The organism is Kluyvera genomosp. 2, assembly GCF_036759865.1.
Taxonomy (GTDB): domain Bacteria; phylum Pseudomonadota; class Gammaproteobacteria; order Enterobacterales; family Enterobacteriaceae; genus Kluyvera; species Kluyvera ascorbata_B.
Genome location: NZ_JAPKIA010000004.1, coordinates 1 through 57,671, shown reverse-complemented (window position 1 = coordinate 57,671; position 57,671 = coordinate 1). Strand labels below are relative to the sequence as shown.

General features: G+C 55.8%; 46 protein-coding genes, 1 tRNA gene and 1 pseudogene (1 of these 48 running past the window's edge). 30 read left to right on the top strand and 18 right to left on the bottom strand.

All coding sequences use genetic code 11. The features are described from left to right. From V6942_RS05085 to V6942_RS05055, 7 genes are all read left to right on the top strand, one after another. A protein-coding gene (locus tag V6942_RS05085) for a ComEC family protein (RefSeq protein WP_333500880.1) crosses the window boundary here: on the top strand, positions 1-2,207 show its 3' portion. The gene continues 55 nt to the left of window position 1, outside the view; the window shows 2,207 of its 2,262 coding nt (coding positions 56-2,262); its start codon lies off the left edge, out of view; its stop codon occupies positions 2,205-2,207. Positions 2,208-2,243: 36 nt separating this feature from the next. Then, positions 2,244-3,992: a lipid A ABC transporter ATP-binding protein/permease MsbA gene (gene msbA / locus V6942_RS05080; RefSeq protein ID WP_333500879.1), complete on the top strand. Its 1,749-nt coding sequence runs from the start codon at positions 2,244-2,246 to the stop codon at positions 3,990-3,992. Then, entirely contained in the window at positions 3,989-4,969 is a 981-nt protein-coding gene (gene lpxK / locus V6942_RS05075) for a tetraacyldisaccharide 4'-kinase (protein ID WP_182929183.1), read from the top strand. Before msbA ends, lpxK begins: the two co-directional genes overlap by 4 nt. Positions 4,970-4,997: 28 nt before the next feature. Next, on the top strand, positions 4,998-6,230 hold the full coding sequence (locus V6942_RS05070) for a winged helix-turn-helix domain-containing protein (RefSeq protein ID WP_106928828.1): 1,233 nt from the start codon (positions 4,998-5,000) through the stop codon (positions 6,228-6,230). A gap of 51 nt (positions 6,231-6,281) precedes the next feature. Continuing rightward, positions 6,282-6,464 carry a protein YcaR gene (gene ycaR, locus V6942_RS05065; RefSeq protein ID WP_106928826.1) on the top strand — a complete coding sequence of 61 codons (183 nt, stop codon included), beginning with the start codon at positions 6,282-6,284 and terminating at the stop codon, positions 6,462-6,464. Continuing rightward, a complete protein-coding gene (kdsB, locus tag V6942_RS05060; protein ID WP_106928825.1) occupies positions 6,461-7,207 on the top strand; it encodes a 3-deoxy-manno-octulosonate cytidylyltransferase in 747 nt (248 codons plus the stop codon). Before ycaR ends, kdsB begins: the two co-directional genes overlap by 4 nt. A gap of 140 nt (positions 7,208-7,347) precedes the next feature. Continuing rightward, complete coding sequence (locus V6942_RS05055) at positions 7,348-8,241, top strand: YcbJ family phosphotransferase (protein WP_106928823.1); 894 nt, start codon at positions 7,348-7,350, stop codon at positions 8,239-8,241. On the opposite strand, the gene elyC is transcribed toward V6942_RS05055, so the two are convergent. Beyond that, positions 8,218-8,997: an envelope biogenesis factor ElyC gene (elyC, locus tag V6942_RS05050; protein WP_182929180.1), complete on the bottom strand. Its 780-nt coding sequence runs from the start codon at positions 8,995-8,997 to the stop codon at positions 8,218-8,220. The genes V6942_RS05055 and elyC overlap by 24 nt on opposite strands. A gap of 124 nt (positions 8,998-9,121) precedes the next feature. Here elyC and cmoM point away from each other — a divergent pair, with 124 nt between their 5' ends. The 7 genes from cmoM (at position 9,122) to V6942_RS05015 (ending at position 19,878) form a co-directional block, all read left to right on the top strand. Further along, positions 9,122-9,916, top strand: a complete 795-nt coding sequence (gene cmoM, locus V6942_RS05045) for a tRNA uridine 5-oxyacetic acid(34) methyltransferase CmoM (RefSeq protein ID WP_106928820.1) — start codon at positions 9,122-9,124, stop codon at positions 9,914-9,916. Beyond that, on the top strand, positions 9,909-11,231 hold the full coding sequence (gene mukF / locus V6942_RS05040) for a chromosome partition protein MukF (RefSeq protein ID WP_333500878.1): 1,323 nt from the start codon (positions 9,909-9,911) through the stop codon (positions 11,229-11,231). Before cmoM ends, mukF begins: the two co-directional genes overlap by 8 nt. Further along, positions 11,212-11,916: a chromosome partition protein MukE gene (gene mukE, locus V6942_RS05035; protein ID WP_106928817.1), complete on the top strand. Its 705-nt coding sequence runs from the start codon at positions 11,212-11,214 to the stop codon at positions 11,914-11,916. The genes mukF and mukE overlap by 20 nt, the downstream gene beginning before the upstream one ends. Continuing rightward, positions 11,916-16,373 carry a chromosome partition protein MukB gene (gene mukB / locus V6942_RS05030; protein WP_333500877.1) on the top strand — a complete coding sequence of 1,486 codons (4,458 nt, stop codon included), beginning with the start codon at positions 11,916-11,918 and terminating at the stop codon, positions 16,371-16,373. The genes mukE and mukB overlap by 1 nt, the downstream gene beginning before the upstream one ends. A 273-nt stretch (positions 16,374-16,646) precedes the next feature. Continuing rightward, positions 16,647-18,431: a L,D-transpeptidase gene (gene ldtD / locus V6942_RS05025; protein WP_333500876.1), complete on the top strand. Its 1,785-nt coding sequence runs from the start codon at positions 16,647-16,649 to the stop codon at positions 18,429-18,431. 183 nt (positions 18,432-18,614) lie between these two features. Continuing rightward, positions 18,615-19,166 (top strand): YcbK family protein, encoded by a 552-nt coding sequence (locus V6942_RS05020; RefSeq protein WP_106928812.1) that lies wholly within the window; start codon positions 18,615-18,617, stop codon positions 19,164-19,166. A gap of 64 nt (positions 19,167-19,230) precedes the next feature. Then, positions 19,231-19,878 (top strand): MBL fold metallo-hydrolase, encoded by a 648-nt coding sequence (locus V6942_RS05015; protein WP_333500875.1) that lies wholly within the window; start codon positions 19,231-19,233, stop codon positions 19,876-19,878. 101 nt (positions 19,879-19,979) lie between these two features. Here the strand turns inward: V6942_RS05015 and V6942_RS05010 are convergent, their stop codons facing one another. The 4 genes from V6942_RS05010 to pncB all read right to left on the bottom strand — a co-directional run bounded on the left by V6942_RS05010 (position 19,980) and on the right by pncB (position 25,809). Then, positions 19,980-21,170 carry an amino acid aminotransferase gene (locus tag V6942_RS05010; RefSeq protein ID WP_333500874.1) on the bottom strand — a complete coding sequence of 397 codons (1,191 nt, stop codon included), beginning with the start codon at positions 21,168-21,170 and terminating at the stop codon, positions 19,980-19,982. Between the two features lie 184 nt (positions 21,171-21,354). Further along, positions 21,355-22,431, bottom strand: coding sequence for a porin (locus tag V6942_RS05005; protein WP_333500873.1), 1,077 nt, complete (start codon positions 22,429-22,431; stop codon positions 21,355-21,357). 608 nt (positions 22,432-23,039) lie between these two features. Next, positions 23,040-24,440 carry an asparagine--tRNA ligase gene (gene asnS / locus V6942_RS05000; RefSeq protein WP_106928804.1) on the bottom strand — a complete coding sequence of 467 codons (1,401 nt, stop codon included), beginning with the start codon at positions 24,438-24,440 and terminating at the stop codon, positions 23,040-23,042. Between the two features lie 166 nt (positions 24,441-24,606). Further along, complete coding sequence (gene pncB / locus V6942_RS04995) at positions 24,607-25,809, bottom strand: nicotinate phosphoribosyltransferase (protein WP_333500872.1); 1,203 nt, start codon at positions 25,807-25,809, stop codon at positions 24,607-24,609. A gap of 263 nt (positions 25,810-26,072) precedes the next feature. Here pncB and pepN point away from each other — a divergent pair, with 263 nt between their 5' ends. After that, a complete protein-coding gene (gene pepN, locus V6942_RS04990) occupies positions 26,073-28,685 on the top strand; it encodes an aminopeptidase N (RefSeq protein ID WP_182929175.1) in 2,613 nt (870 codons plus the stop codon). Between the two features lie 89 nt (positions 28,686-28,774). Here pepN and ssuE read toward each other — a convergent pair whose 3' ends face one another. Further along, positions 28,775-29,350 (bottom strand): NADPH-dependent FMN reductase, encoded by a 576-nt coding sequence (gene ssuE, locus V6942_RS04985; RefSeq protein ID WP_106928798.1) that lies wholly within the window; start codon positions 29,348-29,350, stop codon positions 28,775-28,777. A 249-nt stretch (positions 29,351-29,599) separates the two neighbouring features. Between ssuE and pyrD the strand changes: the two genes are divergently transcribed. Then, positions 29,600-30,610: a quinone-dependent dihydroorotate dehydrogenase gene (gene pyrD / locus V6942_RS04980; RefSeq protein WP_106928796.1), complete on the top strand. Its 1,011-nt coding sequence runs from the start codon at positions 29,600-29,602 to the stop codon at positions 30,608-30,610. 165 nt (positions 30,611-30,775) lie between these two features. Then, the gene (gene zapC / locus V6942_RS04975) at positions 30,776-31,318 is read left to right on the top strand and encodes a cell division protein ZapC (protein ID WP_106928794.1); all 543 of its coding nucleotides are present in this window, start codon (positions 30,776-30,778) and stop codon (positions 31,316-31,318) included. On the opposite strand, the gene V6942_RS04970 is transcribed toward zapC, so the two are convergent. Beyond that, positions 31,315-32,424 (bottom strand): YcbX family protein, encoded by a 1,110-nt coding sequence (locus V6942_RS04970; protein WP_333500871.1) that lies wholly within the window; start codon positions 32,422-32,424, stop codon positions 31,315-31,317. The genes zapC and V6942_RS04970 overlap by 4 nt on opposite strands. 98 nt (positions 32,425-32,522) lie before the next feature. Between V6942_RS04970 and rlmKL the strand changes: the two genes are divergently transcribed. The 6 genes from rlmKL (at position 32,523) to rmf (ending at position 40,449) form a co-directional block, all read left to right on the top strand. After that, the gene (rlmKL, locus tag V6942_RS04965) at positions 32,523-34,628 is read left to right on the top strand and encodes a bifunctional 23S rRNA (guanine(2069)-N(7))-methyltransferase RlmK/23S rRNA (guanine(2445)-N(2))-methyltransferase RlmL (RefSeq protein ID WP_106928790.1); all 2,106 of its coding nucleotides are present in this window, start codon (positions 32,523-32,525) and stop codon (positions 34,626-34,628) included. A gap of 12 nt (positions 34,629-34,640) precedes the next feature. Beyond that, a complete protein-coding gene (locus tag V6942_RS04960; protein WP_106928788.1) occupies positions 34,641-36,548 on the top strand; it encodes an ABC transporter ATP-binding protein in 1,908 nt (635 codons plus the stop codon). Between the two features lie 13 nt (positions 36,549-36,561). Then, on the top strand, positions 36,562-37,821 hold the full coding sequence (pqiA, locus tag V6942_RS04955; protein WP_106928787.1) for a membrane integrity-associated transporter subunit PqiA: 1,260 nt from the start codon (positions 36,562-36,564) through the stop codon (positions 37,819-37,821). Positions 37,822-37,825: 4 nt separating this feature from the next. Beyond that, positions 37,826-39,463 carry an intermembrane transport protein PqiB gene (pqiB, locus tag V6942_RS04950; protein ID WP_106928785.1) on the top strand — a complete coding sequence of 546 codons (1,638 nt, stop codon included), beginning with the start codon at positions 37,826-37,828 and terminating at the stop codon, positions 39,461-39,463. Then, positions 39,463-40,020, top strand: coding sequence for a membrane integrity-associated transporter subunit PqiC (pqiC, locus tag V6942_RS04945; protein ID WP_106928783.1), 558 nt, complete (start codon positions 39,463-39,465; stop codon positions 40,018-40,020). The genes pqiB and pqiC overlap by 1 nt, the downstream gene beginning before the upstream one ends. Positions 40,021-40,281: 261 nt before the next feature. After that, entirely contained in the window at positions 40,282-40,449 is a 168-nt protein-coding gene (gene rmf / locus V6942_RS04940; RefSeq protein WP_035892402.1) for a ribosome modulation factor, read from the top strand. 96 nt (positions 40,450-40,545) lie between these two features. Here rmf and fabA read toward each other — a convergent pair whose 3' ends face one another. After that, positions 40,546-41,064 (bottom strand): 3-hydroxyacyl-[acyl-carrier-protein] dehydratase FabA, encoded by a 519-nt coding sequence (fabA, locus tag V6942_RS04935; RefSeq protein WP_064548854.1) that lies wholly within the window; start codon positions 41,062-41,064, stop codon positions 40,546-40,548. 69 nt (positions 41,065-41,133) lie between these two features. Beyond that, complete coding sequence (locus V6942_RS04930; RefSeq protein WP_182929170.1) at positions 41,134-42,894, bottom strand: AAA family ATPase; 1,761 nt, start codon at positions 42,892-42,894, stop codon at positions 41,134-41,136. Between the two features lie 184 nt (positions 42,895-43,078). On the opposite strand from V6942_RS04930, the gene matP reads away from it, so the two are divergent. Then, on the top strand, positions 43,079-43,534 hold the full coding sequence (gene matP / locus V6942_RS04925; RefSeq protein ID WP_106928779.1) for a macrodomain Ter protein MatP: 456 nt from the start codon (positions 43,079-43,081) through the stop codon (positions 43,532-43,534). Positions 43,535-43,619: 85 nt separating this feature from the next. On the opposite strand, the gene ompA is transcribed toward matP, so the two are convergent. Beyond that, positions 43,620-44,675, bottom strand: a complete 1,056-nt coding sequence (ompA, locus tag V6942_RS04920; RefSeq protein ID WP_106928861.1) for a porin OmpA — start codon at positions 44,673-44,675, stop codon at positions 43,620-43,622. Positions 44,676-45,030: 355 nt separating this feature from the next. Next, on the bottom strand, positions 45,031-45,540 hold the full coding sequence (gene sulA / locus V6942_RS04915; RefSeq protein WP_106928778.1) for an SOS-induced cell division inhibitor SulA: 510 nt from the start codon (positions 45,538-45,540) through the stop codon (positions 45,031-45,033). 218 nt (positions 45,541-45,758) lie between these two features. Between sulA and V6942_RS04910 the strand changes: the two are divergent. Beyond that, positions 45,759-46,363 (top strand): annotated as a pseudogene (locus tag V6942_RS04910) (TfoX/Sxy family DNA transformation protein). Here the strand turns inward: V6942_RS04910 and yccS are convergent. Both yccS and V6942_RS04900 read right to left on the bottom strand, forming a co-directional pair. Further along, positions 46,364-48,490, bottom strand: coding sequence for a YccS family putative transporter (yccS, locus tag V6942_RS04905; RefSeq protein ID WP_106928774.1), 2,127 nt, complete (start codon positions 48,488-48,490; stop codon positions 46,364-46,366). It lies immediately after the preceding pseudogene. 18 nt (positions 48,491-48,508) lie between these two features. Next, positions 48,509-48,955: a YccF domain-containing protein gene (locus V6942_RS04900; RefSeq protein ID WP_106928772.1), complete on the bottom strand. Its 447-nt coding sequence runs from the start codon at positions 48,953-48,955 to the stop codon at positions 48,509-48,511. A gap of 122 nt (positions 48,956-49,077) precedes the next feature. On the opposite strand from V6942_RS04900, the gene helD reads away from it, so the two are divergent. After that, positions 49,078-51,132 (top strand): DNA helicase IV, encoded by a 2,055-nt coding sequence (helD, locus tag V6942_RS04895; RefSeq protein ID WP_333500870.1) that lies wholly within the window; start codon positions 49,078-49,080, stop codon positions 51,130-51,132. Positions 51,133-51,169: 37 nt separating this feature from the next. Here the strand turns inward: helD and mgsA are convergent, their stop codons facing one another. Next, positions 51,170-51,628, bottom strand: a complete 459-nt coding sequence (gene mgsA / locus V6942_RS04890) for a methylglyoxal synthase (protein WP_106928769.1) — start codon at positions 51,626-51,628, stop codon at positions 51,170-51,172. 133 nt (positions 51,629-51,761) lie between these two features. Here mgsA and V6942_RS04885 point away from each other — a divergent pair, with 133 nt between their 5' ends. Further along, positions 51,762-52,175, top strand: coding sequence for a CoA-binding protein (locus V6942_RS04885; RefSeq protein ID WP_106928767.1), 414 nt, complete (start codon positions 51,762-51,764; stop codon positions 52,173-52,175). 78 nt (positions 52,176-52,253) lie between these two features. Here V6942_RS04885 and hspQ read toward each other — a convergent pair whose 3' ends face one another. After that, on the bottom strand, positions 52,254-52,571 hold the full coding sequence (gene hspQ, locus V6942_RS04880; protein ID WP_106928765.1) for a heat shock protein HspQ: 318 nt from the start codon (positions 52,569-52,571) through the stop codon (positions 52,254-52,256). A gap of 62 nt (positions 52,572-52,633) precedes the next feature. Beyond that, the gene (gene rlmI / locus V6942_RS04875) at positions 52,634-53,824 is read right to left on the bottom strand and encodes a 23S rRNA (cytosine(1962)-C(5))-methyltransferase RlmI (RefSeq protein ID WP_106928763.1); all 1,191 of its coding nucleotides are present in this window, start codon (positions 53,822-53,824) and stop codon (positions 52,634-52,636) included. Between the two features lie 127 nt (positions 53,825-53,951). On the opposite strand from rlmI, the gene yccX reads away from it, so the two are divergent. Continuing rightward, positions 53,952-54,233 (top strand): acylphosphatase, encoded by a 282-nt coding sequence (yccX, locus tag V6942_RS04870; protein ID WP_333500869.1) that lies wholly within the window; start codon positions 53,952-53,954, stop codon positions 54,231-54,233. Here yccX and tusE read toward each other — a convergent pair. Continuing rightward, a complete protein-coding gene (gene tusE, locus V6942_RS04865) occupies positions 54,230-54,559 on the bottom strand; it encodes a sulfurtransferase TusE (RefSeq protein ID WP_106928758.1) in 330 nt (109 codons plus the stop codon). The genes yccX and tusE overlap by 4 nt on opposite strands. 89 nt (positions 54,560-54,648) lie before the next feature. Then, positions 54,649-55,308 carry an FtsH protease modulator YccA gene (yccA, locus tag V6942_RS04860; RefSeq protein ID WP_106928755.1) on the bottom strand — a complete coding sequence of 220 codons (660 nt, stop codon included), beginning with the start codon at positions 55,306-55,308 and terminating at the stop codon, positions 54,649-54,651. 224 nt (positions 55,309-55,532) lie between these two features. Here yccA and V6942_RS04855 point away from each other — a divergent pair, with 224 nt between their 5' ends. Both V6942_RS04855 and V6942_RS04850 read left to right on the top strand, forming a co-directional pair. Then, on the top strand, positions 55,533-57,152 hold the full coding sequence (locus tag V6942_RS04855) for an ABC transporter substrate-binding protein (RefSeq protein ID WP_182929166.1): 1,620 nt from the start codon (positions 55,533-55,535) through the stop codon (positions 57,150-57,152). Positions 57,153-57,296: 144 nt separating this feature from the next. Further along, positions 57,297-57,384, top strand: a tRNA-Ser gene (locus V6942_RS04850). Positions 57,385-57,671: the final 287 nt, after the last annotated feature.

Here is a 57,671-nt window from a genome sequence, read left to right as displayed (position 1 = left end):
TACTGCCTGTCTTACCCTCGCTCGAATATATTAAGATCGCTGCTGTTGGGCTCACCGCGCTCGGCGTTTGCGGCCGGGCAGGGCGCCGCATTGCTCTGGTGGGGCTACTGTTCTGCTGGGGGGCGCTGGCGGCCTGGCAGCTTCAGCTATCTGCGCAGATGCTGCCGGGTAAAAACCGGCAGGTTGAGCTGACGCTCACGCAAACGGACGGGCAGACGGTGCATCAGGGCACGCTCACCCGTCTGGAAGGGCAGCGCTTGATGCCGGGCATTCGGATTGCGCTCTACGGCAGCTACCTGCCACAGCCGCCATGCGTGGGCCAGCGCTGGAAGATGACGATTCGCGCCCGTGCAGTGCATGGTCAACTCAATGACGGCGGGTTTGATGCCCAGCGCTATGCGCTCTCCCAGCACCGTGCGCTGACCGGGCGAATCATTAGCGCTGAACCGTTAGCGCTCAGTTGCGGCCTGCGAGCGCGCTATCTGGCATCGCTAAAAACCACGCTAGCAGCATACCCCTGGCGTGACGTGCTGCTGGCGCTGGGGATGGGTGAACGGCTCTCGGTCTCGCCAGAGATTAAAACGCTGATGCAGCAAACCGGTACTTCGCATCTGATGGCGATATCCGGCCTGCATATTGCGCTCGGCGCTTCGCTGGGCTGGCTGCTGGTACGCGGCATACAGTTTTTTCTGCCGGCATGGCTGATTAACTGGCGGCTACCGCTGCTGGCCTCGCTGGCAAGCGGGCTGGCTTACGCCATGTTGACGGGCATGCAGCCGCCCGCCCAGAGAACGATCGTTGCTGCGGCCGTCTGGTGTTTACTGCGGCTAAGCGGCAGGCAGTGGGCCGGTTGGGAGGTGTGGCTCTGTTGCCTGGCGGCTATCCTGTTTGTAGACCCGCTGGCGGTGCTTTCCGACAGTCTGTGGCTGTCAGCATTTGCCGTTGGCACGCTCTTGTTCTGGTACCGGTGGGTACCGCTGCCGGAATGGCATTATCCGCGCCTGCTGCGTCCACTGGCGCAGCTGATGCATTTACAGCTAGGGCTGATGCTCCTGCTGACGCCGCTACAAATTCTGCTGTTCCACGGCATCAGTACCACTTCGCTGCTGGCAAATCTGCTGGCGGTGCCGGTGGTTACCTTCATTGCCGTGCCCTTGATTCTGCTGGCGATGTTTCTGCATCTGTGTGGTCCGGTGGTGCTGGAGACGCTGATTTGGTATTGCGCCGACAGGGTGATGGCGCTGGTGTTTGGCTACCTGCGGCTGTTGCCCGAGGGATGGTGGTACATTGTGCGAGCATGGCTGGGGGCGTCGTTATTACCGTGGGGGGCGCTGTTGCTCTGGCGGCTCCACGGCTGGCGGCGTTTTCCGGCATTGTGGATGTCACTAAGCGTGCTGCTGACGTTTCCACTCTGGCGAAAAACGCCGCCGGACCAGTGGCAGGTGACGATGCTGGATGTCGGGCAGGGGCTGGCAATGGTCATTTCACGCGGCGACAAAGCGCTGCTCTATGACACCGGGCTGGCGTGGCCCGGCGGCGACAGCGGGGCTCAGCTGATTGCGCCCTGGCTTCGTTGGCACGGGCTGACGCCACAGGGCATTATTCTGAGTCACGATCACTTAGATCACCGCGGTGGCCTGCGAACGCTCCAGCAAAACTGGCCGAAGGCATGGGTCAGAAGCCCGCTCGCGTGGTCCGGCCATCAACCCTGTGCACGCGGGCAGGCCTGGCGCTGGCAGGGGTTAACCTTTCGTGCGCTTTGGCCGCTGCCCGGTAAAGTACAGAAAGGCAATAATGGTTCCTGTGTGGTTAGGGTTGACGACGGTAAAAACAGTTTTCTGTTGACCGGAGATATTGAATTACCGGCAGAAATGGCCATGATGAGCCATTTCTGGCAGCCATTTGCGTCTACAATTATCCAGGTTCCTCATCACGGCAGCTCGACGTCTTCCGGTATCTCGCTGATTCAGCGGGTCGGTGGTGCCGTTGCGCTGGCTTCGGCATCCCGCTATAACGCGTGGCGCCTGCCTTCTGCGAAGGTAAAGGCCCGCTATCTGCAGCGGCATTACGGTTGGTTTGACACGCCGCACCAGGGCCAGATAACGGTCACTTTTGACGCGAAAGGCTGGCAGATTGAAGGCTTACGAGATCAACTTTTACCTCGTTGGTATCATCAGTGGTTTGGCGAGTCTCTCGATAACGGGTAGAATATGCGGCTATTTCAACATAAGCTGGTTTTTTGAATGCAGAACGACAAAGATCTCTCCACGTGGCAGACCTTCCGCCGACTCTGGCCAACTATTGCGCCGTTTAAAGCAGGGCTGATCGTGGCGGGCGTCGCGTTAATCCTTAACGCAGCCAGCGATACCTTTATGCTATCGCTTCTTAAACCGTTACTGGATGATGGTTTTGGCAAAACAGACCGCTCAGTGCTGCTTTGGATGCCGCTGGTCGTTATTGGCTTGATGATCCTACGTGGTATTACAAGCTATATCTCTAGCTATTGTATTTCCTGGGTTTCTGGCAAGGTCGTGATGACCATGCGCCGTCGGCTGTTCAGCCATATGATGGGCATGCCGGTTTCCTTCTTTGACAAGCAGTCCACCGGGACCCTGCTGTCGCGCATAACCTATGACTCTGAGCAGGTGGCATCCTCTTCCTCTAGTGCCTTGATTACCGTGGTGCGTGAAGGGGCTTCTATCATTGGCCTGTTCATCATGATGTTCTACTACAGCTGGCAGCTGTCGGTCATCCTCATCGTACTGGCACCTATCGTGTCGATGGCGATCCGCGTGGTGTCCAAGCGCTTCCGTAGCATCAGTAAAAATATGCAGAACACCATGGGGCAGGTGACCACCAGCGCCGAGCAGATGCTGAAAGGGCATAAAGAAGTGCTGATGTTCGGCGGCCAGGAAGTGGAAACCAAGCGTTTTGATAAGGTCAGCAACAAGATGCGTTTGCAGGGGATGAAGCTGGTCTCGGCATCGTCTATCTCTGACCCGATTATTCAGCTGATTGCCTCTCTGGCGCTGGCGTTTGTGCTGTATGCCGCGAGCTTCCCAAGCGTGATGGAAACCCTGACTGCCGGTACGATCACGGTCGTCTTTTCCTCCATGATTGCGCTGATGCGCCCGCTGAAATCGTTAACCAACGTCAACGCGCAGTTCCAGCGCGGGATGGCGGCCTGTCAAACGCTGTTCGCTATTCTGGATAGCGAGCAGGAAAAAGATGAAGGTAAGCTCGAAGTAGACCGTGCCAAAGGCAGCGTTGAGTTCCGTAACGTGACCTTCACCTATCCTGGCCGTGAAACGCCGGCGCTGCAAAATATCAACCTGTCGATCCCGCAGGGAAAAACGGTGGCGCTGGTAGGGCGTTCTGGTTCAGGTAAATCAACCATCGCCAGCCTGCTGACCCGTTTTTATGATATCGATGAAGGTGAGATTCTGCTCGATGGTCATGACCTGCGTGAGTACAAGCTTTCTTCGCTGCGTAATCAGGTAGCGCTGGTTTCCCAGAGCGTGCATCTGTTTAACGACACGGTGGCGAATAACATCGCCTATGCGCGTACCGAAGAGTTCAGCCGCGAGCAGGTTGAAGAAGCGGCGCGGATGGCCTACGCGATGGACTTTATCAACAAAATGGATAACGGCCTTGATACGGTCATCGGTGAAAACGGCGTGCTGCTTTCCGGCGGCCAGCGTCAGCGTATCGCGATTGCGCGCGCGCTGCTGCGTAATAGCCCAATCCTGATTCTTGATGAGGCCACCTCGGCGCTGGATACCGAATCGGAACGTGCGATTCAGGCGGCGCTGGACGAACTGCAGAAAAACCGGACTTCGCTGGTGATTGCGCACCGTCTGTCGACAATTGAACAGGCTGATGAAATCATTGTGGTGGAAGACGGCCGGATTGTTGAACGCGGCAGCCATAGCGATCTGCTTGAACAGCGCGGCGTCTATGCTCAGCTGCACAAAATGCAGTTTGGCGAATGATAGCCAGAATCTGGTCCGGTGAATCGCCGCTCTGGCGGCTGCTGCTGCCGCTCTCCTGGCTATATGGTCTGGTGAGCGGCATCATCCGCCTGTGTTATCAACTGGGGCTGAAAAAGTCCTGGCGTGCGCCGTGTCCGGTCGTCGTGGTGGGTAACCTGACGGCAGGTGGCAACGGTAAAACACCGGTGGTCATCTGGCTGGTGGAGCAGCTTCAGCGTCAGGGCGTTCGCGTTGGCGTGGTTTCCCGTGGCTACGGTGGTAAAGCGGAGCGTTACCCGCTGCTGCTAAACGCGGATACCACGACCGCGCAGGCCGGAGATGAACCGGTGCTGATTTATCAACGTACCGGTGCGCCCGTAGCGGTTTCGCCGGTAAGAGTCGATGCCGTCAAAGCGCTGCTGGCGGCTCACGATCTCCAGATGATCGTCACCGATGACGGGCTGCAGCATTACCGTCTGGCCCGTGATAAAGAGATCGTGGTGATCGACGGCATACGTCGATTCGGCAACGGCTGGTGGTTGCCGGCCGGGCCCATGCGTGAACGAGCCTCGCGTCTTGAGAGTGTAGATGCGCGGATCGTTAACGGCGGCGAAGCGCTGGCGGGCGAGATCCCGATGACGCTACGTCCTGGTGAGGCAGTCAATCTGCTGACCGGCGAGCGCCGGCCGGTTGCCGCGTTGAACAACGTCGTCGCAATGGCCGGTATTGGGCATCCGCCGCGCTTTTTTGCCACCCTTAACGACGGCGGCCTGAAGCCGGTGCGCACGGTGGCGCTGGCCGACCATCAGGCGCTGAGTGAAGCCGACGTTCAAGCGCTGGTGGCACCTGGGCAGACGCTGATCATGACCGAAAAAGACGCGGTAAAATGCCGCCGTTTTGCGCAGGAGAACTGGTGGTATCTGCCGGTCGATGCCGTGCTTTCCGGCGATCGTGCGCAGACGCTGCTACAGGATTTGATTACCCTCGCACGGCGTTAATAGGCGTCGGCGATAGCAGGGGAAAAGCATGACACAGCTGCAGTTAACCCTTCGCGCCGCGCGTCATCTTCACCTGGCGGCGCAGGGGCTTCTGAACCGTCCGCGCCGCCAGCCTCAAGCGGCGGATATCCTTCGTACCATCCAGCAAATGTCGCTGCTGCAAATCGATACCATTAACGTGGTCGCCCGCAGCCCCTATCTGGTGCTCTTCAGCCGTCTTGGCGCTTACCCTTCCGCATGGCTTGATGATGCGCTTGCCCGCGGCGAGCTTATGGAATACTGGGCCCACGAGGCCTGTTTCCTGCCGCGCAGCGATTTTCCACTGGTTCGCCATCGTATGCTTGCGCCGCATAAGATGGGCTGGAAGTACCATCAAAGCTGGATGGATGAGCACGCCGACGAGATTATTGCGCTGAAGGCGCATATTGCTGAAAACGGGCCGGTACGCTCCGCCGACTTCGCGCATCCGCGTAAAGGGCAGAGCGGCTGGTGGGAGTGGAAGCCGCATAAGCGCCACCTGGAAGGGCTGTTTACCGCTGGCGAAGTGATGGTGGTTGAACGCCGCAACTTTCATCGGGTTTACGATCTGACGCAACGGGTGATGCCGCAGTGGGACGATCGCCGTGATGCGCTCACGCAATCGCAGGCCGAGGCGGCGATGCTGGAAAACAGCGCCCGCAGCCTGGGTATTTTCCGTCCTCAGTGGCTGGCGGATTATTACCGGCTACGGCAGCCAGATCTCCACGCGCTGCTGGCGCAGTGGCAGGCGCTGGCGCAGGTGGTACCGGTAGAGGTTGAACAGCTCGGTGAGATGTGGGTACATCGCAGCCTTCAGCCCGCGCTGGAGCGTGCGGCGGAGGGTAAGCTGACGGCGACGCACAGTGCGGTACTGTCGCCCTTCGACCCGGTGGTCTGGGATCGAAAACGCGCCGAACAGTTTTTCAACTTCACCTACCGCCTGGAGTGCTACACGCCTGCGCCGAAGCGTCAGTACGGTTATTTTGTCCTGCCGCTGCTGCATCGCGGTGAGATTGTCGGCCGCATGGACAGCAAAATGCACCGCAGCGACGGCGTGCTGGAGATTTTCGCCCTCTATCTGGAGGCGGGCGTGCGGGTCAGCCAACATCTGGAAAAAGGCCTGACGCAGGCCATCAACGATTTTGCCCGCTGGCAGGGCGCGACGCGGGTTAAACTTGGCGCGGTAGCGGAGAAACTCTTTCTCAATCAACGCGACGGTTGGGAGATTGACGCCGACCGGTAGCGCTCTATGATATGCTGCACTGGTTTTCGATACGGCCCATCAGGAGGAATCATGGATCACCGTCTACTTGAAATTATTGCCTGCCCGGTTTGCAACGGCAAACTCTACTATAGCCAGGACAAGCAAGAACTGATTTGCAAAATTGATAATCTGGCGTTTCCCCTGCGTGACGGTATCCCCGTATTGCTGGAAAACGAAGCCCGCGTTTTAGCTGCAGAAGAGAACCGACCATGAGTTTCGTTGTGATTATTCCGGCGCGCTTTGCTTCTACGCGCCTGCCGGGCAAACCGCTGCAGGACATCAACGGCAAACCGATGATTGTGCACGTGCTGGAGCGCGCGCGCGAATCCGGTGCCGAGCGTATCATTGTCGCCACCGACCATCCCGACGTTGCAAAAGCCGTTGAAGCGGCGGGCGGGGAAGTCTGCATGACCCGCGCCGATCACCAGTCTGGTACCGAACGCTTGGCGGAAGTGGTAGAGAAGTGTGGTTTCAGCGACGACACGGTGATCGTCAACGTGCAGGGCGATGAGCCGATGATCCCGGCGGTCATTATTCGTCAGGTGGCTGAAAACCTCGCTGCCAGCCATTCCGGCATGGCGACGCTGGCGGTACCGATTCACGATGCGGAAGAAGCCTTTAACCCGAATGCGGTGAAAGTGGTGATGGACAAAGACGGCTATGCGCTTTATTTCTCCCGTGCGACCATCCCGTGGGACCGCGATCGCTTCGCCAAAAGTCGCGACGAGATTGGTGACACCCTGCTGCGCCACATTGGTATCTATGGCTACCGCGCCGGGTTTATTCGCCGCTATGTCAACTGGGCGCCAAGCCCGCTGGAGCACATTGAGATGCTCGAGCAGCTGCGCGTGTTGTGGTACGGAGAAAAAATCCACGTTGCCGTCGCCAAAGAAGTGCCGGGGACAGGCGTTGATACGCCGGAAGATCTGGCCCGCGTTCGCGCCGAACTGAAGTAGTCCTGCCGCCCCCTCGCCACAAGGGGGCGCCTCCCGTCGGGTATTTCCTCTCTTTCTGTTGCAATTTTGATCTTGTCTGGTGAAATTCACCCTTCATATGCTCATTATGAAAGCAATGGCTTTCATAGGGGTAATCTGACATGGAACAGCTACGTGTAGAACTCAGCCATCTGTTGGGTGAATCGCTCAGCCGCGTGGAGTGCATTAATGAGCAGGCGGATACGGCGCTGTGGTCGCTGTATGATGCTGAAGGTAACCCGCTGCCGCTGCTGGCGCGCAGCTTTTCATCCCCCGGCGTGGCGCGCCAGTTGGCGTGGAAAATCTCGACTCTTGCGCGCCAGGGCACCGTACGTATGCCCGTGGTTTACGGCATCATGACCCATGAAGAACATCCCGGACCCGATGTCCTGCTGCTAGAGCGCCTGCGCGGCGTCGCCGTTGAAGCACCGACGCGCAGCCCGCAACGCTGGGATGCGCTCAAAGATCAAATTGTCGAAGCGCTGCTGGCCTGGCACCGCGTGGACAGCGCCGGCTGCGTCGGCTTTGTCGATAGCGCTCAGGAAAACAGCTGGCCACACTGGTATCGCCAGCGAATTGAAGTGCTGTGGGGGACGCTGAATCTGTACCAGAACACCGGCCTGACGATGCAGGATAAGCGGCTGCTGTTCCGCACCCGCGAATGCCTGGATACGCTTTTTGAGGACTTTAACGACAACTGCGTGTTAATCCATGGCCACCTGACGCTGCGCAGCATGCTGAAGGACTCGCGGAGTGACCAACTGTTAGCCATGGTAGGCCCGGGGCCGATTTTATGGGCCCCGCGCGAATATGAACTGTTCCGGCTGCATGAAAGCCCGCAGGCTGAACAGCTGTTGTGGCGCTATCTCCAGCGCGCGCCGGTCGCCGAGGGGTTTATGTGGCGGCGCTGGCTCTACCTGCTGTGGGACGAAGTCGACAGGCTGGTGAATACGGGTAAATTCAGCCGTGATAATGTCGATTTGGCGGCGAAATCACTGCGCCCCTGGCTTGTCTGAATCGGCTTTCAGCCATTGCCAGATACGCCCCAGCGTTTCATAGCCCACCCGGTCGCTGTGCATCAGCCACACCGGTGAGGGAATCATGCGCTCCCACGGGTTCAACGGCGAGGCGATCGCCAGCTGATTAGCCGGTGCAGGCAGCGGGTGAAGGCCCGCCTGTTGGAAGAAAATCATGGCTCGCGGCAGGTGTGATGCCGACGTCACCAGCAGGAACGGCGCCTCGCCAATGGCGGCCTTCACGGCGCTGGCTTCTTCTTCGGTGTCTTTCGGCGTATCGAGGACAATAATGGCATTGCGCGGCACCCCGAGGCTTTCGGCGACGCGCGCCCCCGCTTCGGCGGTGCTGACCGGGTTAGTCAGCGCTCGCGCCCCGGTAAAGATCAGCTTCGCTCCGGGGTTGGCCTGCCACAGCCGAATGCCCTCCGCCAGGCGGGGCAGACTGTTGCTGATCAGGTTTGAACTTGGCGCCCATTCGGTATTCCACGTATACCCGCCCCCGAGTACGACCACATACTGAACCGGCTGTTCGCCGCGCCAGGTAGGATACGTATCTTCAATCGGCTTGAGCAAGCCGTCGGCCACCGGCTGGAGGCTTAGCAGGAGTAAAAAAAGCCAGCCGAGGGTAATGGCGCTTTTGCCCAGCTTCTGGAAGCGGGTAAACCAGACCAGGACAATTCCTAAACCGATGAATGAAAGGAGGAGAGGCAGCGGCAGCATCATCCCGCCGATGAACTTTTTCAGCATAAAAAGCATTCTGTAGCGTACCTTTTTTAACCATCTGACCGCATGAATGCAGGGATATTACACCAGATAGCTTCATTCTCGCCGTGGGTGTGACAAAATAGACCCTTTGTGGCTGGCGAAGTAAGGACATCCCGTGCAGGATCGCAATTTCGATGACATTGCGGAAAAGTTTTCGCGCAATATATACGGCACCACTAAGGGCCAACTGCGTCAGGCTATTCTGTGGCAGGATCTTGATGCGCTGCTCGCAACCCTGGGTTCGCAGCCGCTGCGTATTCTGGACGCCGGCGGCGGGGAAGGCCAGACGGCGATCAAAATGGCGCAGCGTGGTCACCATGTGACGCTGTGCGATCTGTCTGCTGAAATGATCGCCCGGGCAAGCCAGGCAGCCAGCGACAAAGGTGTGAGCCACAACATGCATTTCATACAATGCGCGGCGCAGGACGTGGCCGGGCATTTGGAAAGCCCGGTTGATCTGATATTGTTTCACGCTGTACTGGAGTGGGTGGCTGAACCACAGGCGGTATTAAAAACGCTGTGGTCGGTGCTTCGCCCGGGCGGCGCATTATCATTAATGTTCTACAATGCAAACGGCCTGTTGATGCACAACATGGTAGCGGGCAACTTTGACTATGTCGTTGCCGGCATGCCGAAAAAGAAAAAGCGTACGCTGTCGCCGAACTATCCGCGCGACCCGCAGCAGGTCTACGGCTGGCTGGAAGAGATCGGCTGGCGCATTAACGGGAAAACCGGCGTGCGGGTGTTTCATGACTATTTGCGCGATAAGCATAAACAGCAGGACAGCTATGACATCCTGCTCGAGCTGGAAACGCGCTATTGCCGTCAGGAACCTTACGTCAGCCTGGGGCGCTACATTCATGTCACCGCGCTTAAGCCGCAGACAGAAACAAGGATAAACGATGAGTGAATTTTCCCAGACAGTCCCCGAACTGGTTGCCTGGGCCAGAAAAAATGATTTCGCCATTTCGCTACCCGTCGATAGGCTCTCATTTTTGCTGGCCGTCGCAACGCTGAACGGTGAACGGCTGGAAGGTGAAATGACGGAAGGCGAGCTGGTGGATGCGTTCCGTCACGTCAGTGATGCGTTTGAGCAAACCAGTGAAACCATCGGTACGCGTGCGAATAACGCGATTAACGATCTGGTTCGCCAGCGTCTGCTGAACCGCTTTACCAGCGAAGTCACGGAAGGAAACGCCATCTATCGTCTGACGCCGCTGGGCATTGGCATTACCGACTACTATATTCGTCAGCGCGAGTTCTCCACGCTGCGTCTGTCGATGCAGCTGTCGATCGTCGCCGGCGAGCTGAAGCGAGCCGCCGATGCGGCGGAAGAGGGCGGCGATGAATTCCATTGGCACCGTAACGTCTATGCGCCGTTGAAATATTCGGTAGCGGAGATTTTCGACAGTATCGACCTCACGCAACGCATCATGGATGAACAGCAGCAATCGGTGAAAGACGATATCGCCCAGTTGCTGAATAAAGACTGGCGCGCGGCGATCTCCAGCTGTGAGCTGTTGCTGTCTGAAACCTCCGGCACCCTGCGCGAGCTGCAGGATACGCTGGACGCGGCGGGCGATAAGCTGCAGGCCAACCTGCTGCGCATTCAGGATGCCACGCTCAGCCATAACGATTTGCATTTTGTCGATCGGCTGGTGTTCGATCTGCAAAGCAAGCTCGACCGCATCGTCAACTGGGGACAGCAGGCCATCGACCTGTGGATCGGCTACGACCGCCACGTCCACAAATTTATCCGTACCGCGATTGATATGGATAAAAACCGCGTCTTCGCTCAGCGTCTGCGCCAGTCGGTGCAGTCCTACTTTGATGCGCCGTGGGCCCTGACCTACGCCAGCGCCGATCGTCTGCTGGATATGCGCGATGAAGAGATGACGCTGCGCGACGAAGAGGTCACCGGGGAACTTCCGCCGGACTTAGAGTACGAAGAATTTAACGAAATCCGCGAACAGCTTGCCGCGCTGATTGAAGAACAGCTGGCTATCTATAAAACCAAACAGCTGCCGCTGGACCTCGGTCTGGTGGTGAAAGAGTACCTGGTACAGTATCCGCGTGCGCGGCACTTCGACGTGGCGCGTATTGTGGTGGACCAGGCGGTTCGTTTGGGCGTCGCGCAAGCAGATTTCACCGGACTGCCGGCCAAATGGCAGGCAATTAATGATTACGGAGCCAAGGTACAGGCGCATGTCATCGACAAATATTGAACAAGTGATGCCGGTTAAACTGGCACAGGCCCTGGCCAACCCCCTTTTCCCTGCGCTGGATAGCGCGCTGCGTGCCGGTCGCCACATTGGCCTGGACGAGCTCGATAACCACGCCTTTTTGATGGATTTCCAGGAATACCTGGAAGAGTTTTATGCCCGCTATAACGTTGAACTTATTCGCGCGCCCGAAGGGTTTTTCTACCTGCGCCCGCGTTCGACGACGCTGATTCCGCGTTCGGTGCTGTCCGAGCTGGACATGATGGTCGGCAAAATTCTTTGCTACCTCTACCTCAGCCCGGAGCGCCTGGCGAATGAAGGCATCTTCACCCAGCAGGAGCTGTATGACGAGCTGCTGGCGTTGGCCGACGAAGCCAAGCTGCTGAAGCTGGTTAACAACCGTTCCACCGGCTCTGACCTTGACCGTCAGAAGCTGCAGGAGAAAGTGCGCTCGTCGCTCAACCGCCTGCGCCGCCTGGGCATGGTGTGGTTTATGGGCCATGACAGCAGCAAGTTTCGCATTACCGAGTCCGTGTTCCGCTTCGGCGCCGACGTGCGCTCCGGCGACGACGCGCGCGAAGCGCAACTGCGCATGATTCGCGACGGTGAAGCCATGGCGATTGAAAATCATCTGCAGCTCAATGACGAGAACGATGACCATCAGCAGGATAGCGGGGAGGAAGAGTAATGATCGAACGCGGTAAATTTCGTTCGCTAACGCTGATTAACTGGAACGGGTTCTTTGCCCGTACCTTCGATTTAGATGAACTGGTTACCACCCTCTCGGGCGGTAACGGGGCGGGTAAATCCACCACCATGGCGGCCTTCGTCACGGCGCTGATCCCCGATTTAACCCTGCTGCACTTCCGTAATACCACCGAAGCGGGCGCGACCAGCGGTTCACGCGATAAAGGCCTGCACGGTAAACTGAAGGCGGGCGTCTGCTACTCCGTGCTGGACGTCATGAACTCGCGCCACCAGCGCGTGGTGGTGGGCGTGCGTCTGCAGCAGGTTGCGGGACGCGACCGTAAAGTCGACATCAAACCGTTCGCCATTCAGGGGCTGCCGACCTCTATCCAGCCGACCCAACTGCTGACCGAGACGCTCAACGAGCGACAGGCGCGCGTGCTGACGCTGCAGGAGCTGAAAGATAAGCTCGAAGCCATCGAAGGCGTGCAGTTCAAGCAGTTCAACTCGATCACCGACTACCATGCGCTGATGTTTGATTTGGGCATCGTCGCCCGCCGCCTGCGTTCTGCAGCCGACCGTAGCAAGTTCTATCGTTTGATTGAGGCCTCGCTGTATGGCGGGATCTCCAGCGCCATTACCCGCTCGCTGCGTGACTACCTGCTGCCGGAAAACAGCGGCGTGCGTAAAGCCTTCCAGGATATGGAAGCGGCGCTGCGCGAAAACCGCATGACGCTGGAGGCGATTCGCGTTACTCAGTCTGACCGCGACCTGTTTAAGCACCTGATCTCGGAAGCGACCGACTACGTGGCCGCTGACTATATGCGCCACGCCAACGAGCGTCGGGTGCATCTGGATAAGGCGCTGGAGTACCGTCGCGAGCTGTTCACCTCCCGCTCGCAGCTGGCCGCGGAGCAGTACAAGCACGTCGAGATGGCGCGTGAGCTACAGGAGCACAACGGTGCGGAAGGCGATCTCGAAGCCGATCACCAGGCTGCCAGCGACCATCTCAACCTGGTGCAGACCGCACTGCGTCAGCAGGAAAAAATTGAACGCTATGAAGCGGACTTAGACGAGCTGCAAATTCGTCTGGAAGAACAGAACGAAGTGGTCGCGGAAGCTGCCGAAAAGCAGGAAGAAAACGAAGCCCGCGCCGAAGCCGCCGAACTGGAAGTGGATGAGCTGAAAAGCCAGCTTGCCGATTACCAGCAGGCGCTGGACGTACAGCAAACGCGCGCGATTCAGTACACCCAGGCCCTCCAGGCGCTGGAACGAGCAAAAGAACTGTGCCACCTGCCGGACCTAACGCCGGAAAGCGCCGGTGAATGGCTGGAAACCTTCCAGGCCAAAGAGCAGGAAGCGACGGAAAAACTGCTGTCGCTCGAGCAAAAAATGAGCGTGGCTGAAACGGCGCACAGTCAGTTTGAGCAAGCTTACCAACTGGTGGCGGCCATCAACGGTCCGCTGGCGCGTAATGAAGCCTGGGACGTGGCACGAGAGCTGCTGCGCGACGGCGTGAATCAGCGCCATCTGGCAGAACAGGCGCAGCCGCTGCGCAGCCGTCTGAATGAGCTGGAACAGCGTCTGCGTGAACAGCAGGAGGCTGAGCGCCTGCTCGCTGACTTCTGTAAACGCCAGGGTAAACAGTACGATATTGACGATCTGGAAAACCTGCATCACGAGCTGGAAGCGCGTATTGCTGCGCTGAGCGACAGCGTCACCGACGCTCGCGAGCAGCGGTTGCAGCTGCGCCAGGAGCAGGAACAGCTGCAATCGCGGATCTCCGCGTTGATGCACCGTGCGCCGGTATGGCTGGCGGCGCAGAACAGTCTGAGCCAGCTGTGCGAGCAGAGCGGTGAACAGTTTGAGTCCAGCCAGGACGTGACCGAATATCTCCAGCAGCTGCTGGAGCGCGAGCGCGAAGCGATCGTTGAACGCGACGAAGTAGGGGCGCGTAAGCGTGCCGTTGACGACGAAATTGAGCGTTTAAGCCAGCCGGGTGGTTCTGAGGACCCGCGTTTGAACGCGCTCGCAGAACGTTTTGGTGGCGTGCTGCTGTCAGAAATTTACGACGACGTTAGCCTGGAAGATGCGCCGTACTTCTCCGCGCTGTACGGCCCGTCTCGACACGCTATCGTGGTGCCGGATCTGTCGCAGATCGCCGAGTATCTGGAAGGGCTGGAAGATTGCCCGGAAGATCTCTATCTCATTGAGGGGGATCCGCAGTCCTTTGATGACAGCGTATTCAGCGTCGATGAGCTGGAAAAAGCGGTGGTGGTGAAAATTGCCGATCGCCAGTGGCGCTACTCGCGCTTCCCGTCGCTGCCGCTGTTTGGTCGCGCGGCGCGCGAAAGCCGCATTGAAAGCCTGCACGCCGAGCGTGAAGTGCTGTCTGAGCGTTTCGCGACCCTGTCGTTTGACGTCCAGAAGACCCAGCGTCTGCACCAGGCGTTCAGCCGCTTTATCGGTAGTCATCTGTCGGTGGCGTTTGACGATGACCCGGAAGCAGAAATTCGTAAGCTGAATACTCGTCGCAACGAGCTGGAGCGTGCGCTCAGCAGCCACGAAAGCGATAACCAGCAGCAGCAGGTGCAGTACGAACAGGCAAAAGAGGGCGTTGCGCTGCTTAACCGCATCCTGCCGCGCCTGAGTCTGCTGGCCGATGAAACGCTGGCCGACCGCGTGGATGAAATTCAGGAGCGTCTGGATGAAGCGCAGGAAGCCGCGCGCTTTATTCAGCAGCACGGTAACCAACTGGCGAAGCTCGAGCCGATGGTCTCTGTACTACAGAGCGACCCGGAGCAGTTTGAACAACTGAAAGAAGACTATGCCTGGTCACAGCAGGTGCAGCGCGAAGCGCGTCAGCAGGCGTTTGCCCTGACGGAAGTCGTGCAGCGTCGCGCCCACTTTGGCTACTCCGACTCGGCGGAAATGCTGAGCGGCAATAGCGACCTGAACGAAAAACTGCGTGAGCGTCTGGCGCAGGCGGAAAGCGAGCGTAGCCGCGCGCGTGAAGCCATGCGTAGCCACGCCGCCCAGGTGAGTCAGTACAGCCAGGTACTGGCATCGCTGAAAAGCTCTTATGACACCAAGAAAGAGCTGCTCAACGATCTGTATAAAGAGCTGAAAGACATTGGCGTGCGCGCCGATGCGGGTGCCGAAGAGCGCGCGCGTATTCGCCGTGACGAGCTGCATGCGCAGTTGAGTAACAACCGCGCGCGTCGTAACCAGTTGGAAAAAGCGCTGACCTTCTGCGAAGCGGAGATGGATAACCTGACCCGCAGGCTGCGCAAGCTGGAGCGTGATTACCTCGAAATGCGCGAGCAGGTGGTGAGCGCGAAAGCGGGCTGGTGCGCGGTGATGCGTCTGGTGAAAGACAATAACGTCGAACGTCGTTTGCACCGTCGCGAGCTGGCCTATCTCTCCGCTGACGATCTGCGCTCGATGTCGGATAAGGCGCTGGGTGCGCTGCGTCTGGCGGTGGCGGATAACGAACATCTGCGCGATGTGCTGCGCATGTCGGAAGATCCGAAGCGTCCGGAGCGTAAGATTCAGTTCTTCGTCGCGGTGTACCAGCATCTGCGCGAACGTATCCGTCAGGATATTATTCGCACCGACGACCCGGTTGAAGCCATCGAGCAGATGGAAATTGAGCTGAGCCGTCTGACCGAAGAGCTGACCAATCGCGAGCAGAAGCTGGCCATCAGCTCCCGCAGCGTAGCGAACATTATCCGTAAAACCATCCAGCGCGAGCAGAACCGTATTCGCCAACTGAACCAGGGCTTGCAGAGCGTGTCGTTTGGCCAGGTCAACAGCGTGCGTCTGAATGTGAACGTACGCGAAACCCACTCAATGCTGCTGGATGTGTTGTCAGAACAGCATGAACAGCATCAGGATCTGTTCAACAGCAACCGCCTGACCTTCTCGGAAGCGTTGGCGAAGCTGTACCAGCGCCTGAACCCGCAGATCGACATGGGGCAGCGTACGCCGCAGACTATCGGTGAAGAACTGCTCGACTACCGTAGCTATCTGGAGATGGAAGTTGAGGTTAACCGTGGTTCCGACGGCTGGCTGCGCGCGGAGTCCGGTGCGCTGTCCACCGGTGAAGCGATCGGTACCGGGATGTCGATTCTGGTGATGGTGGTACAGAGCTGGGAAGATGAAGCGCGGCGTTTGCGCGGTAAAGATTTGTCACCGTGTCGACTCCTGTTCCTCGATGAAGCAGCACGTCTGGATGCGCGTTCTATCGCCACGCTGTTCGAACTGTGTGAACGACTGGAAATGCAGCTTATCATCGCGGCGCCGGAAAACATCAGCCCGGAAAAAGGCACCACCTACAAGCTGGTACGTAAAGTGGTGAATAACCATGAACACGTCCACGTGGTAGGGCTGCGCGGCTTTGCCGCCCAGTTGCCGGAAACGCTGCCGGGTACCGCCGAGGCGTCACCGGCCGGATAACATTGCCGGATGGCGGTTTTGCCTTATCCGGCTGACAGGTATCGGACTGTGTAGGCCTGATAAGCGTAGCGCCATCAGGCAGGCCGTCCCGGAAGTTTGAATACGGAATGAAGGGCGACAGCGATGTCGCCCTTTTTGTTTTCTACTTTTGGCCGCTAGCGCGTTATTATCTTTAGACTTCTTTACATTTGAGCGGGCAAAAAAGTTTTTGTCTTTATATACTGAAGGTAAGCCCACGTTAGGGGTCTTCGTATATTTAACAGGGGGCAAGGGATGTTGCTGAAAAAAGAAAATGGTCGTCGTTTGTCAGCCGTGAGTTTGTGTCTGGCTATGACGTTTGCTCCACTGTTTACTGCCTTTGCGGACGAGCCTGAATTGGTTCCTTCTGACAGTACCGCAACGCCAGCAGACCGGTCGCCGGTGCTTCTGCACCCTGGCGCCCAATCGCCCGCAATGGCGAGCCTCACCGGTGCGCAACCGCTGGCCGAAGGGACGGCAGCAAAAAGCCGCGCCGAGCTTCTTGCCACGCTGCCTTCTGGCTACCAACCCGTCTATCTCAACCCGCTGGTGACGCTGTATGCCGCCCGCGAAATGAAGCCCATGTGGGAAAATCGCGAGGCGGTGCGCGCCTTCCAGCAGCAGCTGGCGGAGGTGGCGATTGCCGGTTTTCAGCCGCAGTTTACCCGCTGGGTTGAGCTGCTGACCGATCCCAGCGTCAACGGCATGGCGCGTGATGTGGTGCTTTCCGATGCGCTGATGGGCTATCTGCACTTTATCAGCGGTATCCCGGTACAGGGCAACCGCTGGCTGTATAGCGCTAAGCCGTATGCGCTGGCGACACCGCCGCTGTCGGTGATGAATCAATGGCAGCTCGCGTTGGACAACGGTTCGCTGCCGCAGTTTATTGCCGAGCTGGCACCCCAGCATCCGCAGTATGCAACGATGCATCAGGCGCTGTTGGCGCTAACCGGCGACGCGCGCCCGTGGCCGAAGCTGACCTCAACGGCGTCGCTGCGTCCAGGGCAGTGGAGCAGCGACGTGCCAGCGCTGCGCGAAATCCTCCAGCGTAACGGTATGCTGGATAACGGCCCGGCGATTGCGCTGCCGGGCGATAATGTCGGTAAAACGAAAAAAACGGCGAAGAGCGGACCGCAGGCCTACGACCGTCAGCTGGTGGAGGCGGTGAAGCGCTTTCAGGCCGCTCAGGGGCTGGGGGCCGATGGAGTTATTGGAGCATCCACCCGGGACTGGCTGAACGTTTCCTCTGCTGAACGTGCCGGCGTGCTGGCGCTGAACATTCAGCGTTTGCGTCTGCTGCCGGGGAAAGTATCAACCGGCATTATGGTGAATATTCCGGCCTATTCGCTGGTGTACTACCTCAACGGCAGCGAAGCGCTGGCTTCGCGGGTGATTGTGGGCCGCCCCGATCGCAAAACGCCGATGATGAGCAGCGCACTGAATAACGTGGTGGTTAACCCGCCATGGAACGTGCCGCCGACGCTGGCGCGTAACGATATTCTGCCGAAACTGCGCAACGACCCGGGCTACCTTGAACGGCATAACTACACCGTGCTACGCGGCTGGAACAGCAAAGAAACCATCGATCCGTGGCGAGTTGACTGGTCTACCATCACGCCGTCAAATCTGCCGTTCCGCTTCCAGCAGGCGCCGGGAGAACACAATTCTCTGGGGCGCTATAAGTTTAATATGCCAAGCTCCGACGCCATTTATCTGCATGATACGCCTAACCATAATCTGTTCCAGAAAGATGTGCGGGCATTAAGTTCGGGCTGCGTGCGGGTAAATAAGGCCTCCGATCTGGCAAATATGTTGCTGCAGGATGCGGGCTGGAATGACGCGCGAATTTCTGATGCGCTGAAGGGCGGGAATACGCGATACGTGAATATCCGGCAGAATATTCCGGTTAATCTCTATTATCTGACCGCCTTTGTCGGCGCTGATGGTCAGACACAATATCGAACAGATATTTACAATTACGATATCACCGCGCGATCGGGTGCACAGATTTTGCCAAAAGCGGAACAATTGATCAGATAAATGAAGTAGTTCAGGTAATGTAGTTGTCGAACTAAAAGCGCAGATGCCAGCCCCGCAGGTCCAGGGCTGGCGGCTCTGCGCGGTAGGCCGCCTTGACGCTGGCTTTCATGCCCGGTAAGGTGCTTAACGTGCGCCAGAAGTGCATATATTTCGATTACATTACTGACTGTAGACCTGATTATCATGGACAAATTTGACGCTAATCGCCGCAAGCTGCTGGCGTTAGGTGGGGTTGCGCTCGGCGCTGCCGCCATCTTGCCCACGCCTGCGTTTGCAACCCTCTCGACCCCACGTCCGCGTATTTTAACGCTGAATAACCTGCATACAGGTGAGTTGATAAAAGCCGAGTTTTTTGACGGCCGAGGCTATATTCAGGATGAATTAGCAAAACTGAACCATTTTTTCCGTGACTATCGCGCGAATAAAATAAAGAGTATCGATCCTTCTTTGTTCGATCAGCTTTATCGCCTTCAGGGATTATTAGGAACAAATAAACCTGTGCAATTAATCTCCGGGTATCGTTCTATTGATACCAATACCGAGCTCAGAGCGCACAGCCGTGGGGTGGCTAAAAATAGCTATCACACGAAAGGTCAGGCAATGGATTTCCATATCGAAGGCGTTTCATTGAGTAATATACGCAAAGCCGCGTTATCTATGCGCGCAGGTGGTGTAGGATATTACCCACGAAGCAACTTTGTGCATATTGATACCGGTCCGGTCCGGCACTGGTAGCTCTACGCCAATCGTTCAGGCACATTGATGCGTTTGAACGGTGATGAGCCTAAACAGGAGCAACATGAATTATCGCATTATTCCGGTGACTGCGTTCGCGCAAAACTGTTCATTGATCTGGTGTGAGCAAACCAAACTGGCGGCGCTGGTCGATCCGGGCGGTGATGCTGAAACTATCAAGCAGCAGGTTGCTGAAGCGGGCGTAACGTTGCAGCAAATTTTGCTGACCCATGGTCATCTTGACCATGTGGGCGCGGCGGCCGAGCTGGCGCAGCACTACGGTGTGCCGATTATCGGGCCGGAAAAAGAAGATGAGTTCTGGTTGCAGGGGCTCCCTGCGCAAAGCCGGATGTTTGGCCTTGACGACTGTCAGCCGTTAACGCCGGGCCGCTGGCTGAACGAAGGTGATGTGGTTAGCGTTGGTAACGTGAAGCTGCAGGTGTTGCATTGTCCAGGGCATACGCCGGGGCACGTGGTCTTCTTCGATGACCAGACGCGTCTGCTGATCTCTGGCGATGTTCTGTTTAAGGGCGGCGTTGGGCGCAGTGATTTTCCGCGTGGCGACCACACGCAGCTGATTGATGCTATCAAGCGTAAACTGCTGCCGCTGGGCGACGACGTGAAGTTTATTGCGGGCCACGGGCCGATGTCGACGCTGGGCTATGAACGGCAGCACAACCCGTTCCTGCAGGATGAACTTCCTGTCTGGTAAGTGATAATAAAAAAGGCCGCGAATGCGGCCTTTTTACTTTCTGGTGACGTCTGCAAGACATAGCCGAATGGCGGCGTAAACGCCTCATCCGGCCTACGCGGTTACAGCACGGCGACGATGGCTTCGCACAGCGGCGCCATGTTGTCCGGCGTCATGCCTGCCACGTTGATGCGCCCGGAAGCGACGGCATAGATACCAAACTCTTCACGCAGACGCAGCACCTGATCTTTGGTCAGGCCACTGAATGAGAACATCCCGTTCTGTTTGGTGATGAAGGTGAAGTCGCGGCTCGCGCCTTTTTCCTGCAGCGTGTTCACAAACAGCAGACGCATGCGCTGAATGCGCTGGCGCATATCGGTCAGCTCTTGTTCCCAGATGGCGCGCAGCGCGTCGTTGCTGAGAATGGTCGCCACCACGGAGGCACCGTGAGCCGGCGGGTTAGAGTAGTTGGCGCGGATAACGGCTTTCATCTGGCTGAAGGCGCGATCGGCGGTATCGGCATCGGCGGTCACCAGGGTGCAGGCGCCCACGCGTTCGTTATACAGGCCGAAGTTTTTCGAGTAAGAGCTCGCGACGATCAGCTCTTTATGCAGCGCGGCGAACGCGCGAAGACCTTCAGCATCTTCTTCCAGACCGCGGGCGAAGCCCTGGTAGGCGAAGTCGAACAGCGGCAGCCAGCCTTTTTCGATGGACAGGGTAGCCAGCTGCTGCCACTGCTCCAGCGTAGGATCGATGCCGGTTGGGTTATGGCAGCAGCCGTGGAACAGCACTACGTCACCGGCCTGAGCGTCGCTCAGGCTTGTCAGCAGGCCGTCAAAGTTGAGGGCGTGTTTTTCGGCGTCATAGTAATCATATTCGCGTACTTCGAGGCCAGCAGCGCCGAAGACGCTTTTGTGGTTCGGCCAGCTCGGGTTGCTTACCCAAACGCGCTTCACGTCAGTGTTTTTTGCGAGGAAGTCCGCCGCTACGCGCAGGGCGCCGGTACCGCCAGGCGTCTGAGCGGTGCGCGCACGTTTATCGCTGATGATGCTGTTGCCTTTGCCGAACAGCAGCTCCTGCGTGCAGCGGCCAAACTCAGGAATACCATCAATACCGAGATAGTTTTTGGTTGTTTCATTCTCCAGCAGATACTGCTCAGCTTTTTTAACGCTGGTCAGCACCGGCGTCTTGCCGGTTTCATCTTTATAAACACCAATCCCGAGATTGATTTTTCCCGGGCGTTCGTCGGCGCGAAACAGATCGGCCAGGCCCAGAATCGGGTCGGCAGGGGCGGCGGTAATGTTCTCAAACATGACGAGGTTCCATTAATAAGTTCTGGGGAAATCCGCTATCAGGTTAACGGCAGATTTACAAAATGCCAACCGTTAGAGACTAAAAGCGCGAAGCTTTTCAAAAGTTGCGATCTTCCTCTCTTGAACGCAAAAAAGCAGGACCGAAGTCCTGCTTTTGAGGCATATAGCAGCGAGGGTCTGCTGATTAGAACTGGTAAACGATACCCACAGCAGCCTGATCGTCGGTCGCCAGACCGGTAGCTGCACTGTAAGCGTTGTCGTCCAGCAGGTTGAACTTGTACGCCGCGTAGACGTTCATGTTCTTGTTGAAGTAGTACCAGGTACCCACTTCGATGTATTTAACCAGGTCAGCATCGCCGCCTTTGAAGTCGCCGCGAGAGGCCAGGTCTTTACCTTTGGACTGTACGTAGCCCAGGGACGGACGCAGACCGAAGTCGAACTGGTACTGAACCACGGCTTCGATGTTCTGAGTTTTGTTGGCAAACGTATCGTCGTTCTGCGGGGTCATGTTGTAGCTCTGAGAGTACATGACTGCAGCGTAGACATTGTTAGCGTCATATTTGAAGGAGGTCGCCCATGCTTCAGCTTTGTTGCCGTTGTCGTCTGCTTTCTGCGCGGTGGTACGGTTGGAGTTAGAATAGCCTGCGGATGCCGCGAAGCCTTCACCGAACGCGTAGGTTACGGAGGTGCTTACGCCGTCGCCGTTTTGTTTCTTAACAACGCGACCTTCGTTTTTGCCCTGGTACTGTACGGCCAGGCTCAGACCGTCAACCAGACCGAAGAAATCGCTGTTACGGTAGGTTGCAACGCCGCTGGTACGACCGGTCATGAAGTTATCGGTGTAGTTCCAGCCATCGCCACCCCATTCAACCAGCATATCGGTTGCGGATTCAACGTCGTAGATAGCGCCGTAGTTACGACCGTAGTCGAAGGAGCCGAAGGAACCCGCTTTCAGACCTGCGAAGGCCAGACGCGTTTTAGTCGTCTGGGAGCCTTCTACGTTAGATGCGTCCAGGTTGTATTCCCACTGGCCGTAACCGGTCAGCTGATCGTTGATCTGGGTTTCGCCTTTGAAGCCGATACGGGCATAAGTGGTGTCTTCGTTGCTGGTGTCACCGTTGGTGGTCCAAACGTGCTCACCAACTGCTTTACCGTAGAAGTCCAGTTTGTTGGCATTTTTGTTATAGATTTCGGCCGCGTTGGCCGCGCCAGCTACCAGCAGGGCAGGGATTACCACTGCCAGGATATTACGCTTCATCATTATTTATTACCCTCATTAGGTTTTTTTTATAGACACTCGCCACTGCCGCCAATAACTTCCGTCAATAAAAATTTACGGAACTATTGATGATAGTTTGGTGTCTTTATGTGTCTGAGAGGCATCTTTCCATTCAAAACACTCTTTCGCCACCCTGAAAATGCTACAAACATCGAGAATGAGTAAGCAAAAGAAATAATGTGTAACTAAATGTGTAATTTAAGGAACTTTGTGAAGTACCTCAAAGTTCTGGGGTGGCGGAGATTAATTAAGCAGCAGCTTATCTATCAATATGAATTTCTTATCTTTTATTCGCATAACGCTTTTTCCTATCGCACAGAGCGGATGTGTGATCATTTCGTTATGATATTTTTTAGCCGTCTGGATAGCTGTTGTTTTGAACAAAAAACGTGCTAAGCGCAAGGTGATTCTTAGGTGCAATAAGGATTAGTGTGTTTTTTGTACAGTTTTATTTCTGCGAAATGTGATGTAACAAACAGCGCGCGGCAAGGTGTTGATGTTTAGGTTTGTTAAAATTAATAAAGATTTCTTTACATGAGCAGTAAAAAAAAGGCCAGCGCGAACGGCTGGCCTTGAAGAGACGTCGGACTTTAGAAACTGGCGTTACGCGGCGTTCTTGGGAACGGAATTACATCGCGAACGTTCTGTACGCCGGTGACGTAGGCAATCAAGCGTTCGAAGCCCAGGCCAAAGCCGGAGTGCGGTACGGTGCCGTAACGACGCAGGTCACGGTACCACCAGTAGTCTTCTTTATTAAGGCCCATTTCGGCCATGCGCGCATCGAGCACGTCCAGACGCTCTTCACGCTGGGAGCCCCCGATGATTTCACCAATACCCGGAGCCAGAACGTCCATTGCGGCAACGGTTTTACCGTCTTCATTAAGACGCATATAGAAGGCTTTGATCTCTTTCGGGTAGTTTTTCACTACGACCGGCGCTTTGAAGTGTTCTTCGGCCAGGTAGCGCTCGTGCTCAGAGGAAAGGTCCACACCCCAGTAAACCGGGTTTTCGAACTGCTTGCCGCAGTTTTCCAGAATGGTTACCGCGTCGGTGTAGTCGACCTGCGCGAAATCGGCGGATACGAAACGCTGCAGACGATCGACCGCGTCTTTATCGACGCGTTCAGCGAAGAATTTCATGTCGTCGGCACGTTCTTCAAGCACGGCTTTGAAGACATACTTCAGCATGGCTTCCGCCAGACGGGCGTTATCTTCCAGATCGGCAAACGCCACTTCCGGTTCCAGCATCCAGAATTCCGCCAGGTGACGGCTGGTGTTGGAGTTTTCTGCACGGAAGGTCGGGCCGAAGGTGTAGATTTTTGACAGCGCACAGGCGTAGGTTTCGCCGTTCAACTGGCCGGAAACGGTCAGGAAGGCTTCTTTGCCGAAGAAATCTTTATCGTAATCGACTTTGCCCTGATCGTTACGCGGCAGGTTTTCCATGTCCAGCGTGGACACGCGGAACATTTCGCCAGCGCCTTCGGTATCGGAAGCGGTAATCAGCGGGGTGGAAACCCAGAAGAACCCCTGTTCGTCGAAGAAACGGTGCAGCGCCTGTGCCAGCGTGTGGCGAACGCGGGCAACCGCGCCAATCAGGTTGGTACGCGGACGCATATGCGCGACTTCACGCAGATACTCAATGCTGTGGCGTTTCGCCGCCATCGGGTAGGTGTCGGGATCTTCAACCCAACCGGTGACTTCTACGCTGGCAGCCTGAATTTCAAAGCTCTGGCCTTGACCCTGAGACGCGACCACTTTACCGGTGACAATCACCGAGCAGCCGGTGGTCAGGCGCAGGACTTCGTCATTGTAATTGGGCAGAGAATTATTAATAACGGCCTGTACAGGATCAAAGCAGGAACCGTCATAGACGGCGAGGAAGGAAAAGCCAGCTTTTGAATCTCGGCGGGTACGTACCCAGCCGCGCACGGTGACTTCGCTGTCAACGGCTACGCGGCCCTGGAGTACGTCGGCTACAGGCACAACGCTCATAATAGTCTCTCTATTCGTAGTCCAATAAAAAAATCGTTTACCCCGGAACGGCGGGGGATATCTATGTTACCTGTCATCTTCCGTCAGACAAGCAGAATTCGCATAGCGAGAGGGTGTTTTGAGAAATAAATAAGAAGAAGGGAGCCTTCAGGGCTCCCTTTGGTGATTAACTGGCCTTTTTGATCTGTGGGAGATCGAAGGCTTTGCGCAGCGCGCGAACAAATGCCTTATCGTGGCAGATGGTTTTGCCCGGGCTGTCGGAGAGTTTTGCTACCGGTTTGCCGTTACATTCGACCAGCTTGATGACAATGTTCAGCGGCTTCACCTGCGGGATATCGCAGGTCAGGCGAGTGCCGATGCCAAAGCTCAGGTTAATGCGCGAAGAGAAGTGACGGTAGAGCTCTACGGCCTTCGGCAGATCGAGGTTGTCGGAAAACACCAGCACTTTGCTCATCGGGTCTATGCCCAGCTTCTGATAGTGGTTGATGGCTTTTTCGCCCCATTCAACCGGATCACCGGAATCGTGACGCAGCCCCTGATAGCGCGTCGCAAACTCCCGGCCGAAGTCGCGCAGAAAGGCGTCCATCGTGATGCAGTCGGTGAGTGCGATGCCAAGCTGGTCGGGATACTCTTCCAGCCAGGCGGCCAGCGCGGCCCGCTGGCTGGTGGCCAGATCCGGACTAATTTGCTGATGTGCCTGGAACCACTCGTGCGCCTGGGTGCCCATAGGGGTTAGGTTCAGACGACGCGCCAGGTCATAGTTACTGGTGCCGGTAAACCACGGCTCCTGCTGCAGGCGGCTGACGATAGCCTCTTGTACTTCACGGGAGAAACGGCGGCGGGTACCGAAGTCCATCAGTTTGAAAGCGGACATATTCAGGTCAGCCGTCATTTGATTAAAGTCGGTAAGCTTATGTTCGAGCATTGCCAGCGCCTGCGGCACGCCGTTTTCCGGCGAACGATAGCGGTGCACCAGCTCGCTTATTACGGCGAGCAGCGGAACTTCCCACATAATCACTTCACGCCACGGCCCTTCCAGACGGATATTCAGCTTACCGTTATCGTTGATGACGGTAACCTGCTGCGGATCGTAGCGGAAGTCACGCAGCCAGCGGAGGTAGTCCTGCTTGAAGAAAGGCAGACCGGACAGCCAATGGTATTCATCATCACGCAGCGTGAGTGAACGCATGGCTTCGACTTGTTCGCGAATAGCGTCAGCATAAATGCCCAGCAGATCGTCCCCACGGCAGCGGAATTCAGCCGCGACGTTTACGTCGTAGTAGTGGTGGAAAACGGCCTGCTGCATATGCAGTTTGTAGGCATCTGTATCCAGCAGCGAATGCAGAACAGGAGAAGCGAATTGTGTCATGGTGCGCAGTAGCATCCTCTCACAGGAGCGTTTAGTACAATAAACAACAGGGGAGAATGGCTGGAGTATACCTTGTTTATCGATTTATTGAACCCCGATCACATCATAAGGCACGAAGCGCCACCTGTACGTTTTGTGCGGCATGTTGCGTAAATGTATCATTTTTCCCTATTTGACTGGAAAAGATGAAGATTCTGCGTAGCGCGTTTAACACAACAGGAATAGACTGAGGTGACATTTACAAAAGATGCTAAAGGTTTTTTATGACACAACAGCCCCAAGCCAAGTACCGCCACGACTACCGTGCGCCGGACTACCTGATTAGTGATATCGACCTGGCCTTTGACCTGGATGCCGCAAAAACCATCGTGACTGCGGAAAGCCAGGTTTCCCGTCATGCAGCGTCTGATGTGCCGCTGCGCCTGAATGGCGAAGACCTGACGCTGGTCTCCGTTCATGTTAACGGCGCGCCGTGGGCCGACTATAAAGAAGAAGATAATCAACTGGTGCTCTCCGGCCTGCCCGAGCGTTTCACCCTGAAGATTGTTAACGAGATAAGCCCGGCGGCGAATACCGCGCTGGAAGGGCTGTATCAGTCTGGCGAAGCGCTATGTACTCAGTGTGAAGCTGAAGGTTTCCGTCATATTACCTGGTATCTCGATCGCCCGGATGTGCTGGCGCGCTTTACCACCAAAATTACCGCCGATAAAAGCAAATATCCATTCCTGTTGTCCAACGGGAACCGCATTGCTGAAGGCGAGCTGGAAGACGGTCGTCACTGGGTTCAGTGGCAGGACCCATTCCCGAAACCATGTTATCTGTTTGCCCTGGTCGCGGGCGATTTTGACGTGCTGCGCGATACCTTCAAAACCCGTTCCGGGCGCGACGTTGCGCTGGAGCTGTTTGTCGATCGCGGCAACCTTGACCGTGCGCCGTGGGCGATGACCTCGCTGAAAAACTCCATGAAATGGGACGAAGAGCGCTTCGGCCTTGAGTACGACCTCGACATCTATATGATCGTCGCCGTCGACTTCTTTAATATGGGGGCAATGGAGAACAAAGGCCTGAACGTCTTTAACTCCAAGTATGTGCTGGCGCGTACCGATACCGCCACCGATAAAGATTACCTCGATATCGAACGCGTTATTGGCCACGAATATTTCCATAACTGGACCGGCAACCGCGTGACCTGCCGCGACTGGTTCCAACTGAGCCTGAAAGAAGGCCTGACCGTGTTCCGCGATCAGGAGTTCAGCTCGGATCTCGGCTCACGCGCCGTGAACCGCATCAGCAACGTGCGCACCATGCGCGGGCTGCAGTTTGCCGAAGACGCCAGCCCGATGGCGCACCCGATCCGCCCGGATAAAGTTATTGAAATGAATAACTTCTATACCCTGACGGTCTACGAGAAAGGGGCGGAGGTGATCCGCATGCTGCACACCCTGCTGGGCGAAGCAAACTTCCAGAAAGGCATGCAGCTCTATTTCGAGCGCCACGACGGCAGCGCCGCAACCTGTGATGATTTTGTTCAGGCGATGGAAGATGCCTCCAATATCGATCTCTCGCATTTCCGCCGCTGGTACAGCCAGGCCGGTACGCCGATTGTCAGCGTCCACGATGACTACAATCCGGAAACGGAGCAATACACCTTAACCATTCGTCAGCGCACGCCGGCAACCGCCGAGCAGGAAGAGAAGTTCCCGCTGCACATTCCGTTCGATATCGAACTGTACGATAACGAGGGGAAGGTGATCCCGCTGCAAAAAGACGGTCATCCGGTGCATCACGTGCTGAACGTCACTCAGGCAGAACAAACGTTTGTTTTTGATAATGTTTACTTCCAGCCGGTGCCATCGCTGCTGCGTGAGTTCTCCGCGCCGGTGAAGCTGGAGTATAAATGGAGCGATCAGCAGCTCACGTTCCTGATGCGTCATGCGCGTAACGATTTCTCCCGTTGGGATGCGGCGCAGAGCCTGCTGGCGACCTATATCAAACTCAACGTCGCGCGCCATCAGCAGGGCCAGCCGCTGTCGCTGCCGGTACACGTTGCCGATGCGTTCCGCGCGATTCTGCTTGATGAGCACATCGACCCGGCGCTGGCGGCTGAAATCCTGACGCTGCCATCAACGAGCGAAATTGCTGAGCTGTTCGAGATTATTGATCCTATCGCTATTGCTGCGGTGCGCGAAGCGCTGACCCGTACGCTGGCGACTGAACTGGCCGATGAATGTCTGGCGGTGTATAACGCCAACAAGCTCGACAGCTATCGCGTAGAGCATGCCGACATAGGCAAGCGTTCGCTGCGCAATACCTGCCTGCGCTATCTGGCATTTGGTGACCGTGAGCTTGGCGATAAGCTGGTGAGCGATCAGTACCATCATGCCGATAACATGACGGATGCGCTGGCGGCGTTGTCGGCGGCGGTGGCGGCAGAGCTGCCGTGTCGCGATGCCCTGATGCAGGAATATGATGATAAGTGGCATCACGACGGTCTGGTGATGGATAAATGGCTGATTTTGCAAGCGACCAGTCCGGCGGAAGATGTGCTGGCGACGGTGCGTAAGTTGTTGAACCATCGCTCATTCAGTATGAATAACCCGAACCGTATTCGCTCTCTGATAGGTGCTTTTGCCGGTAGCAACCCGGCGGCGTTCCATGCACAGGACGGTAGCGGCTACCAGTTCCTGGTGGAAATGCTCACCATACTGAACAGCAAAAACCCGCAGGTGGCTTCACGTCTGATTGAGCCGCTGATCCGCCTGAAACGCTATGATGCCAAACGCCAGGCGCTGATGCGTGCGGCGCTGGAGCAGCTGAAAGGGCTGGAAAATCTGTCCGGCGATCTGTTCGAGAAGATTACGAAAGCGCTAGCGTAATCGTTGCCCCGGAAGGCGTTAACCTCCCGGGGGTTCTTCACGCAATAAATGAAAAACGCCGCGGGTATTTGCCTGCGGCGTTTTTTTTATCAAACATGGGCAGCCTGTCGCGCGGTATTTAAAGCGGGGACCTGAATGTCCCGCCGGTGCAGCGCCTGCCAGAATGTCTCCAGCGCGTTGTCCAGCCGCGTGTGCAGGTTCGGGCTGAACTGCGGCTTGTGCTGATAATCGGTCACCTGGCTGTCGTCGGCGAATACGCCCTGCAGAATCTCCTGTGCTTTCAGCGCGTTGAGCACCGGTTTGAGGGCGTAATCGACCGCCAGCATATGCGCCACGGTGCCGCCGGTGGCCAGCGGCAGCACGATTTTTCCTTCCAGCGCGCGCTCTGGCAGCAGATCGAGCAGAGCCTTTAACGCGCCGGCAAATGAGGCTTTATACACCGGCGTGGCGATAATAAGCCCATCCGCATGGCTCAACTGTTCGGTTAAGGTTTGCAGCGCCGGGCTGTCAAAACGAGCGTGGAAGAGATCTTCCGGCGCAAAATTCTGCAGATGCCAGTGAAACACTTCGACGTCGGCCGCTGACAGCTTCTCGCGGGCGTATTCCAGCAGCGCGCTGGAGCGAGAAGGAAAGCGGGGACTGCCAGCTAAAGTAATGACGCGCATAATCTCTCCTTATAACTAAAAATAAACATAAAGTTAAAGTTGATAACATTTGTGCCAGTGTCTCAAAGCCGTTCTGGCGCGCGAAATACTTTTTCCGGCGTAGGATTACCGGAAAATGCATATGCGCTGAGCGCGATAAAGGAGGAGAGGAAAACGATTGCGCTTTTTTTGCCATAGGTCAATTCCCTTTCGAAGCAAGATCGCACATAATACGCCCCCGGTTTGCACACCGGGAATCCAGGAGAGTTCATGTACTATCCCTTCGTTCGTAAAGCACTTTTCCAGCTCGATCCAGAGCGCGCTCATGAATTAACGTTCCAACAATTACGCCGTGTCACCGGTACGCCGCTGGAAGCGCTCGTGCGCCAGAAAGTACCGGAAAAACCGGTCACCTGCATGGGGCTGACGTTTAAAAACCCTCTCGGTCTGGCCGCCGGTCTGGATAAAGACGGTGAATGTATAGATGCCTTAGGGGCCATGGGATTTGGTTCGATCGAAATTGGCACCGTTACGCCGCGCGCGCAGCCGGGTAACGATAAACCGCGCCTGTTCCGCCTGGTGGATGCGGAAGGGCTGATCAACCGCATGGGCTTCAATAACCATGGTGTAGATAACCTGGTTGAGAACGTTAAAAAGGCGCATTTCGACGGTATTCTGGGGATTAATATTGGCAAAAATAAAGACACCCCTGTCGAGCACGGCAAAGATGACTATCTGATTTGTATGGAAAAAATCTACGCCTATGCCGGTTATATTGCGATTAATATTTCATCGCCAAATACCCCGGGATTACGCACGCTGCAATATGGTGAGGCGCTGGACGATCTGCTTTCTGGTATTAAAAATAAACAATCAGAGCTTCAGCAAAAGCACCATAAATATGTTCCTGTGGCAGTGAAGATCGCGCCGGATCTTTCTCACGAGGAGTTGATCCAGGTGGCCGATAGTTTGCTTCGCCATAATATCGATGGGGTAATTGCCACCAATACGACATTGGATCGTTCGCTGGTTCAGGGGATGAAACACTGTGATGAAACCGGTGGTTTGAGCGGTCGTCCATTACAATTAAAAAGTACCGAAATTATTCGTATGCTGTCGGCTGAATTAAAAGGTCAGCTGCCTATTATTGGCGTCGGTGGTATCGATTCGGTGATGGCGGCGCGCGAAAAGATGGCGGCTGGCGCAACGCTGGTACAGATTTATTCCGGCTTTATTTTTAAAGGCCCACCGCTGATTAAAGAAATCGTCACCCACATCTAGTCTTTTTCTTCGTAATGTGATCCAGGGCTTTATTTCCAGCCCTGGTTGCTTTATATTTCCCTATTGTTGCTTATTTAGACATATTAGTCTTTTATTATTTAGGGCGACAATAACGGAATGGAAGAACAGACAGCGCAATGGATGCAAAAATGATGGGGGAAACACATGCGAATTAAACCTGATGATAACTGGCGCTGGTATTATGATGAAGAGCACGATCGTATGATGCTCGATTTAGCCAACGGCATGTTGTTCCGCTCGCGTTTTGCTCGTCGCATGTTAACGCCCGATGCTTTTGCTCCTACCGGTTTTTGCGTCGATGACGCTGCACTGTATTTCTCTTTTGAAGAAAAATGCCGCGACCTGCTGCTGTCGAAAGAACACCGCGCTGAACTTATTCTTAACGCGCTGGTGGCGATCCGCTTCCTGAAGCCGCAAATGCCGAAAAGCTGGCACTTCCGCGCCCATCAAGATGCCTGGACGCCGGTCACCGGCGATGCGGCTCGCGTCTGGCTGAGCGATGACGACAGCCAGGTGAACCTGCTGGTGGTTGAGCCGGGTGAGAACGCCGCGCTGTGTCTGCTGGCCCAGCCGGGTCTGGTTCTGGCCGGGCGCACAATGCAGCTTGGCGACCCGATCAAAGTGATGAATGACAGGCTGCAACCGCAGCCTGGGCTCGACGGTTACAGCCTGGAACAGGCGGTTTAACTTTTTAGCTTCAGCGCCGTTTTAGGTATGCAGCTGCAGCTCAGTATGGTGCCGTCGGCCGCGACCGCGCTTTTCTTAAGCGGGCTGACTTCCCCTTCAACCAGCGTCACGCGGCAGCTACCGCACAGGCCAGCGCGGCAGGAGTAGGGGATGCGAATACCCTGCTGCTCGAGCTGCTCCAGCAATACCTGCTGATTATTGCCGCTGAAGGTGTTTCCCTCCCAGTCAATATCGACCAACGCATTTTGCTGCGCCTGCGGCGCCACGGCTTCGTCGCTCTGCGCGGCGGTATAGACTTTGCCCGGCCCGGTCGCGAGAATATCCACCTCATCACCCACGCGTACAACGCCGCTATTGCGGGCAATCAGATTCTGGCCAAAATCGACGTCGCCGCTGGTCGGATCGGTACGAAACGTCTGCAGAGTATTTAACGGTTCCCCGGCGGGATGCTTTTGCCCCTTCTCCGGGCTGATGGTTGTAAAAATACATCGGCTGCACGGCTTAACGACGTCAAACACGACGTCGCCGATGCGAATCGTTTTCCACGTATCTTCTACCCATGGGGCTACGCCGGTGACCACCAGGTTAGGGCGAAACTGCTCCATCCTTACGCTGGCCGGGCAACGCTGCTGTAGGTCGCGCAGAGAGGCTTCGTTGACCAGCAGGAAAGGGAAACCGTCGGCAAACGACAGCGGCACGGCATCATGGCGTTTGACGCGGCGCGTGAGGTCGGCACCGAGCCAGCGCAGCTGGACGTCGCGTTTAAAGAACGGAGAAAGCCACTGATTAATGGTATCCGGCGCGATACGCGAGGTAAAATGATTGCCCCAGACTTCGGTCGGCGAAGGCTGGCCGATGAAATCGGCAAAGCGCACCAGCGCGCTGCTGCCGTCGGGCGCGGTGAGGTGTAAACCGTCGTGCAGGACCGCGGGGGTAAAGCGAACCATCGCCGGAAACTGGCGGGCGGTAATAAAAGTGCCGTCGGGTTCGGTGATCATAAAAATGCGGTCAAATGCTAATCCGCTAATATCAGCAAAGGCGTGCGTGAGGCCAATGCCCCGCATCGATTTCACCGGATGTATAAAAAGTCGCGATAACGTGGCCACAACGCTGTCCCTGAGTCGAAAATAAGCCTTTAACTTTATGACATGGGGCGCAGATTGGCTATAATGCGCAACAATTTTCTGCGAGTAAAAGTGACGATATGAATTCTCTGTTTGCCAGTACGGCCCGTGGGCTGGAAGAGCTGTTAAAAACTGAACTGGAAGGCCTGGGCGCCCAAGAGTGCCAGATTGCCCAGGGCGGCGTCCATTTCCAGGGCGACACGCAGCTTCTGTACAAAAGCCTGATGTGGAGCCGCCTGGCGTCGCGCATTATGATGCCGCTGGGAGAATGTAGCGTCTGGAGCGATCTCGATCTTTACCTGGGCGTGCAGGCCATTGACTGGACGTCTATCTTTACCCCCGATGCCACCTTTGCGGTGAGCTTCGGCGGCCTGAACGATAGCATTCGTAACAGCCAGTACGGCGCGTTGAAGGTGAAAGATGCGATTGTCGATGCCTTTACGCGTAAGAATCTGCCGCGTCCGAACGTCGATCGTGACAATCCGGATCTGCGCATTAACGTCCGTTTGAATAAAGAGACCGCTTATATTTCGCTTGATCTGAGCGGTGAAGGTCTGCACCTGCGCGGCTACCGCGATCGTACCGGTATGGCGCCGATCAAAGAGAATCTGGCGGCCGCTATCGTCATGCGTTCCGGCTGGGTGCCGGGGACGCCGCTGCTCGATCCGATGTGTGGTTCCGGTACGCTGCTTATCGAAGCGGCAATGTGGGCTACCGACCGCGCGCCGGGGCTACATCGTGGTCACTGGGGCTTCAACGGTTGGGCACAGCACGATGATGCGGTCTGGAAAGAGGTAAAAGCTGACGCTCAGACCCGCGCTCGTGCCGGTCTGGCGGCCTATGAATCCCGTTTCTTTGGTTCTGACGTTGACAGCCGTGTGGTTGAGCTGGCGCGCAGCAACGCCCGTCGCGCCGGAATTGGCGAGCTTATCACCTTTGAAGTGAAAGACGTGGCGCAGCTGACCAACCCGCTGCCGAAAGGCCCTTACGGTACCGTTATCAGCAACCCGCCATACGGCGAACGTCTGGAAAGCGAACCGGCATTGATTGCGATGCACAGCCTGCTGGGCCGCAATATGAAAAACCACTTTGGCGGCTGGAACCTGTCGCTGTTTAGCGCCTCTCCGGAGCTGTTAAGCTGCCTGCAGCTGCGCGCTGAGCGTCAGTTTAAAGCCAAAAACGGCCCGCTGGACTGCGTACAGAAAAACTACCATCTGACCGAAACCACCGGTGAGAAGCCCGCTTCTCTGGCAGAAGATTACGCCAACCGTCTGCGTAAAAATCTGAAGAAATATGAAAAGTGGGCAAAACAGGAAGGAATTGAATGCTACCGCTTGTACGACGCTGACCTGCCGGAATACAACGTGGCCGTTGACCGCTACGCCGACTGGGTGGTGGTGCAGGAATACGCGCCGCCGAAAACCGTTGATGCCAATAAAGCGCGTCAGCGTCTGTTCGACATTATTGCCGCCACTATCGCCGTATTGGGCATCGCGCCAAACAAGCTGGTGCTGAAAACCCGAGAGCGTCAGAAAGGTAAAAATCAGTACCAGAAGATGAACGAGAAGGGCGACTTTATGCAGGTGAGCGAATACAACGCGCGCCTGTGGGTCAACCTGACCGACTACCTGGATACCGGCCTGTTCCTCGACCACCGCATCGCTCGCCGCATGCTGGGTGAAATGAGCAAGGGCAAGGATTTCCTCAATCTGTTCTCGTACACCGGCAGCGCCAGCGTGCACGCAGGTCTGGGCGGCGCACGCTCCACGACCACCGTGGATATGTCGCGTACCTACCTGGAGTGGGCGGAGCGCAACCTGCGCCTGAACGGCCTGACCGGCCGCGCGCATCGCCTGATGCAGGCAGACGTGCTGGCATGGCTGCGCGATACTGACGAACAGTTCGACGTTATCTTTATCGATCCGCCGACCTTCTCCAACTCCAAACGCATGGACGATGCGTTTGACGTTCAGCGCGACCACCTGCGTCTGATGAAGGATCTGAAGCGTCTGCTGCGCAAAGGCGGCACCATCATGTTCTCCAACAACAAACGCGGTTTCCGTATGGATCACGACGGCCTGGCAGAACTGGGACTGAAAGCACAAGATATTACCCAAAAAACACAGTCACAGGATTTCGCTCGTAACCGTCAGATCCACAACTGCTGGCTGATTACCGCAGCCTGAAAGGAATAAAGAATGTCATTAATTAGTATGCATGGCGCCTGGCTGTCGTTCAGCGATGCGCCGCTTCTCGATAATGCCGAACTGCATATTGAGGATAACGAGCGCGTCTGTCTGGTCGGCCGTAACGGCGCGGGCAAATCAACGCTGATGAAGATCCTCAACCGTGAACAGGGCCTGGACGATGGACGCATTGTCTACGAGCAGGATCTGGTCGTCGCGCGTCTGCAGCAGGATCCGCCGCGCAACGTGCAGGGCAGCGTGTATGATTTCGTCGCCGAGGGTATTGAAGAACAGGCGATATACCTCAAACGCTATCACGATATCTCGCATCTGGTGATGAGCGATCCGAGCGATAAAAACCTGCAGGAGCTGGCAAAGGTTCAGGAACAGCTGGATCACCACGGCCTGTGGCAGCTTGAAAACCGTATCAACGAAGTGCTGGCGCAGCTTGGGCTGGAGCCGGATATGGAGCTGGCCTCGCTCTCCGGCGGCTGGCTGCGTAAAGCGGCGCTGGGCCGTGCGCTGGTCAGCGCGCCCCGCGTACTGCTGCTCGATGAACCGACTAACCACCTGGATATCGAAACCATCGACTGGCTGGAAGGTTTCCTGAAAACCTTCAAAGGTACGATTATCTTTATCTCGCACGACCGTTCGTTTATTCGCAATATGGCGACCCGTATTGTCGATCTCGATCGTGGCAAGCTGGTGACGTATCCGGGCAACTACGATCAGTATCTGATCGAGAAAGAAGAGGCGCTGCGCGTAGAAGAGCTGCAAAACGCCGAGTTCGACCGCAAGCTGGCGCAGGAAGAAGTGTGGATTCGCCAGGGCATTAAAGCGCGCCGTACCCGTAATGAAGGCCGCGTCCGCGCGCTGAAAGCGATGCGTAACGAACGCAGTGCCCGTCGTGAAGTGATGGGCAGTGCGAAAATGCAGGTTGAAGAGGCCTCGCGCTCCGGCAAAATTGTCTTTGAAATGGAAGACGTCAACTACCAGGTTGACGGCAAGGTGCTGGTGAAAGACTTCTCCGCGCAGGTACAGCGCGGTGACAAAATTGCGCTGATCGGGGCCAACGGCTGCGGTAAAACCACGCTGCTGAAGCTGATGCTTGGCCAGCTGCAGGCCGATAGCGGTCGCATTCACGTCGGTACCAAACTGGAAGTCGCCTATTTTGATCAACACCGCGCTGAACTGGATCCGGATCGGACGGTGATGGATAACCTGGCGGAAGGCAAGCAGGAAGTCATGGTCAACGGCAAGCCGCGTCACGTGTTGGGCTACCTGCAGGACTTCCTGTTCCACCCGAAACGGGCAATGACGCCGGTGCGCGCGCTGTCCGGTGGGGAACGTAACCGTCTGCTGCTGGCGCGTCTGTTCCTGAAGCCAAGTAACCTGTTGATTCTCGATGAACCCACCAACGACCTCGATGTTGAAACGCTTGAACTGCTGGAAGAGTTAATTGACGGCTATCAGGGTACCGTGCTGCTGGTGAGCCACGACCGTCAGTTTGTCGACAACACCGTCACCGAATGCTGGATCTTCGAAGGCGAAGGGCGCATCGGTCAGTATGTTGGCGGCTATCATGATGCGCGCGGTCAGCAGTCGCAGTCATTGGCGCAAAAACAGGCAGTAGCGAAAAAAACGACGGAAGTTGTTCAGCCAAAAGCAGAAACTGTCAAACGCGGCAGTAACAAACTAAGCTATAACCTGCAGCGCGAGCTGGAACAGCTGCCGCAAAAACTGGAGTCGCTGGAAGCCGAACTCGAGGTGTTACAGGCGCAGGTAGCGGATGCGGCGTTCTTTAGTCAGCCACACGACCATACCCAAAAGGTGCTGGCCGACCTGTCCCAGGCAGAGCAGGCGCTGGAAGAGGCGTTTGAACGTTGGGAATATCTGGAAGCGTTGAAAAACGGCGCCTGATTGAGGAATTTTCATGTGCGATCAACATCATGCTGCGCAGCATATTCTCTGCTCACAGTGCGACATGCTGGTGGCGTTGCCGCACCTTGAGCACCGACATAAGGCCGCGTGCCCGCGCTGCGGCACAACGCTGACCACCGCGTGGGACGAGCCGAGACGCCGTCCCACGGCCTATGTGCTGGTGGCGCTGTTTATGCTGCTGCTGGCCAACCTGTTCCCGTTTATCAGCATGAACGTGGCGGGGGTTAACAGCCAGATTGAACTGCTGGAAATTCCCGGAGTCATGTTTTCCGAAGACTACGCCAGCCTGGGCACTTTCTTCCTGCTGTTTGTCCAGCTAGTGCCGGCGTTTTGTCTTGTCACTATTCTTCTGCTGGTAAACCGTGTGCGTATGCCGCATCGGCTGAAGGCTTTCCTGGCACGTATTCTGTTCACGCTGAAAACCTGGGGAATGGCGGAAATCTTCCTTGCCGGGGTGCTGGTGAGCTTCGTGAAGCTGATGGCCTATGGCGATATTGGCGTGGGCAGCAGTTTCCTGCCCTGGTGTCTGTTCTGCCTGCTTCAGTTGCGTACGTTCCAGTGCGTCGACCGCCGCTGGCTGTGGGATGATATTGCGCCCATGCCGCCGCTGAAGCAGACGCTGCAACCTGGCGTCACCGGTATTCGCCAGGGGCTGCGTTCGTGTGCGTGCTGCACGGCGATTTTACCTGCCGACCAGCTCGAGTGCCCGCGCTGTCACAGTAAAGGCCACGTGCGCCGTAAGAACAGCCTGCAGTGGACCATGGCGCTGCTGGTGACCTCGATTATGTTGTATCTCCCGGCCAATATTCTGCCGATTATGATTACCGATTTGCTCGGCGACAAAATGCCATCGACGATCATTGCGGGGGTCATTTTGCTGTGGAGCGAAGGGTCATATCCGGTAGCGATGGTGATTTTCCTGGCCAGTATCATGGTGCCGACGCTGAAGATGATTGCCATTGCCTGGCTGTGTCTGGATGCCAACGGCATGAAGCGACGCCATCGCGACAGCGAGCGGATGCATCTGATTTATGAAGTGGTCGAGTTCGTGGGCCGCTGGTCGATGATTGACGTGTTCGTGATCGCCGTACTCTCTGCGCTGGTGCGCATTGGGGGATTAATGAATATTTACCCGGCAATCGGTGCGCTGATGTTTGCGCTGGTTGTCATAATGACCATGTTCTCGGCAATGACGTTTGATCCGCGTTTATCGTGGGATCGGGAACCTGAATCAAGCCATGAGGAGTCGTAAAAGCATGGAAACCAAGAGTGGGGAGGCAAAGGTGCAAAAAGTGAAAAACTGGTCTCCCGTTTGGATCTTCCCGATTGTGACTGCGCTTATTGGCGCGTGGATCCTGTTCTATCACTATAGCCATCAGGGCCCGGAAGTGACGCTTATCACCACCAACGCAGAGGGCATTGAAGGCGGTAAAACCACCATCAAAAGCCGCAGCGTCGACGTGGGCGTGGTCGAAAGCACTACGCTAACCGATGACCTGACGCACGTGGAGATTAAGGCGCGTCTGAATTCGGGGATGGAGAAGCTGCTGCATAAAGATTCCGTCTTTTGGGTGGTGAAACCGCAGGTGGGCCGCGAGGGCATTAGCGGGCTGGGCACGCTGCTGTCCGGTGCCTATATTGAGCTGCAGCCGGGCACCAAAGGTTCGACGCAGGACCAATATCAACTCCTTGATGCGCCGCCGCTGGCGCCGCCGGATGCGAAGGGGATTCGTGTCCTTCTCGACAGCAAGAAGGCCGGGCAGCTTAACCCCGGCGATCCGGTACTGTTCCGCGGCTATCGCGTCGGCTCGGTGGAAACCAGCTCGTTCGATCCGCAGAGTCGCAGCATTTCCTATCAGCTGTTTATCAGCGCACCTAACGATCGTCTGGTGACCAGCAACGTTCGCTTCTGGAAGGACAGCGGCGTGGCGGTAGACCTGACTTCTGCCGGGATGCGCGTAGAAATGGGCTCACTGGCGACGCTATTTAGCGGCGGCGTTAGTTTTGACGTGCCGGAAGGTGTAGATTTGGGGCAACCGATCGCCGAAAAGACCGAGTTCAAGCTTTATGACGATCAGAAGAGTATCCAGGACTCGCTGTATACCGAGCACGTTGACTATCTGATGTTCTTTAAAGATTCAGTGCGTGGTCTGCAGCCGGGGGCTCCGGTTGAGTTCCGCGGCATTCGTCTGGGGACGGTCGATCAGGTGCCTTTCTTCGTTCCGGGGCTTCAGCAGGCGCTGAATAATGACTACCGTATTCCCGTCAAGATTCGCATTGAGCCGGAGCGTCTGAAAAGCGCGCTGGGTGAAAATCCGGATATCGCCAGCCACCTTGATGAGCTAACCCAGCGCGGCCTGCGCGGGGCGCTGAAAACGGGGAACCTGGTGACCGGCGCGCTGTATGTCGACATGGACTTTTATCCGAAAGAACCGGCAGTGACCGGCATGAGAAGCTTCGGCGGCTACCAGATTGTGCCTACCGTCAGCGGTGGCCTGGCGCAGATTCAGCAGCGCCTGATGGACACCCTGGATAAGATCAACAATCTGCCGTTAACGCCGATGGTTGAACAGGCGACCAACACGCTGTCGGAAAGCCAGAACACCATGCGCCGTCTGCAAACAACGCTGGATAATCTGAACAAAATCACCGCCAGCCAGTCCGCTCAGCAGCTGCCGGCCGACATGCAGAAAACACTGCGTGAGCTGAACCGTAGCATGCAGGGCTTCCAGCCAGGATCTGCGGCTTATAACAAAATGGTCGCCGATATGCAGCGCCTGGATCAGGTATTGCGCGAATTGCAGCCGGTGCTGAAGACGCTGAATGAGAAGAGCAACGCGCTGGTATTCGAAGCGAAGGATAAAAAAGATCCAGAGCCTAAGAGGGCGAAATAATGAAAAAGTGGTTAGTCATTGCCGCCGCCTGCCTGTTGGCAGCCTGTAGCAGCACGGAGAATAAAACGTACTATCAGCTGCCGTTGGCTACGGGCACGGTGCAAAACGGTGCCAGCAGCACCGGTCAGCGGATGCTGTGGATTGAGCAGGTGAATATTCCTGACTTTCTTGCCGGCAGCGGCGTGGTGTACCAGACCAGCGACGTTCAGTACGTGATTGCCAGTAACAATCTGTGGGCCAGCCCGCTGGATCAGCAACTGCGCACGACGCTGGTCTCCAATCTGAGCAATCAGCTGCCAGGCTGGGTCGTGTCGTCGCAGCCGCTAGGTAGCGATCAGGATACGCTGAATGTCTCGGTGAGCGGCTTCCATGGCCGTTATGATGGCAAAGTGGTGGTCAGCGGCGAATGGCTGCTTAACCACCAGGGGCAGTTGACCAAACGTCCTTTCCACATTGAGCTGGCTCAGCAGCAGGACGGTTACGATGCGATGGTGAAAACGCTCGCCCAGGCATGGAGCCAGGAAGCGGCATCTATCGCCAGGACTATCAATCGTTAACTATAAGTAGAATTAATCGTTCTAAAGGCCGCCGCCGGTGTTAAACCGACGGCGGTTTTTTTATCCCTGATGTCAGCGTGTTACCTGTGCGGCCTCACATTTCTTGTACAAATGTTCTTCTGAGTAGCTCACAAATATGACAAAGGTATGAATTCTACGCATTGACGGGGCCATTTTTTAGCGGTATTCGTATTGTGTGGTTGCATACTTTGTAGCCACTGTTTTCTTTTCCACCAGACCAAGATATGAGGGAAACGAGGCATGAAGAGACAAAAACGAGATCGCCTGGAGCGGGCACATCAGCGTGGATATCAGGCCGGTATTACCGGGCGTCCGAAAGAAATGTGTCCTTACCAGACTATAAACCAGAGGTCTTACTGGCTGGGAGGCTGGCGAGAGGCCATGGAGGACAGGGCAGTAGTTGCCTGACACTGTCTCTTTAAAAAGAAACCTCCGCAGTGCGGAGGTTTCGCCTTAGATTCATCAGACAAATTTATCGCCAGCAGAAAGTGGCGATAACTCGTATCAGAATGCAGAGGTATCCTGGAACAAGCCGACTTTCAGGTCGGTTGCGGAGTAGATCAGGCGACCATCAACCAGCACTTCGCCATCCGCCAGGCCCATAATCAGACGACGGTTAACAACGCGCTTGAAGTGAATACGGTAGGTCACTTTCTTCGCCGTTGGCAGTACCTGACCGGTGAACTTCACTTCACCCACGCCCAGCGCACGGCCTTTGCCTTCGCCGCCCAGCCAGCCGAGGTAGAAACCGACCAACTGCCACATTGCATCCAGACCCAGGCAACCAGGCATTACCGGATCGCCGATAAAGTGGCAACCGAAGAACCACAGGTCCGGGTTAATATCCAGTTCGGCTTCAACGTAACCTTTGTCAAAATTGCCGCCGGTTTCGGTCATTTTCACGACACGATCCATCATCAGCATGCTAGGAGCCGGTAACTGCGGGCCTTTAGCGCCGAACAGTTCACCGCGACCAGAGGCAAGAAGGTCTTCTTTTGTATAAGATTCGCGTTTATCTACCATGTTTTAAGTAAGCCTTATTTTAAGTTCGGGACGCAGGATAGCTAACACGTGTACGCTGAACAAGTCCGATCAGTTGGAATTCGGACGGTTTAACCAGCGTAGCGGCCACGGATAGCGGTATCGAGGCTCCTGCTGAGTGGCTTGTGCAATGCGTTCCTGAATAGTTTGCAACAGCGTCTGGCCTTCGCCATCCCAGTTGAGCTGGGTGAGAAGCGGCAGCGCATCGGTGACGTCATCAATAGCCCAGATAGAGAACTCACCGGCCTCTACGGCTTCCTGTACCTCAGTTGCGAGGCTCAGATGGCGTACGTTGGCAGAGGGAATGATGACCCCCTGTTTTCCGGTCAGGCCGCGCTGAGCGCAGATAGCAAAGAAACCTTCAATTTTTTCATTCAGTCCGCCGACCGGCTGAGCACGGCCAAACTGGTCAACCGAACCGGTCATCGCGATGCTTTGATTAATCGGGACGTTTGCCAGGGCGCTGATCAGCGCACACAGTTCTGCCATTGACGCGCTATCGCCGTCGACTTCGCTGTATGACTGTTCAAAGGTCAGCGAGGCGGAGAACGGGATTTGCTGATCCAGGTCCAGTTCGGCCATCAGGAAAGCCTGCATTAGCATCATGCCTTTAGCATGAATGTTACCGCCGAGTTCGGCTTTACGTTCAACGTCGGTGAACTCGCCGTCGCCGATGTGGACAACGCAGCTAATACGCGACGGTTCACCGAACGGGCGCGGGTGGCCTGGGAAGTCAATGACAGACAGGGCGTTAATCTGGCCGATGCATTCGCCTTCGGTTTCAATCAGGATTTGCTCAAGCAGAATCTCATCCTGCATACGCTCGGCAAGGAAACCTTCGCGCCACTGGCGCTGAGTCAGCATCGTTTTCAGCTGTTCTGCGTTAATCACTTTATCGGTGGTAAACGGCGCCGCTTCGCGCAGCTGGCGGCTAATCCACAGCGGGCAGAGCGGCATGATTTCCTGGTCACCGGTATAGCGCGCGCCTTCCTGCATCAGCAGTGGCCAGGCGTCAGCGGCCAGTCCGGGCAGCGATTTTTCACGCGCTACGGTCCATACCCACTGACACCACTGGCGCAGCGTCTCTTCGTCGGCAAGCTGCACGCTGTCTTCAAATTCACTGTACAGTGAGGATTCGCAGAGCTCTGGCTCCATTTCCTGAAGATCCGCCAGCGAATCACGCTCGCCGACCAGAATAACCTTCAGATTAAGCGGCATTGAGGGAATGCTGACCGGCAGTGGACGAGCATCGTCAAAGGTCAGCCATTCAAAGCGCTGCTGGATCACCTGATTCTTTAAGCGCATCCACAGCAGCGGCTGGCTCATCAGCGTGCGCAGAGGCAGCACGAGAATGCCGCCGTTCGCCTGATGCACCAGGCCCGGCTGAAGGCTGATTTCGCCATTAAACTGACGCACGCAGCCAAACAGCTGCTCGGCCTCAGCCCAGTCGGCAAAAATGACCGGCCCCTGGCTGGCGAAGTTGTCTTCGGCACTGCTGGCGGGGTGCATGGTGATGTGACTGCCGGAAACCTGATAGTCGACGCCCGTCAGGGTTGGTTCTGCGTCATCACGCAGGGACTGCGTCGTTTGAGTGAGCAGCTGCAGGTACTCTTTTTCTTCTGGCGCTTTAACCAGTAAGAAAGGGGAGATGCCCTGAGGATGCAGAAACTGCTCAAGCGCGTAGTGTAAACGAGCCTGTAGCTCGCTGAATAAAATGTCGTTTTCTGAGGCTAAATCAGGCTGGGTAAATAGCGCCTGGAATGCTTCAGTCGCGGGGGCGAGAAAGCGCCGGGAAAGAGTATTTATAGTCAATGTCGCTATTTTTAGTCAGATGTAAAGTGCGTGATTATACCCGATGCCGTCAGGAAGCTCACGGAGAATAGGGAAGTATCTTGTACCACGGTTTTTATCCGTATCACAGTTGCAGATTTCTTCTCAGCACATTGAGAAAAAACTGTTATCCTGAAAAGAGTTACACGGTCACACTGAGATCGCAATGAAATATCAACAACTGGAAAATCTTGAAAGCGGCTGGAAGTGGAAATACCTGGTGAAAAAGCACCGGGAAGGCGAGCCCATCACCCGCTATATTGAAGCCAGCGCCGCGCAAGAGGCCGTCGATGTTTTGCTGAAGCTGGAAAACGAGCCGGTGCAGGTCAATGGCTGGATTGCTCAGCATATCAATCCGCAGCTCGTTAATCGGATGAAGCAAACTATTCGTGCGCGCCGTAAGCGCCATTTCAACGCCGAGCATCAGCATACCCGCAAGAAATCTATCGATCTGGAATTTGTGGTCTGGCAACGTCTGGCCGGGCTGGCGCAGCGTCGCGGTATTACGCTCTCTGAAACTATCGTTCAGCTGATTGAAGATGCGGAAAATAAAGAGAAATACGCCAGTAAAATGTCCAGCCTGAAGCAGGACCTTGAGGCTATGCTGGGCAAAGATAAATAGGCTATTTTGCTCGTCGTTCTGCAAAGCAGGCCGAGAAAAGACCAAAAAAAACCCCGCAGCGCGGGGTTTTTTATTAGACGATAACTTAAGCCTGCGGCTGAGTTACAACGTCTTTGATGCCTTTAACTTCGATCTCTACGCGACGATCCGGAGCCAGGCAGTCGATCAGCGCAGCTTTCGCTTTTACGCCGTCACAGGTGTTGCCAGTAACCGGGTTAGATTTGCCCATGCCACGTGCAGAGATTTTGTCAGACGGGATACCTTTAGATACCAGGTAATCAACGACGGACTGAGCACGTTTCTCGGACAGACCCTGGTTGTAAGCGTCAGAACCGATGCGGTCAGTGAAGCCCAGAACAACAACGGAACCGTCTTTCGGATCCAGGTTGCTCAGCTGGGAGTACATCTGATCCAGAGCCTGTTTACCTTCCGGTTTCAGGGTTGCTTTGTTGAAGTTGAACAGAACGTCAGACTTCAGAGTGAAGTGTTTGGTCTGTACTTCTGGAGCCGGAGCCGGAGCCGGAGCAACTACCGGAGCTGCTGCATCCTGCTGGCCGAAGCGGTAGGAAACACCTACGCTCAGCATGCCGTTGTCAGGACGTACGCCGACGGTGTTTGCGTCGCCGATGTTGTTAACCCACTGGTATTCCAGACGGGTAGCGATGTCACGAGTAACAGCCCACTCAACGCCGCCAGCGAATACTGGGGAAACGCCGGTGTCGTGATGGTCGCCAGCGATGTTGTTGCTGGAGTCAGCACGCCATACCATACCGCCCAGACGGGTGTAGATGTCCAGGTCGTCAGTGATTGGGTAGCCCAGTTTAGCAGTCAGCTGAACGCCTTGAGCTTTCAGAGCGCCATTGGTCTGGCTGCCGGTGTATTCCATACGGCCCAGCCAGTCGTAACCCATTTCGAAACCAACGTACGGGTTAACCTGGTAACCACCGAACGCGCCTGCGCCCAGCTGGCTCTCGTGGGTGGAACCGTTGTTGTTCAGGTCACTCTGGTACCAACCGGTGTCATGGAACTGGGACCAACCCAGTTTACCACCAGCATACCAGGTGTTGTCTTGCGGAGCGGCCTGCGCTACAGAAGCGAAGCCTGCCAGTGCCACTGCAATCGCGATAGCTGTCTTTTTCATTTTTTGCGCCTCGTTATCATCCAAAATTTGCCATGAAGTTCTAAATAGACTCACGGTTAAATCCTTCCACCGGGGGCGGGGCTTAGTTAAATACTCAGCAGATATCTGCGGTGTTAAGCTGAGCACCCCTGGCGATGTAAAGTCTACAACGTCGCCGGAAACTTACAAGTGTGAACTCCGTCAGGCTTATGAAAAAAAAAGAGTTGTATACGCAATATTTAACAAATGCGTCGAAAAAATAATCGATATTAACGGCGGGAAACCGCATCAGACCGGCATTCTGCCTGAAAATGCCCAGAAAAACGGCGACATAAAAAAAATGCAAAAAAATTCCCAGGAAAATTCCTAATTTGGCTCAATGGAACAAATTTGAGTGAATTTTTATCCCATTGTATTGTCCTGTTGGGTGTAACGCAGACCGAACTGGTCGCATAATGAACACCATCGCGTTACCTTTCTCCGCTGCACTCTGTAAACGTGCATGTTCCTCAGCGGACAACTCGTCCGTCAACCAGCCAATAACCACGCTATAGTTACCGGTACGCGACGCGCGGATCATTGAATCAAGCATGTCGCAAGATGACATCTGGCGAAGCTGCATGACCTTGGTCAACGGTAAGCCGGAAGCTTGTACCCACTGGCGGCTCAGTTTCTGCTGTGGTGTGAGCCAGAGCTGCCAGCGCGACTGCTGGCCCAACTGCTGTAATAATGGCAAGAGCAGCAGCTGTGCCATCATTGGCTGATCCTCACGATATTGCACTTCACTAATTAACGCGGTATGCGCGCTATTGACGGAAGTCAGCGTATGAGAGGCCGTAGTGACGGCAGCGACAGAAGAACGATTTACGACACCAGAAGTATACATAGTTAATCCAGCCCTGTGGGTTACTGTATGAATATACAGTACTACCCTGAAGACTAAAGATCAACCTCATTTTCTGAAACCAACTCGCAAAATTGCATAAGAAACACCCGTGACTACAAATACACCTTGCCGTACCGGCGGAACTTCCCTATGTTGCTTATTATCTGATCGATTAACAAATCTGATGTATTCATGTGCATGATTATTAAGGATTAATCATGAAGATAATCTCGTATAAAAGGATTTACCAATCCATGGAATATTTTTCTGGATTGGGCAAAGTGCAGTCTCGGGCGCTGTTCGGCGGCTACAGCCTTGCGGTCGACAATACCGTTTTTGCCATGGTTGCAGAAGGGGAACTGTATCTGAGGGCGTGCGAAAAAACGCTGCTTATCAGAGTCAGTACTCGCCGCCTCTGCTGACGGTACGCAAACGCGGGCATGAACAGCAGCTCAACTATTTTCGCGTCGATGAACGGCTTTGGTCGAATAAATCTGCCTTAGTGCAGCTTGGCCAATGTTCCCTGGAAGATGCGCAAAATGAAAAGCGACGACGACGGTGCCGCAGGCTCAGGGATCTTCCCAATCTTTCTTTTCATCTGGAACTGCTGTTGCACGAGGCTGGAATCAAAGATGTGCGTACGCTGCGGCAGATGGGCGCGAAAACGGCGTGGATGCGTTTGCGGCAGATACGTAAACAGCTGAACGTTAGCGTGCTGTATTCGCTAGAGGGGGCAATCATCGGAGTACATTCTGCCGCGCTCCCGGCGCAAACGCGCCAGGAGCTGGAAATATGGGTGCAGAACTACACCCAACGACGGTGATTACATCATAACCTGCTTTTGCAGACGGCAAATTTCAGGCAGAAGTGAAATCATCAACCCAATTTGTTGCAGGACCAATGGTTCTTTGCTGTCCGGACGAGGATCGAGATGCTGGATCCTCGCCGCGAGCTCGCTAAGCGCACGTTGAACCCGCTCCTCATCGGAAGGCTGATGGTGCAGGGCATCATCGACATAGCAGACCGCATCGTCGAGAAGCGCCAGGATTTCCGGTGTGGTGAGTTTCTCTCGATGGGCACCCAGCGCAGAGATATAGCTGGTTAAAGTGTGGTTAAGGCAGAGAAGTCGAAACGCCGTTTCCCGCATTTCCGCCGTTACTTTCGGTTCCGTCGACATATTCGACACCACTGACGCCAGCTCGGCATCCCGATTATGCGCATCGCGGCGCGCAATACGATAGGCCAGACGGTTATCGCGCCCCTGGTGGTACTGTTCAAGAATGGCGTCCAGGTAGCGACAGTTGGCATCCACGGCGCGTTCCAGCACGCGCGGCAGGTTACGGAACTTCCAGTCCGGCCAGATAAAGCTTACCGCCAGCCACGCAATACCACAGCCAATCAGGGTATCTACGACGCGCGGTAGCGCCACTTCAAATCCTTCGCCGAGCAGGTTAAAGCACAGTAGCACCAGTAGCGTAATAAACATGGTGGCATGCGCGTACTGTACGTTGCGAAAAGCGAAAAACAGCACGCCGGTTACGACGATCAGAATCAACTGACCTTCCAGTGACGGTACCAGCCAGAGTATGGGCAGACCCAGCGCAACGCCAACCAGCGTGCCGATAATACGCAGCGCAAGGCGGTGACGGGTGGCGTTATAGTTGGGCTGGCAAACAAACAGGCTGGTCAGCAGGATCCAGTAGCCATGCTGTAGACCGGTGAACTGAATAAAGGCATAGCCCACGCACAGCACCACAGACATGCGAACGGCGTGGCGGAACAGCGCTGACTCCGGTGACATGTTGCGGCTCAGCCGCGAACGGATATCGGCGAAGCCGTGCAGGCTGTCGTCGGCGAGGAGGTTTTCCGTTTCGCTTCGCGTTTGCGACTGGAGCTGTTCTGACTCGATGGTGGCGAGCTGGGCATCAATTGCCCGCAGGTTATTGAGCAGAAAACCCAGCGCTTTCATTTGTTCCGGCGCGGTGCCGCCAGCGCGAATACGATCGAGCGCGGCATCCAGATGGGTAAACGCGCGTTCAAAGCGAGCATCGTGTTGATACGGCGTGCGCAGCAGGATGGCCTTCGCCAGATCCTGACAGGCGATAGACTGCATTGAGAGTAGGCGCTGGAAGCGGAACATGACGTCGCTGTAGCGAAACTGATCGCGCAGCGCCTGGTACTGGATATGCGATGAACTGGCGCGTTCGTGGATATCCTGAGCCACGAAATAGTAGTGCAGCGTCCGGCGCGTGCTGCGCTGGCCGCGGTCTCCACGCAGGCGTGTCAGTAACGATGTTTTAGTCTGGTTCAGCGTCGCCATCAGTTGCCCGTTCGCCAGCGCCAGTTCATATAACGGCGCCTGGTTGTCATCGTCGAGATCGGGATCGAACAGACGCGATTTCAGTTCGAGGTAGCGGGCGAGCTGTTCGTAGCTGCGCGCGAGGTTATCCTGCAGCGGGCGAATTGGGAAAATCAGGTGCCCGGTTAAGGTCAGCACGTTATACCAAACGGCTCCCGCAATCAGCAGCAGCGGCTGCTGATACCATTGGGCGTACAGCGATACGCCGAGCATCGTATAAATGGCAATCAGCAGCGCGCCGAAGGCGATAGTCGCATAGCGCTGCCCAAGGCCGCCGAGCAAAATAAAACCGATAGTGGAAAGGGTCAGTCCTACCGCAAATAACCACGGCCAGGGAAACAGCAGTTCTACCGACGCCGAGGCGATAAAAAAGCAGATGAGGGTAATGACCAGGTTACGCAGCCGCCCGGCCAAACGATCGTCGAGGTCCGTTAGCGCAGCAGCAACCACCCCCAGGGTGAGCGGAATGGTCAACTTTGCGTCGCCCAGCCACCAGGGCAGAGCGGTTGTGCCAATTAACGCAATAAATATCCTGGCGTTATATAGCCAGGTACTGTTCCATGTATAGCGGCGAAGCAGCGGGCTTAGCATAGCAATTAATCGTCCTGATTACTGGAAACGGCGGCGGGCGTTCGCTTCACGCGCCGCGCGTGCAACTTCGACAGGCACAACCCGGCGTCCTACGGGCCACAAAGCAATAGCGGCAATTTTAAAATTCGCAATGCCGACAGGAATACCAATAATGGTGATGCATTGGGCGATCCCGGCCATAATGTGCGTCAGGCACAGCCACCAGCCGAACAGCACGAACCACAGAATGTTGAGCAAGGTACCGCCAGCGTTCATGACGCCGCTTTTCGCGCCGGGCTCCAGTTCGTCAACGTGTACCGCTTCATTACCGTAAGGCAGCAGCGATAATTTGGTGATTTCCCAGCAGGACCGCGTGAGCGGCAGCGTAATAATCAGCACGATGCTGACCAGCGTTGCCAGCAGCCAGCCCAACGTTGTCAAAAAACCACCCAGCACAAAATTCAAAATATTCAGAACAGTACGCATAAATCCTCAGTGCAGCGCTGTGAATAATAAGTCCTGTTGATTGTAACGTTTTTTTAGGCTGGAGCACCTATTCTCTGGCGGTTACACTGTGAGATATCGAAAAAGTCAGGATTCAGCACGACATGGAATTAAAAGCAACGACGCTGGGCAAGCGCATGGCGCAGCATCCTTACGACCGGGTTGAGATCCTCAATGCGGGCGTCAGGGTGTCCGGCCCTCAGCATGAATATCTCATCCCTTTTAATCAGTTACTGGCCATCAACTGCAAGCGTGGTTTGGTGTGGGGGGAGCTGGAGTTTGTTCTGCCCGAGGACAAAGTTGTGCGCCTGCACGGTACGGAATGGGGTGAAACCCAGCGTTTTCACCGCCACTTGACGGCGCTGTGGCAGCAGTGGAGCGCAGAGATGAGCGATATCGCCGCTGGGCTGCTCGAGGCGCAGCTGGCAATTATTACCGGTAGCCGCGAGCAGACGCGCTGGCTTACCCGCCAGCAGGCGCAGACTATCCGGCAGCAGATCGTTAACGCGCTCGAAGGCCTGCCCTTGCCAACCACGCGGTTGGCAGAATTTGAGAACTGCCGAGAGGCCTGGCGGCAGTGCCAGGCTTGGCTGGCGGATAAAGAAAGCGGTCGCGCGCAGCATAATCAACGCTATACCGACGCCATGCTGACACAGTACGGCGACTTTTTTGCTCGCATTGAATCTTCACCGCTGAACCCGTCACAGGCTCGCGCGGTGGTGAACGGTGAGCGTTCACTGCTGGTACTGGCCGGGGCCGGCAGCGGTAAAACGTCGGTGCTGGTGGCGCGTGCCGGCTGGCTGCTTGAGCGCCAGGAGGCCTCAGCGGAACAGCTTCTGCTGTTAGCCTTTGGCCGCAAGGCGGCTGAAGAGATGGACGAGCGTCTACAATCACGCCTGAATACGGATGCCATTACCGCACGCACCTTCCACGCGCTGGCGCTGTCGATTATCCAGCAGGGCAGTAAAAAAGTGCCTGTCGTCAGTCAACTGGAAAACGATGCTGCCGCACGTTATAAGCTGTTTACCGATTGCTGGCAGCAGCAGTGCCGCGAGAAAAAAGCGCAGGCGAAAGGTTGGCGGCAGTGGCTACAGGACGAACTGGGCTGGGAGGTCGGCGAAGACAGCTTCTGGGAAGATGACAAAATCGTAAAACGGATGGGCAGCCGCCTCGACCGCTGGGTGAGCCTGATGCGAATGCACGGCGGTTCGCAGGCGGATATGATCGCTGGTGCGCCGGAAGCCGTGCGAGAGTGCTTTGGTAAACGGATAAAGCTAATGGCACCGCTGCTGAAAGCGTGGAAAGCCGCGCTGAAAGACGAGAATGCCGTCGATTTTTCCGGTTTAATTCACCAGGCTATTATTATTCTCGATAAGGGCCGTTTTGTGAGCCCGTGGAAGCATATTCTGGTTGATGAATTCCAGGATATCTCACCACAGCGCGCCGCGCTGCTGGCGGCGCTGCGTAAACAGAATTCGCAAACATCGCTGTTCGCCGTTGGCGACGACTGGCAGGCAATTTATCGCTTCAGCGGCGCGCAGCTGTCGCTGACTACGGCTTTTAGCCACTATTTTGGCGAGGGCGATAACTGCGCGCTGGATACGACCTACCGTTTTAACAGCCGCATTGGTGAAATTGCCAACCGCTTCATTCAGCAGAACCCACATCAACTGAGTAAACCGCTGAACAGCCTGACCGCTGGCGATAAGCACGCCGTTACGCTGCTGGAAGACGATAAGCTCGATGCGCTGTTTGATAAGCTCAGCGGCTACGCCACGCCAGACCAGCGTATTCTGGTGCTGGCCCGTTATCATCATCTTAAGCCTGCCGCGCTGGAAAAAGCCGCTACCCGCTGGCCGAAGCTGAATATTGATTTTATGACCGTGCACGCCAGTAAGGGGCAGCAGGCTGACTATGTCATTGTGCTGGGGCTGCAAGAGGGCTTCGACGGTTTTCCCGCTCCCGTGCGGGAGTCGATTATGGAGCAGGCCCTGTTGCCGGAGCCGGAGGATTTTCCCGACGCGGAAGAGCGGCGTTTGCTGTACGTGGCCATGACCCGCGCGCGGTTGCGCGTCTGGCTGTTGTTTAACAAGGCGCAGCCGTCTCCGTTTGTTGAGATACTGAAGCAGCTGTCGGTGCCAGTGGCACGCAAACCCTGAATGACGCCCGAAGTTTTTGCTCCGGGCGCAGCCTGGCTTATTTGAGACGTTCGGCCAGATAGCGTGGGTAGTCTGGAATGAGGATATCTACCGGCTCGGCAAAGTTGGGTGACTGAATGATAAAGTCCGCGGTAGCAGCATTGGTCGCGACCGGGATGTTCCACACGGTCGCGAGGCGCAGCAGAGCCTTAACGTCCGGATCGTGCGGCACGGCGTTGAGCGGGTCCCAGAAGAAAATCAGCACATCGATTTTGCCTTCTGAAATGAGCGCGCCCACCTGCTGATCGCCGCCCATCGGGCCGCTGAGCATCGCTTTAACTTCCAGGCCGGTTGCGCGCTGCACCAGGTTGCCGGTGGTGCCGGTCGCCGACAGCGTATGCTGCGCAAGGCATGCCTGGTGGCGCTGCACCCATTTCATCAGCATATCTTTGCAGTGGTCGTGCGCAACCAGCGCAATGTGTTTACGCGCCGGTAAGGTGCGAGTGGTCAGTTCCATAAAACGATCCCTGAGTGTTAAATGCAGACAGATTACTGCATGCGACTCAGGCTGCAAGCGCTGATTGGCAAAAATTTGACGCGCGACATTAGCGGACTCGCGTACACTTAAGTTATTGGCCAGGAGGATAATGATGACTGAAAACGATATTGCCAGCATTTTGACCAGCACCCGTACCATCGCGTTGGTAGGCGCCAGCGACAAACCTGACCGCCCGAGCTATCGGGTGATGAAATACCTGTTAGATCAGGGCTACCACGTCATTCCGGTTTCGCCGAAGGTGGGCGGTAAAACCCTGCTCGGGCAGCAAGGCTATGCAACCCTTGCCGAGGTGCCAGAGAAAGTGGACATGGTGGACGTCTTCCGTAATTCAGAGGCCGCGTGGGGCGTCGCGCAGGAAGCTATCGCCATCGGGGCGAAAACGTTGTGGATGCAGCTCGGTGTCATCAATGAACAAGCTGCCGTACTGGCGCGCAATGCGGGGTTAAACGTGGTGATGGACCGCTGCCCGGCAATCGAAATTCCGCGCTTAGGGCTCGCAAAATAGCGGGGGCTGGGCAAAGAGAGAAGCCCGGTTGAGCTGTAAATAAAAAACCCCGCAGCGCGGGGTTTTTTGATGCGGCAGTCAGTTACGCAGCCGTGGGGCCTGTAGCTGCCGGCGGATAGTACGCGCCAGTTCATCCATCGTGGGTTGTTCCGGATGATCCTCGCGCGGCTCGCTGCTTAACTGGGCTTCGGCCAGGTAGGTATGCACCGGCTGGCCTTCGTCGTCTTCCATCACCACGTGATACCACGGCAACGCGCGCAGTTCGTCGTTAGCCGCCAGATCGTCGGGTTCAGGATCGTCGAGCGAGTATACCGGGTCGATATCCACCACCACGCCCAGATAGCCCAGCAGGGAGTGACGCACCTGCTGGCCGATACCGAATTTGCTGGTCATCATCATACTCACCTCCCGGGAAATGGCCTCTCTCTAGATATATAGACACCATTTCGCTTTTCAAGTTACATGACGCGGCAGGCAAATCCTTTCAGGTACAGTCCTTCCGGGTACGTCGCAATCACCGGGTGATCGGCTGCCTGACGGAACTGCTCTATAAATTGTACATCACGACCGGCATCCACAGCGGCATCGGCGATGATTTTCTGGAATAAATCTGACGTCATCAGGCCGGAGCAGGAGAAGGTTAGCAGCACGCCGCCCGGATTCAGCAGCTGGATAGCCAGCATATTGATGTCCTTATAGCCGCGGCAGGCACCCATTAGCTGGCTTTTATTCTCGACGAATTTCGGCGGGTCCATCACGATAACGTCGAATTTCTCCCCCTGATCGCGGTATTTGCGCAGCAGTTTGAAAACGTCGTCACGCACGAACTCGGCTTTGCTGAGATCGAGTTTATTCAGCTCAACGTTCTGGCGCGCCACGTCCAGCGCTTCCTGCGAGGTATCAACGCTGGTGACCTGGCGACAGCCGCCCATCAGGGCAGAAACCGCAAAGCCGCCGGTGTAGGAGAAACAGTTGAGAACGCGCTTGTCTTCCACGTAGCGACGGGTGGCAAGACGGCTGTCGCGCTGGTCAAGGTAGTAGCCGGTTTTGTGGCCGCCCTGAATATCGACCAGCAGCTTCATGCCGTGTTCTTCGATGGGCAGCAGGGCTGGCGGCAATTCGCCGGTGACCGGGCCCTGGGTCAGCTCCATACCTTCTTTTTTACGCACCGCCACGTCGCTGCGATCGTAGATAGCGCATTCCGGATAGAGGGTTTGCAGGGCGCTGATGAGGGCGGCGCGCTGATATTCCGCACCGGCGCTCAGCAGTTGTAATACGAGGAAGTTACCGAAACGGTCAATGGTGACGCCCGGCAGGCCATCGGATTCACCGGCGATCAGACGGTAGCTGTCCAGCCCGTCTTTTTTCGCCAGCCAGTCGCGCCAGCTTTGTGCCTGCTGAAGGCGACGCACGAAGAAATCGATATCGATGCTTTCATGGGCGTCAAACGTCCAGACGCGCGCGCGGATCTGCGAAGCGGGAGAGTATGCGCCGCGGGCTAACCATTTACCCTGATGATCGACAATATCAATGGTCTCTCCGAGGCTGGCTTTGCCTTCCATGCGGGCGACCGCGCCGGAAAAGACCCAGGGATGGCGGCGCAGCAATGATTTTTCGCGCCCTTTGGCTAACACTAAACGTACACTCATAGTTTATTTATCTGACTGTTTGAGGGAATCAGGCTGCATTTTCCCGACTTCCCCGCACAAATGCAACGCGCGGCGGAAGAATGTGGGGAGAATTGGCGCTACAGTTGGGGTATATACAGGAGGAAGCATGATGGATAAATGTGTGATCTGCTGGGTCTACGGCAAGGTGCAGGGTGTGGGTTTTCGTTTTTTTACCCAGCAGGAGGCGCAGCGCCTGGGGCTAAGCGGCTATGCGTTGAATCTGGACGATGGCAGCGTCGAGGTGGTTGCCTGCGGCAAAAGCGAGCAGGTAGAGCAGCTACTGGCCTGGCTAAAAGCCGGTGGGCCACGCAGCGCGCGGGTTGATAAAGTCCTGGCGGAACCTCACCAACCCGATAAGGCGTGGAGCAAGTTCAGTATTCGTTATTAAATACATTTTACCGGTTTAGGCAGGCCGGCAATTTTCGTCGCCTGTTTAGCCGGGCCTTTTGGGAACAGGCGGTACAAATAGCGGCTGTTGCCTTTCTCCTCGCCAAAGGTATTCGCCATGGCTTTAACCAGCATACGGATGGCCGGTGAGGTGTTGAACTCCAGGTAAAATTCGCGCACGAAGCGCACCACTTCCCAATGTTCAGGGCTCAGTTCAATCCCTTCGTTGGCGGCAATCGCCTGAGCCAGCCCTTCACTCCACTGCGTGGTGTCTTTGAGATAGCCTTCGCTATCGGTCTCAATTTCGATGTTTTCGTAGATAAGCATAATTTTTCACACAACAAACAGATGGCGGGAAGTGTAGCAAATAAAAAGGCCCCGCATAAGCGAGGCCCTGGAGACTGAAGCGTTAAGCCTTAATCGCGGCTGGCGAAGCCCAGAATGCTTAACAGGCTGATGAAGATGTTGTACAGCGAAACGTACAGGCTTACCGTCGCACGGATATAGTTGGTTTCACCGCCGCGGATGATGTTACTGGTCTCGAACAGGATTGCCCCGGAGGAGATCAGGATAAACACCGCGCTAATCGCCAGGTGCAGTGCAGGCAGCTGCAGGAAGATATTGGCCACCATACCGATCAGCACCACCACGATACCGGCCATCAGCATACCGCCGAGGAAGGACATGTCTTTACGGGTGGTCAGCACGTAGGCCGAGCAGCTGAAGAACACCAGCGCGGTGCCGCCCAGCGCCATGCCGATCACGTCACCCATGCCCGCAGACAGGTAGGCGTTCAGGATGGGCCCAAGGATATAGCCCAGGAAGCCGGTAAAGGCGAACGCGGACAGAATACCCACCGGTTTATCTGCCGTTTTATAGGTCAGGAACATCAGGCCGTACATACCAACCAGCGTCAGAATCAGGCCCGGCGACGGCAGCCCCAGCACGGTGCTGGCGGTTGCGGTAATAGCGGAAAATGCCAGCGTCAGGCTCAGCAGGAAGTAGGTATTACGCAGGACTTTGTGCGTGCTCAGCAGTGATGAGCGGTCACGCGATGAAGTAATTATGCGATCCATGAGTCACTCTCTTATGACAGATGTTATTAGTGGCTCAGCATAAGAAAACTCTTCTTTATTCCCAAATGTTTTTACCCATCTTTACTCAGACTTTGAGCGCGTCACAGAATCACCTCATTCTGCGCCAAAGAGCGAGATCAATCTCTTATAGGTTATTGAAAGAACTTGCGTTAATGCGTGTCTGTGTCAACAGTGAAAAGGGTAATAACAACAAGGCAATGGAAATGAAATTATACAAACATAACTCCATCACGACGGTATTTCTGGCAATGGGTCTGGCGGGGGCGGCGCAGGCGGCAACCGTGCCGGAGGGAACCCCACTTGCCGACAAACAGGAGCTGGTTCGCAGTAACGGCAATGAACCGGCGTCACTCGACCCGCATAAAGTGGAAAGCGACGTTGAGTTCAATATTATCAGCGACCTGTTTGACGGTCTGGTGGCGGTAAAACCGGACGGCAGCATTGAGCCGCGGCTGGCAGAATCCTGGGAGAATAAAGACAACACGGTCTGGACCTTCCATCTGCGCCCGGGGATCGTCTGGTCGGACGGTTCGGCGATAACCGCGCAGGATATCGTGTGGAGCTGGCAGCGTCTGGTCACGCCGACGACCGCGTCGCCGTACGCCAGCTATCCTGGCAATATGCACATCGTCAATGCTGCCGATATCGCGCTGGGCAAAAAAACGCCGGATACCCTTGGCGTTAAGGCTATCAACGATACTACGCTGGAAGTGACGCTGACGCAGCCGACCTCGGCGTTCCTTGCTATGCTGGCGCACCCGTCGATGGTGCCGTTGGATAAAGTACTGATCGGCCGCTACGGCGATAAATGGGTGAAGCCGGAGCATTTTGTCGGCAGTGGCGCCTATCACCTGTCGCAATGGGTGGTTAACGAGCGCATTGTCGCCGAACGTAACCCACGTTACTGGGACGATAAGCATACGGTGATCAATAAAGTGACCTATTTGCCTATCCGTTCCGAAGCGGCGGACGTCAACCGCTATAAGGCGGGTGAGGTTGATATTGTGTATACGCTGCCAATAAACCAGTTCAGCCAACTGAAGAAAACGCTGGGCGATGAGGTGGATGTATCGCCGCAGCTGGCTACCTACTATTACGAGTTCAATACCACCAAAGCGCCGTTTAACGATGCGCGCGTCCGTCGTGCGCTGAATATGGCGCTGGATAAAGACATTATTGCTGAAAAGGTCATGGGGCAGGGGCAGCGTCCGGCGTGGGTCATAAGCCAACCGGAGATTGGCGGTGTGAAGCTGAACGGGCCTGACTATGCAAGCTGGCCGCGTGAAAAACGTATTGCTGAAGCGAAGAAGCTGCTGGCGGAGGCCGGGTTCAGTGAGGCGCATCCGCTGTCGTTTAATCTGCTGTATAACACCTCGGAATCACACCAGCGCGTGGCGATTGCCGCGTCTTCAATGTGGAAGAAAAATCTTGGCGTTGAGGCGAAGCTGCAAAACCAGGAGTGGAAGACCATGCTGGACACGATGCACACCGGTAATTTTGACGTGGTGCGCTATGCGTGGATTGCCGACTACGACGACGCTTCAACCTTCCTGAACACCTTCCGTACCGGCGACAGCGAGAACACCGCTAAATACAGTAACCCGGACTATGATGCGGCGCTGCGCGATGCGGCGAAAACGCAGGATGTCGCCCAGCGCGCTCGCGATTACCAGAAGGCTGAAGATCTGCTGGCTCGCGATGTCCCCGCAATCCCGGTCTATCACTACGTGCGTACGCACCTCGTGAAACCGTGGGTAGGGGGATTTACCCCCGATCGCTTGGGGTACTACTACACCAAAGATATGTTTATCAAAAAACATTAAGCAGGATGAGGGCGGGAAAAGCGTTTTAAAACTAGCCATTTTGTTGTTTTTTCAGACGAATAACAACTTTTTGGCTGTTTTTCAGGCAAACGAACGTTTTGGTGCTTTACAGGTCCGTTCGGGATGTTTATAGTGCGCCTCATTGGAAGCGTGGCCGAGCGGTTGAAGGCACCGGTCTTGAAAACCGGCGACCCGAAAGGGTTCTAGAGTTCGAATCTCTACGCTTCCGCCAAATCAGAAAAGGGGTTACCGAAAGGTAACCCCTTTTTGCTTTGGCTGTTGGTATCGCTGCCATCACGTTTCTCGCTTTATCCCCTCATCAACTCTTCTTCTTTTGTCAGCAGCGAAATGATCAGCTGTGTCGGTATACAGACTTTTCTATCCATTTCAAAACGATTAACTGCCTTGACGTGAGCGAGGGACAAGCAACGTTGGTATCGTCAAATCTTGAGCAAGGCGTAACCTAAGGAAGGTGCGAATAAGCAGGTCATTTCTTCCCAAGCTGACTCGCTGATTAAA

Coding starts and splice junctions, on each gene's coding strand:
- V6942_RS04900 (WP_106928772.1), bottom strand. CDS start 48,955: ATGCGTACTGTTCTGAATATTTTGAATTTTGTGCTGGGTGGTTTTTTG.
- lpxK (WP_182929183.1), top strand. CDS start 3,989: ATGATAGCCAGAATCTGGTCCGGTGAATCGCCGCTCTGGCGGCTGCTG.
- V6942_RS05010 (WP_333500874.1), bottom strand. CDS start 21,170: ATGTTTGAGAACATTACCGCCGCCCCTGCCGACCCGATTCTGGGCCTG.
- helD (WP_333500870.1), top strand. CDS start 49,078: ATGGAATTAAAAGCAACGACGCTGGGCAAGCGCATGGCGCAGCATCCT.
- ompA (WP_106928861.1), bottom strand. CDS start 44,675: ATGAAAAAGACAGCTATCGCGATTGCAGTGGCACTGGCAGGCTTCGCT.
- pqiB (WP_106928785.1), top strand. CDS start 37,826: ATGGAAACCAAGAGTGGGGAGGCAAAGGTGCAAAAAGTGAAAAACTGG.
- yccA (WP_106928755.1), bottom strand. CDS start 55,308: ATGGATCGCATAATTACTTCATCGCGTGACCGCTCATCACTGCTGAGC.
- rmf (WP_035892402.1), top strand. CDS start 40,282: ATGAAGAGACAAAAACGAGATCGCCTGGAGCGGGCACATCAGCGTGGA.
- pyrD (WP_106928796.1), top strand. CDS start 29,600: ATGTACTATCCCTTCGTTCGTAAAGCACTTTTCCAGCTCGATCCAGAG.
- V6942_RS04960 (WP_106928788.1), top strand. CDS start 34,641: ATGTCATTAATTAGTATGCATGGCGCCTGGCTGTCGTTCAGCGATGCG.
- pepN (WP_182929175.1), top strand. CDS start 26,073: ATGACACAACAGCCCCAAGCCAAGTACCGCCACGACTACCGTGCGCCG.
- pqiC (WP_106928783.1), top strand. CDS start 39,463: ATGAAAAAGTGGTTAGTCATTGCCGCCGCCTGCCTGTTGGCAGCCTGT.
- ycaR (WP_106928826.1), top strand. CDS start 6,282: ATGGATCACCGTCTACTTGAAATTATTGCCTGCCCGGTTTGCAACGGC.
- zapC (WP_106928794.1), top strand. CDS start 30,776: ATGCGAATTAAACCTGATGATAACTGGCGCTGGTATTATGATGAAGAG.
- rlmI (WP_106928763.1), bottom strand. CDS start 53,824: ATGAGTGTACGTTTAGTGTTAGCCAAAGGGCGCGAAAAATCATTGCTG.
- matP (WP_106928779.1), top strand. CDS start 43,079: ATGAAATATCAACAACTGGAAAATCTTGAAAGCGGCTGGAAGTGGAAA.
- mukE (WP_106928817.1), top strand. CDS start 11,212: ATGTCATCGACAAATATTGAACAAGTGATGCCGGTTAAACTGGCACAG.
- sulA (WP_106928778.1), bottom strand. CDS start 45,540: ATGTATACTTCTGGTGTCGTAAATCGTTCTTCTGTCGCTGCCGTCACT.
- mukF (WP_333500878.1), top strand. CDS start 9,909: ATGAGTGAATTTTCCCAGACAGTCCCCGAACTGGTTGCCTGGGCCAGA.
- pqiA (WP_106928787.1), top strand. CDS start 36,562: ATGTGCGATCAACATCATGCTGCGCAGCATATTCTCTGCTCACAGTGC.
- mgsA (WP_106928769.1), bottom strand. CDS start 51,628: ATGGAACTGACCACTCGCACCTTACCGGCGCGTAAACACATTGCGCTG.
- kdsB (WP_106928825.1), top strand. CDS start 6,461: ATGAGTTTCGTTGTGATTATTCCGGCGCGCTTTGCTTCTACGCGCCTG.
- V6942_RS05020 (WP_106928812.1), top strand. CDS start 18,615: ATGGACAAATTTGACGCTAATCGCCGCAAGCTGCTGGCGTTAGGTGGG.
- V6942_RS05015 (WP_333500875.1), top strand. CDS start 19,231: ATGAATTATCGCATTATTCCGGTGACTGCGTTCGCGCAAAACTGTTCA.
- yccS (WP_106928774.1), bottom strand. CDS start 48,490: ATGCTAAGCCCGCTGCTTCGCCGCTATACATGGAACAGTACCTGGCTA.
- mukB (WP_333500877.1), top strand. CDS start 11,916: ATGATCGAACGCGGTAAATTTCGTTCGCTAACGCTGATTAACTGGAAC.
- pncB (WP_333500872.1), bottom strand. CDS start 25,809: ATGACACAATTCGCTTCTCCTGTTCTGCATTCGCTGCTGGATACAGAT.
- V6942_RS05005 (WP_333500873.1), bottom strand. CDS start 22,431: ATGATGAAGCGTAATATCCTGGCAGTGGTAATCCCTGCCCTGCTGGTA.
- hspQ (WP_106928765.1), bottom strand. CDS start 52,571: ATGATGACCAGCAAATTCGGTATCGGCCAGCAGGTGCGTCACTCCCTG.
- tusE (WP_106928758.1), bottom strand. CDS start 54,559: ATGCTTATCTACGAAAACATCGAAATTGAGACCGATAGCGAAGGCTAT.
- yccX (WP_333500869.1), top strand. CDS start 53,952: ATGATGGATAAATGTGTGATCTGCTGGGTCTACGGCAAGGTGCAGGGT.
- V6942_RS05070 (WP_106928828.1), top strand. CDS start 4,998: ATGACACAGCTGCAGTTAACCCTTCGCGCCGCGCGTCATCTTCACCTG.
- rlmKL (WP_106928790.1), top strand. CDS start 32,523: ATGAATTCTCTGTTTGCCAGTACGGCCCGTGGGCTGGAAGAGCTGTTA.
- V6942_RS04855 (WP_182929166.1), top strand. CDS start 55,533: ATGAAATTATACAAACATAACTCCATCACGACGGTATTTCTGGCAATG.
- V6942_RS04885 (WP_106928767.1), top strand. CDS start 51,762: ATGACTGAAAACGATATTGCCAGCATTTTGACCAGCACCCGTACCATC.
- msbA (WP_333500879.1), top strand. CDS start 2,244: ATGCAGAACGACAAAGATCTCTCCACGTGGCAGACCTTCCGCCGACTC.
- elyC (WP_182929180.1), bottom strand. CDS start 8,997: ATGCTTTTTATGCTGAAAAAGTTCATCGGCGGGATGATGCTGCCGCTG.
- ssuE (WP_106928798.1), bottom strand. CDS start 29,350: ATGCGCGTCATTACTTTAGCTGGCAGTCCCCGCTTTCCTTCTCGCTCC.
- fabA (WP_064548854.1), bottom strand. CDS start 41,064: ATGGTAGATAAACGCGAATCTTATACAAAAGAAGACCTTCTTGCCTCT.
- ldtD (WP_333500876.1), top strand. CDS start 16,647: ATGTTGCTGAAAAAAGAAAATGGTCGTCGTTTGTCAGCCGTGAGTTTG.
- asnS (WP_106928804.1), bottom strand. CDS start 24,440: ATGAGCGTTGTGCCTGTAGCCGACGTACTCCAGGGCCGCGTAGCCGTT.
- V6942_RS05055 (WP_106928823.1), top strand. CDS start 7,348: ATGGAACAGCTACGTGTAGAACTCAGCCATCTGTTGGGTGAATCGCTC.